Origin of the sequence: Halorubrum trapanicum (assembly GCF_002355655.1) — an archaeon.
GTDB classification, from domain to species: domain Archaea; phylum Halobacteriota; class Halobacteria; order Halobacteriales; family Haloferacaceae; genus Halorubrum; species Halorubrum trapanicum_A.
In genome coordinates this window covers 1504228-1559899 of record NZ_AP017569.1, presented here as the reverse complement: position 1 = coordinate 1559899, position 55672 = coordinate 1504228, and the positions used below count along the sequence as shown (strand labels likewise).

Here is a 55672-nt window from a genome sequence, read left to right as displayed (position 1 = left end):
CGGATCGGTCACTCCTCCGTCAGGTCGACGTACGTCCGGCGGACGGTCACCGGCGTCACGTCGGCGACGTCCGCGGCCGCCTGTTGGGTACACTCGGCGTCGAGCTCGCGGGCCGCGGTGTAGAGGCAGGCGGCGGCGACGCCGACCGGGTTGCGGCCGTTCGCGATCCCCTCCTCGACGGCGCGCTCGGCCAGCTCGCCCGCCCGGCGCTCGACGGCCGGGTCGCAGCCGAGGTCGCTGGCGAACCGCGGGAGGTACTCCGCGGGGCCGCTCGGCGCGATCGGGAGGCCGAGCTCGCGGTTCATCGCGTCGAAGGCGGCCCGGTGTTCGGCCTCGGTCGCCTTCGCCTCGGCGCAGACCTCGCCGACGGTGCGGGCCACGTCGGCGGTGCGGCAGGCGACGTAGACGCAGGCGGCCGCGAACCCCTCCAGCGAGCGCCCGCGGAGCAGGCTCTCCTCCTGCGCGGAGTCGAACAGCGCGCAGGCGGCGTCGCGGACGCTGTCGGGCAGCCCCATGACGCCGGTGAGCCGCCGGATCTCGGTGTAGGCGTACACCTTGTTGCGGTCGCGCTTCGTCGAGATCTGCGCGCGGTTGTGCTGGGTCCGCATCCGGGCGAGCCGCCGCCGCTTGCGGCCCTTCACCTTCGTCGAGCGGCCGATCTCCGTCGAGAGGCCGCGGTCGTGGCGCGAGCGCGTGAGGGGGGCGCCGGTCCGCTTCGGGTTCGTGTCGTCGTCGTCGAACGACCGCCACTCGGGGCCGTGGTCGATCCGGTCGGCCTCGACGACGAGCCCGCAGTCGGCGCAGACGCGCTCGGCGCCGTCGACGCGGGTGCGGCCGCCGCACTCGGGACACGTCTCGCGGTCGCCGGTCTCCTCGGCGTCACCCGCCTCGGATTTCTCCTCGGCCGCGGGGGTGCGGTCGGCTGCCGCGGGGCGCTCCGCGGACGCGGCGCGGTCGGCGGTCGCGGCGCGGTCGGCGGTCGCCGCGTGCTCCGTCGTCGCGGCGTCGTCGGTCTCGGTCCGGGGCGAACGAACGCGGGTCGAGCGTGCGTCACTCATCACACGTCGAACTCCGGCCCGATGCCTTACTTAAACCCGGGCGAATCGGCGGTCGATCGGTCGGATCGCGTCGCCCGAACTGACCGGTTATCGGTCGGTGATCGGGCGGTCGAGGGCGCCGCAGTACGGTGGTTTTAACCCTCTACCCGAGCCATCGGTTCGCATGACGCTGTCGGAGATCGCGGCCGGGGTCGAGGTGACCTCGCGCCAGCGCGATCGGGGGGTCGCGCTCGCGGACGACACCGAGACGCCGCTCGTCGACCGCCTGTCGCCCCACGCCGAGTCGCTTCCGTGTACGCCCGAGGCCACCGCGGCGCTCGTCGACGCCTACACCGCCGGGCGGAGCGTCGGCGACGCCGCCCGCGAGGCGAACGTCTCCCCGATGACGGCCGCGAAGGCGCTCCACCGGTGCGGCGTCGCGGGCGTCTGCCCGCTCTCGCCGACCGGCCGCGACGTCGTCCGCGACTGGCTCGCGGGCCGGACCTCGCGCAGCGAGGCCGTCGAGCTCACCGGCGGCGACGAGGCGGACTTCGCGCTGGCGACGTACGTCGAGACGCACGAGCCGGTCGAGCCCGTCGCGGCGGCGGTCGACGCGCAGGTCGCCGGCTCCGCGCCGCTCGGCGAGGAACTCGGCGCCGACGACCCCCTCGGCGACGCGCTCGGCGCCGGCGACGGGATCCGCTGAGTCCGCCTCGCTTCCCGACCCCGTCCGGCCGCGACCCCCGTTTACGGCGTGAACCGCTCGACGAGCCCCGGCTCCGGGAACTCGACGCGGATGGACGCGTCGAACGCGGTCTCGTAGGCGGTCGCGACCGCCCGCGCGTACGCGTCGTCTCCCGTTGCCGCGGTCGGCGCGGCCGCCACGTCGGGGTCGGTCGCCGGAACGCGGACGACGCCGCTGTCGCCGTCGTCGCGCTCGTCTTCGTCGCCACCGCCGCCGGGTCCCGCCCGCTCGACCGCGAGCGTCGCGTCGAGGCTTCCGCCCACGTCGGCGATCCGCCCGCGGAGCCGCTGGGCCGCGTCGCGCCCGTGGGCCGTCGCCGGTCTGACGGCGACCGCGCGGTCGACGGTCGTCGCGGCCGCGACCGCCTCGTTCGACCCGACCGGCGCGGCGTCGACGACCACCGCGTCGTACGTCGTCGCCGCCTCGTCGATCCGCCGCTCCAGCTTCCGGGCGGCCTCCGCGGTCTTCGCCCGCGCGACGCGTTCGAACGGCGCCCTCGCGGGAATCGCGTCGACGCGTCCGGGGAGGTCCGGCGCGTCGCGATCGTCGTCGCGGGCACCGCCGGTCCTGGGGCGCTCGGCGACCGCGCCGGTTCCGGCGACGGGGTACGCCGCAGCCGACAGCGCCGCGTCCGGGTCGTCGGTGAGGAGCGCGGTCAGGTCGGGGTCGATCCGTCCGGCCACGTACTCGGAGAGGCCTTGCGTCGTGAACGCGGCGTCGACGACCGCGACGTCGTCGCCGTCGCGCGCGCCCATCGCCGCCAGCTCGACAGCGGTCCGCGTCGTTCCCGCGCCGCCGGTCGCCCCGACGAGCGCGAGCGTCGTCGCCTGCATGTGCCGCTCTCGCCGGAGGTCGTTTGTAAAAAGACCGAAGCTGAGCGGCGCGGTATCGCGTCGCGTCGCGTGGTCCGTCGCGTTCCTACCCCTCGATCGCGGCCGCGACCTCGTCCGCGACGGCGTCGAGCTCGTCGTCCGAGAGATCCGGTCGAGCGCCCGCCACCGCGTGGATCGGCGCGCCGCCGTCGCCCTCGAACCGCGGGACGACGTGGACGTGGACGTGCGGGACCTCCTGACCGGCCGCCTCGCCGTCGTTGACGCCGACGTTGGCGCCGTCGGCGTCGACCGCTGCCTCAATCCGCGGCGTGAGCGACGCGACCGCGTCGAACAGGTCGCTCGCGAGGTCGGCGTCGAGGTCGCCGACGTGTTGCGCGTGTTCCTTCGGGATTACGAGCGTGTGTCCGCGCGCGAGCGGGTTCGCGTCGAGGAACGCCAGCACGGAATCGGTTTCGTAGACGGTCCGAGCGGGGATGTCCCCGGCGACGATCGAACAGAAGATGCAGTCGTCGGACATGCCCGAGCGATCGCTCGGGCGTCTCATCAAGGTTTCCCGGGGTCGGCGTTTCCCGGGGTCGCGAGTGCCGGGCGGTCTGACGACGCGGACCGCCAACGGACCTATATCCGCCGCGCCGAAACGGGCGGTATGGACGACCGGCTCGAACGCGTCATCCGCCAGCAGCTCCGGAAGGCGGGCAAGCAGTTCGAGGAGGCCAGACGCGCCTACGCCGAGGGGCGCGACGACCCCGAGGGCGACGCGGCCGCGGCGGCCCGGTTCGACCTCCCGACCGACGACGCCGGTGCGGCCCGCATCGTCTGTCGCCGCCACGCGGAGCGCCGGACCGTGCCGGTCGACGCCGAGGGGCGCCCCGCCTGCTTCGAGTCCGGTCACCCCGACTGCGAGGGCTGCGCCGAGGACGTCCGCGACGGCGTCGTCGAGACGTGGTGACCGCCGCAATCCGTGAGATATTTCGGCGGTAACGCGGCTGACAGGCCGAAAACGTTTGTGTTCCGGGGTTCTGCTGGACCGCACGAAGCGGATCGCGGTCGTCGTCGCCCTCCTCGCCGTCGTCGGGGGCGGCCTCGTCCTCTCCGGCTTCTCCGTCGATATCGCCGAGGAGCCGACGGTCGACGAGGTGACGGACGACCGCCTCATCGAGGTCGACGGGAACTACCGGCTCTGGCCGTACACGAGCCGAACGAGGGGTGTCGAGGGTCGAACCCTCGCGATCAACGTCGTGTTCCACGCCGACGCGGCGGCGACCCGGACCGCCATCGAGGGCGACCCGAGCACCGACTGGGAGGAGACCCCTCCGGACGAGGCCGCGTCGATCGCCGGCGACGACGACCTCTCGGTGCGGTGACGGCACAGAAGAGATATATCCGGTGACGGAAAACAGGGAAAAACGAACGGATGACGCGACCCATCAGTCGACGAGCGGCGCTCGCAGGGTTCGGCCTCGCGGCCGCCAGCGCCGGCTGTCTCGGTCGCACGGAGAACATCGCCGGGCGGGACCCGCACTCGCAGCTGACCCTGGAGATCAACGCCACGCCGGCCGACGGCGACCCGAACGGGATCCGGATCGCGAGACAGCTCGAAGAGCACCTGACCGCCGTCGGCATCGACGTCCGGCTCAACACCGTCGGACAGACCGACCTCTGGCGGAAGGTGCTCATAAACCAGAACTTCGACATCTACGTCGGCCAGTTCGTGGAGACGGACCCGTTCGACTCGGACGCGCTGTACGGGCTGACGCACTCGAAGTTCGTCGCGGAGCCGGGGTGGCAGAACCCCTTCGGACTCACGGAGATCGCGGTCGACGACCTGCTGGAGCGACAGCGCCGCGCGACCGGGAGCGACCGATCGGACGCCGTCGAGGCGCTTCAGGAGACGGTGTGCGACCTCCAGCCGTTCTCCGTCGTCGCGTTCCCCGACGCGCTCACCGCCGTCCGGGGCGACCGGTTCGAGGGGTGGACGGCCGACCGCCAGCCGGTGTCGGTCACCGGGCTCCTCGGCCTTGACGGCGCCCCCGACGCCGACGCGTCGGGAGACGGATGGTCGGACGGGGGCAACGCGACGGCGGACGGCGGCAACACGACCTCGTCGGCGACGGCGGGCGGCGCGGACGCCGACGGCGAGGGGGGGACCGCCCTCCGGCTGGTGACGACCGACGACCGGATCACGGAGAACTGGAACCCGATCGCCGCGGAGTACCGGAAGCACGGCACGTTCACCGGGCTGCTGTACGACCCGCTCGTCCGCACCGACGGCGAGTCGACCGTCCCGTGGCTGGCGGCCGACTGGGAGCGCCCCGGCGCGAACACCGTCGACGTCGACGTCCGCGACGCTCGGTGGCACGACGGCGAACCCGTGACGGCGAGCGACGTCGCGTTCACCTATCGGTTCCTCCGGGACACCTCGCTGGGGAGCGTCGAGACGCCGGTGCCGACACCGCGGTTCCGCGGGCGGAGCTCCCTCGTCGAGGACGAGCGGGTCCTCGACGACGCGACGGTCCGGCTCACCGTGCCCGACGTCAACGAGACGGTCGTCACGCGGGCGCTCCAGGTGCCGATCCTCCCGGAACACGTCTGGTCGGAGCGGACCGAGGCGGCGACGATCGCCGGCTTCGAGTTCGACTTCGAGACGACGGAGGCGGTCGTCACGAACAACCCCGACCCGGTCGGGAGCGGCCCGCTGCGGTTCGTCGAGGCGACCGCCGGCGAGTCGGTCGTCTTCGAGCGCAACCCCGACCACTTCCTCGTCCGTCCGGCGCCCGACGCCGACTCGGAGACCTCGGGGGAGACGACTGACCCGCGAGCGGGAATCCCGCCGCGGTACCACGGGAAGCCGGCGTTCGACCGGCTCCGAGTTGAGGTGTCCCCGTCGGATATCTCGGCCGTGGAGGCTGTCGCCGAGGGGCTCGCGGACGCGACCGTCTCGAACCTCGGCCCCGAGTCCGTCCCCCGGATCGGCCGCTCGGACGACACCCGGCTCGTGAGCGGTCGGTCGGCGGCGTTCTACCACGTCGGGTACAACGTGCGGGAGAGCCCGCTGTCGAACCCCCGGTTCCGGGCGGTTATCGCGCGGCTGATCGACAAGTCCGCGGTCGTCGACGAGACGTTCGACGGGTACGCGCAGGCGGCGGCCTCGCCGCTCGCGGCGTCGCCGGACGCGGTCCCCGACTCGCTGGCGTGGGACGACGGAACTGACCCCGTTCACCCGTTCTTCGACGACGCGGGGTCGCTCGACGTCGAGGCGGCCCGCGCGGCGCTCCGAGAGATCGGGTATCGATTCGACGAGGACGGCCGGCTGCTCTCGCGGGGGCAATGACGCCGCTTCTGTCCGTCCTCACGTCGGTCGTGGCGTGGGTCGGGGCGATGCTGGCCGTCGCGAGCGTCGTGGTAATCGGTCCGGCTCGACTTCGGGAGACGTGGGGCGGAGTTCGCGGGCGGATCTGGGACGCGCGTCGGGCCGTCGCGCTCGTCTGCGTGGTGCTTCTCGCCAGCGCGGTCGGCCGCCCGGCGCTGCTGGACGTCTCCAGGCTCTTCGGGATCCAAGCGACGGCGCTCATCTACGGGCTGGAGGGCGGCTTCGTCGCGTGGGTTCAGGCGACGTTCGCGTCGCCCCCGCTGACCGCCTACTTCTCGCGGGTGTACGTGTACGGGTACGCGTTCCTCCTCGCGTTCCCGGTGATCGCGTACCTCGCGTTACCCCGTACCACGCCGGTCAGGCGACTGCTCGTCGCGTACGCGCTCAACTACGGGGTCGGACTTGTCCTCTACACGCTGGTGTTCGCGCACGGCCCGCGGAACGTGATACCCGACATGGTGACGCCGCTGCTGTTCACCAACCAGCCGGACGTGATACTGCTCGCGAGCGAGGTGAACGAGGCCTCGAACGTCTTCCCGTCGCTGCACACCTCGCTTTCGGTCACCGTCGGGACGTTCGCGATTCTGACCCGCGAGGAGTACCCGCTGTGGACGCTGATCGCGGTCCCGCTCTCGCTGTCGGTCGTGATCGCGACCATGTACCTCGGAATCCACTGGCTCACCGACGTCGTCGCCGGCTTCGCGCTCGCGTTCGGCTGCGTCGCGCTCGCGCACCGATTCGTGGGCTCCCGCGCCGACGCCGCCGAATCGGGCGCCGCGGGGGACGGAAGACGTTCCGGCTCCGCTCCCGACGCGGACGGCTGATCGGCGCTCCCGAGTCCGTCGCGATCAGACGCCTTCGACGAGCCGTTCGAGCTGCTCCGGCGGGACCGCACCCCGCGCGGCGTGGCCCTCGTACGCGAACGTCGGGACGCCGGTGACGCCCTGCCGCCTCGCGGCGTCGAACATGTCGGTCACGCGCTCGCGGAGGTCGTCGTCGCCGAGCGCCTCGTCGACCACGGCTGCGTCGAGCCCGTCGACGTCGGCCGCGATGTCGGCGAGCACGTCGCGGTCGCCGATGTCGCGCCCCTCCAGCCAGAGCGCGTCGAAGACGGCCTCGTCGAACGCGAGCCACGCGTCCGGCGCGGTCTCGCGCACGCGGACCGAGACGACCTGCGCGGGCAGCGAGTCGACGTCGGTCGCGAGCTCGAGCTCCATCTCCTCCGCGCCGTACTCCTCCTGAAGCCGGCGGACGTTCTCGCGCGCCTGCTCGTAGTACTCCTCGTCTTTCCCGGTGTCGGCGTCGCCGTCGATCTCGCCGTCCGGCCCGCGCTGGCCCGCGCGGAGGTCGAACGGGTGCCAGTCGATGTCGAGCGGCTCCTCGCGCGTCTCCTGATAGCTCGCGAGGGACCGCCGCCCGAGGAAGCAGAACGGACAGACGTAGTCGGAGTAGACGGTGATCGCCTCGGCCTCGTCGGCGCCGGTCGCGGCGTCGGAGTCGGTTGCCATGATCCGGGGTACGGCCCCGAGCCGAAAAGGTCGTTCGGCGACGGCAGGCGGCGTTCGGGAGCGTCGAGGGTGAGTGAACCACCACCGATTAATATCATCAAGTTGTATCGCCGCGTATGCCCGAGTACGACCCGGTCGACTCGCCGGTCGCGCTGACGGTCGCCGGCAGCGACAGCGGCGGCGGGGCGGGGATTCAGGCGGACCTGACGGCGATGCGCGCGCACGGCGTCTTCGGCGCGTCGGTCGTGACGGCGACGACCGCACAGAACACCCGCGGCGTCGAGGACGTCCACCCGCTCCCGGCCGATCACGTCGCGAGCCAGTACGCGGCGGTCGCCGACGACTTCGACCTCGGCGCGGTCAAGACGGGGATGCTGGCGACCGCCGAGATCGTCGAGACGGTGACGGAGCTGGCGGGGGACGCCGACGCGCCCCTCGTCGTCGACCCCGTGATGGTCGCGGCGACCGGCGACCGGCTGCTCTCGCCCGCCGCCGAGGACGCCTACGAGGAGTTGGTCGCGGCCGCGACGCTCGTCACGCCGAACGCCGACGAGGCCGCGGTGTTGACCGACGAACCGGTCGAGACCCCGGCCGAGGCCGAGGCGGCCGGGCGGGAGCTCGTCGCGCTCGGCGCGGACGCGGCGCTGGTGAAAGGGGGGCACCTGACCGAGGGTGAATCGGTCGAGGAGGGCGTCGTCGTCGACACGCTCGTTCGCGCAGCAGGTGCGGGTGGGGGCGAAACCGCGAAGCGCGGCGAGCCGACCGTCGACCGCTTCGAGACGCCCCGGATCGACACCGACGCGACCCACGGCTCCGGCTGCGCGTTATCGAGCGCGATCGCGGCGCGGCTGGCGCGGGGAGAGTCGCTCCCCGAGGCGGTCGGCGCCGCGGTCGAGGAGATGACCGAGGCGGTCCGCCGCGGCTACGACGTTGGCGAGGGCTCGGGTGCGGTCAACCCGACCGTGTTGGGTGGCGAGTGAGCCGTCGAATCGGGTGGTTGTTTATAAATGGATGACAGCTGGTGAACGCCTCCAAAGCCCCAGTCGCTTATTTATAAACGGTTTCCGGAAGATCGGTGACGAACGCCTCCAAAGCCCCAGTCGCTTATTTATAAACGGTTTCCGGAAGATCGGCGACGAACACCTCCAAAGCCCCAGTCGCTTATTTATAAACGGTTTCCGGAAGATCGGTGACGAACGCCTCCAAAGCCCCAGTCGCTTATTTATAAACGGTTTCCGGAAGATCGGCGACGAACGCCTCCAAAGCCCCAGTCGCTTATTTATAAACGGTTTCCGGAAGATCGGCGACGAACGCCTCCAAAGCCCCAGCCGCGAGGACGGCGCACGCTCGCCGCGCTCCTCGTCGCTCGTTCCACTCGCTCCTGCGGTGCTCGCGTCGCCTGCGCCGTCCTCGCGACTGCCCCTTTGAGTCCCACCCCGCACCGCACAGCGACCGCACCTCACACCTCCCCAGCCTCGCGGCTCGCTCGGGGCTCCCTTCGGTCGCCCCCTCGCTCGCCGCGTCCCTCGCGCCTGCGACTCGCGCCCTACCGGGCGCTCGTCGGCACGCGCCACCGCACTGCGTTTTATAAACGATCGTCGCAGCCGGTCACTCTCGTTTAAAATACCTCGTCGTCGCCTTCGGTCGCTTATAAATACGCGAGCGGGATCATCAGCGCGACGCCGAGCGCGACGCCGCCGACGAGGACCCGCTTGCCGCCGTGCGGGAGGTCGGCGCCCGTTTCGAGCGCCTCGGGGACGAACTCGGTGAGGACGAGGTAGATCATCGCGCCCGCCGCGAAGCCGAAGCCGTACGGGAGGAACTCGCGGGCGTACCGCACGAACGCGAAGGCGACGACGGCGCCGATCGGCTGCGGGAGGCTGGAGAACACCGACCACCACACCATCTTCCACTTCGAGACGCCCATCGCCCGCAGCGGGATCGAGATGGCCGTCCCCTCGGGGACGTTGTGGATCGAGATGGCGACGGTCATGAACACGGCCAACAGCGGGACCGTGAAGCCGAACAGCGCGGTGCCGCCCGATACGCCGAGGTCCGCGAAGGAGACGCCGACCGCGATCCCCTCCGGGAAGCTGTGGACCGTCAGCACCCCGAGGATCAGGATCAGCTTCTTGAAGTCCGCCTCCGCGTACTCCCGGGGGTCGATCTCGGCGTCCATCAGCACGTCGTGCGCGAGAACGACGAGGGCGACCCCCGCGAGCATGCCGACCCCGATTTCGACCGGCGTTCCCTCCGCGAGCCCCTCTTGGACCAGTCCGAACAGCGACGCCGCGAGCATGATCCCCGACGCGAACCCCCACAGCGCCACGTTCCCGCGGTCGCTGATCGTCTCGAAGAAGAAGAACGGCAACGCGCCGATCCCCGTCGCAAGCGCCGTGATCAGGCCGGCGACGAAGACGAACGCGTAGGCGTCGAGCGCGACCATCTCTCGCGTGAGGCTTCGTCAGTTCGGTACATAATCCCGCCGACGATGCCCGGAATCCGGGAGGACTCACCCGAGACTGCGAACGAGACCGGCGAGGAGCACGAACAGAAACAGCGCGAGGAACAACAGCAGCACCCTGAGCTTCGTCACGAGCGAGGGCTGACGGGCCCACGCCTCGCCGCCGCATTCCGACGCGGACCCTCGCGGCCGGATCGGCGAGTTCATACTCACACCCCGGTCGGGACGAACGCGGCGGGCTCCGAGCCGCTCGGATCAGACGCGTCCCCGGCCGGCTTCGAGTCGTTCTCGGGAGGCGTCGTCTCGTCGTTGTCCGGAGTCGATTCGTCCTCCTCCGTCTCGTCGTCCGGCGCAGTTTCGTTTTCAGGCGGCGCGGGCTCGTTGTCCGGCGCGGGTTCGTCGTCGGATGCCGAGGCGTTCTCGGGCGGTGCGGGCCCGTTGTCCGGCTGCGTCGCGTTGTCAGGTGCGGGCTTGTTGTCCGGCGCAGTTTCGTTATCCGACGCGGTCGCGTTGTCCGGCGGCGCCGAGGCGCTCTCGGGAGCCGACACGGTCGCGTTGTCCGGCGTCGTCGCGTTGCCCGGTGTCGTCGCGTTGCCCGGCGTCGTCGTCGCGTTGCCCGACGGCGTCGTCGCGTTGCCCGGCGTCGTCGCGTTGCCCGGCGTCGTCGCGTTCGTTCCGCTCTCAACTGGGAGCGTCGCCATCCTGAAATCCCCCTCCGTCTCCTCGACGATCGGATCGAACTCCTCGACCGTTTCGAACGTGGTCGTCACGTTCGCGCTCGACGTGAGCACGGCCAGCGTGAGCCCGCCGCCGAAGGCGACTCCCCACACCAGCACCGCGACGGCGACGAGGCCGACGAGGCCGCGGTTCACGGCCATCAGTCCACCTCCCCGGCGCGGTCCGGCTGTGACGGTGGGGTCGTCGACGGCGACGAGGCCGGCGCCGTTGCCGACTGAACCCCCCCGGACCCGTCCGTCACCGCCGCCGAACCCGACGGTTCGACCGAATCGCTCGCTCGCTCGGCGTACTCCGGTCCGTGGTCGTCGCCCGCCGCGTCGGCCGCGATGTCGTCGCCCGCGGCGTGGTCGTCCGCTGCGCCGTCCGCGGCGTCATCGATTACCGCGTCGTCGCTCGCCGCGTCGTTGACCGTCGCCGGCTCCGCGCTCGGTCGGTTCCGGTCGAGGACGCCGCTGGCCGGAACCCACGCCGCGAGCGCGCCGAGCAGCAGCGTCGCCGCCGCCACCGCGACCGCGATAGTCGCAGCGGTGCGGAGTTCGAACGCCACGTAGGCGGCGTACGGCGCGAACGCCAGCAACACCGCCGCCGCGCCGCCGACCGCGTCGACGGAGATTCCCCCGGAACCGGTCGCGGCGGTCTCCGCGGAAGCAACGTCGTCTTCGGCGGTCTCCGCGGGTGCCGCGTCGGTCCCGTCGGACGCCACGGCGCCGGGCGCCGCGATCGCGTCCGGGCCGACGAATCCGTCGGCCGTCGCTTCCGGCGTGTCCGAGCCCGTGTCCGAGCCCGCGTCTGCGCCCGTGTGCGTCTCCTCGCGGCTGCGAACGATCGACCAGACCTCCGTGACCGCGAGCAGGCCGAACGGGAGCAACACCAGCGTGACGAACCCGGCCTGGGTGCCCGCGAACTGGATCACGTACCCGATGTACGGGATCGTCAGCGCGACCACGCCGACGAGGTTCCCGGCGGGGACGAGCCCCGGATCCGGCCCCTCGTTCGCGTCGCCCATCGTCTCGAAGGCGAGTGTCCCGCCCTCGTCGACGACGTCGATCACGCGGTGCGTCACCGGCACCTCGCTCGTGCCGCGCATGAACGTGATCACGTCGCCGTCAACGACCGTCGTCGGGTCGCGCTCGGCCACGATCACCACGTCGCCCGGCGCGATGGCGGGCGTCATGCTCGCCGTGAGCACGACGAAGCTCTCGTCGGCGCCGACGATTTCCGGCGCGGCGTACACCGCGAAGGGCGCGACGAGCGCGAGCAACAGGACGATCCCGAGTACGTTCGCCGCCTTCCTGATCCGTGGTGATGTGAGTGTGTGGTTCATCAGTTGTCCTCCGCGCCGCAGAGCCGCGCGCCCTTCGTGGTCGTGCCGCCGTCGATCTCGAACTCGTCTTCGGGTCCGAACCGCATTCCGACCGTGAGCGGCTCCGAGCAGCTCACGTGGATCGGGGTCGTCGCTCCGTCGTCGACCCGTATCTCGACCTCCGGGCCGAGCTTGTCGGGGCCTTTCCCCTTCCCTTGGTGTTCGACGTCGCTCCCGTCGAGAGTGAACACGTCGCCGTTGGCGACCGTCCCCGTGAACAGCGTCCCGCTGGTGCCGCCCTTCGTCGAGACGACGGTGATCGACGGCTCGTCGTCGCCGCGGTAGAGGACGTCGAGCGTCGCGAGCGAGGCGTTCTCGTCGTCACAGACGACGCAGTCGACCGTCTCGTCCTCGTCGGGGTCGTCGCCGTCGCCCGAATCGGAACAGACGAAGACGACGATGTTGCTGATCCCGTGTCGCTTGTCCTTGTCGGGCTTCAGTGGCGCGAACAGGATCTCGCCCGTCTCCGTGGAGACCGGGTCGATCTCGTAGGACTCGGTCCCTGGCCCGCCCTTGATCTCGACCTTACACATGTCCGGTCCGGGATCCCCGTCGGCGTCTTGGAGAGTGAACTCGACGCCGACCGTCTCGGCGTTGCCTCCCTCGTCTTTCGTCTCGACCGCGGTGATCGCGATCTCGTATTCACCGACGCCGTCGGGGAGTTCGATCAGCGAGAGCGCGTCCCCGACCGCGACCGGAGAGTCGCCGAATTCGGCCTTCCCGAACTCGACGCACGCGAGGCACTCGTTCCCCGACTCCTCACAGACCCGGTCGGCGAAGGGGTTCGACTCCGCCGCGTCGGTCTCGCTGACGTGGCGACACTGTTCGGCGTACAGCCGGAACCGCAGGTCGGTCGCCTCGTCCGCCGCCTCGTCGGGCGCGTCGGCGGGCAGCCGCCAGGCCACCTCGAGGGTCACGGGCTCCTCGGGGACGAGACAGTCCGCGTCGATCCGCTCGCCCGCGACGAGGTCGCGCTCGACGTCCGCGAGAGAGCGGTAGCCGTCGGTCAGCGACGGTCCGCCGAGGACGGAGATCTCGACTTCGAGAGCGCGCGCGAGCGCGCCGTCGTCCGGACAGTCGGTCGCGATCCAGACCCGGGCGGGGTTCGTTCGCACGTCGATTTCGAACTTCTTGTGGCCGGAGTCGCCCCGCCGTATCCCCGACACGTCGACCGCGAAGGTCCCGTCGGAGACCGCGTCGTTCACGATCAGTTCGACGGAGCCGGCGCCGAACGCGTTGTCAGCGAACGTCTCCCGGTCCGAGAGGTACGCGCCCGTGCCGATGCCGCTCGCCATCCCGACGGCGCCGACGCCGCCGATGCCGGCGAGCAGCCGCCGCCGACTCAGACCGCTCGGGCGCCGCGTCCCGTCTCCGGGGGTCATACGGACCCCTCGCCGGTGTCGGTCGAACCGCCGGCGTCGACCGAACTGCCGATGCCGGTCGAATCGGTCTCGTTCGCCTCGCCGTTCATGTCGAACGGGTTCCCCTCGGCGGCGCAGTCGTCCGCGGCGAACTCCACGTCGAAGTCGATCGCGCCGCCCTGTCCGGCGTTGCCGCCCTCCTCGTCGAACGCCCACGAGAATATCAGACAGCGCCGCTCGTCGGTCCGGAGACAGCCGTTCCCGAGGAGATCGGGGGTGAGCTCGACGCCCGTCGCGAGCGCGGAGCCGTCGAGCTCCGCGAGCGTGCCGTCGGCGATCCGCTCGCCGTAGCCCGCGAAGTCGCTCTCGGCGCCCGCGCAGCCGCCGATCCCGAGGATCCCCGTGTCGTACCGGACCTCGAGGCTGATACGCTCGGCGAGCGCCGCGCTCGCGGCGTCGGCGCCGTCGAGGTGGGGATCGATCCGCAGCCACACGCGGACCCCGTCCGGCGCGGTTTCAGCGGGGTCGTCGAGCCGGAGCCCGACGCTCGCGGTGCCGTAGTCGCCCGGCAGCGCGTTGTCGATGTCGACGAGCCGGATTCCGGCCGCCTCGACGTCGTCGAAGCTATCGGTCGGGCTCGAACCGACGACCGTCCCGTTCTCCGTGCGCCGCCACCCGACGAGCAGGTCCCACGGCGTGTCCGACTGGGCGTACGTGTAGTCCGAGTACTCGTCCCAGTTGTCCGTCCCCGTCCGCCGTCCGGAGGCGGCCCCGAGGGTCGCGAAGCCGACGGCTCCGGCGCCCGCGAGTGCCTCCCGCCGCGTGAGTCCCGATTCTTTCTGTGTCATTGTGTGTCGTCGCGGCTCCGAACGGCCGTTTCGTCGATGCGTCCCCGCCCCTCGATACCCCTCACCACGCCGACCGCGCCCGTATGTATGCGCGCCCTACCCGGCCGGTCCGGTGACCGTACCCGGCGGTACGGGCGCCGTACCCCCCCGCGGTCGTCCGATAGACTCGGTCGCTCCGATCGCTCAGGCCGTCTGGGACGGCCCCGCGCCGTCGTTGTGGCGCGCCTGCTCGGTGTAGAAGCCGAGGTCGAAGCCGAGCGTGTCGCCCTGGACCTCGTTGCCCACGTCGAACGGCAGTTCCCACGAGAGCGCGACGCAGTGCATCACGCCGTCGCCGCGGAACGGCTCGCGGTCCGGGTCGTTCGCCGGATCCGAGAGCTCGTCGTACGTCGTCGTCCGGATCGCGTCGAGCGGCACGCCGTTCCCGTCGGCGAGCGCCGTGAGGACGTTGCCGAGCGAGTCCTCCATGATCTTCTTCTCCTGTGCGGTCTGTGCCGCGAGGTTACCGAACACCGTCGGGATGTTGAACGGATCGCTGACGTCGTTGAAGAACGCCGGGTCACCACCCAGGCCGCCGGCCGCGCCGGCCATCGCCTGGAGCGTGCTCGCGCTGCCGTCGACGTTGATCGTGTACACGTTCGTCGCGGGGTTCGGCGACGCCGCGCGGGCGTCGGCCGCCGCGCCGGTCGGCGATGAGAACGACGTGCTGCCGTCCCCGTTGAACGACTCGCCGTCGGATAGGACGATGTTCCGGTACTCGACGCCGCTACGTCCGTTCGCGTCGAGCTCGGCCTGCGCGTCGTCGACGCCCTCGCCGATGTAGGTGCCCGTCGCGATACCGTTCGCGTTCGCGAACGGATCGGGGTCGCCGTCGCCGTCGCCCGGCGTCGAGGGGCTGGGACCGGTCACCACGTCCGCGAGCTTCTGCCGGAGATCCGTCAGCTGCGCGTCCACCACGGAGAGGTCGCTCGTCAGGCCTTGGAGGATCCCCGTCCGCGGCACGGAGTCGTCGCTCCCCTCGCCGTCGAAGTACGCCACACCGACCTGAACGTCCGACCCCTGTGACTGGAGGTAGCTGACGAACTGGCGGGTGCCGAGCTCGACGAGGTCGATCTTCGTCGTCTCGGTGTAGGTGGTCCCGCCGACCGTGATATCGTCCTCGCTGACGAGGCCGCCGTACTGCTCGTACAGCATCGAGCCCGAGAAGTCGAGCGTCAGCATGATGTCGACCGGCTCCGCGCCGTCGTACACGTTGTCGCAGTCCTCGTCGTACCAGAGCGTCGCCTGGATCGCGTCGCCGAGGTCGCCGAGGTTGTCCGGGTCGACGATCAGTTCGGGCTCGGTGGCAGTGCCGCCGTTGTCACTGACGTTGTCCGCCTGCATCCAGATGTAGCCGGGGTTGTCACAGAGGTGGAGCGAGAAGGTGATCTCGCCGGAGTCGCCGGGTTTTACGTCGGTGAACTGGACGAGCCTGTCCATCTCCTCACCAGTGACGGGGTCGTGCCTGAAGTTCGCCTCCGAGAGCGGTGGGATGTTCTCACAATTCAGGCCGGTGATGTTCGCCCCGTTGCTGTCCTCGTCGTCCTCGTCCGGGAAGTCGCTGTACTTAATGACTTCTTCCGTCTCGGGATCGAGGATCGACTGTTCGCCGTCGCCGTCGTGGTCGGGGTGCGCGTTGACGAACTGGTGGCCGTCGCCGAAGTCGTACGTCTGCTGCCAGTCGACGAGCAGGTCGAGCTGGCCGGCGGTTAGCTGGTTGCCCTCGAACGACTCGGTGTCGTTGAAGTACGCCGTGGTACCGAGGCCCGCCCCCGCGGAGGCGACGCCCACCGCGCCGAGGCCGGCCAGCACCGTTCGCCGCGACAGTCCGATCGTGTCGATGTCGTCGTTGTCTGTCATGAGTGTAATTCCCCGAAGGGAGTCCCACCGACGGGGTCGAACCGTCGTCCCGGCCGCCCGCGCGGGTCCGGGGTGGGAGGCGGTCACGCCGCTTCGAGCGGCGTCGTCAGCACATCAGTCGCTGAACTCGATCGCGTTCGCGCTGTTGTAGAAGTCCGGGCCCAGCGAGGGGTCCACGTTGACCTCCGCGATGGGTCCCTCGCCGCCGGTGCTGCCGTATCCGAGCAGCCGGAACGTCGAGCCGATCTCGCTATTCGGGATCCCGAACACGATCGTGTTCCCGACCTTCGCCGCCGAGAAGCCGGCCGGAAGCGGCTGAGCCGGACCGTAGCTGCCACTGTTGTTCTCCTTGTATCCGAACGGGGCGTCCGGGAACCCGGCGTTGGGCTGCCAGATGACCTGCCAGTCGTGCGTGCCGTCGTCGTCCGCGTCGACCGCCACGGGGAGATTCGTGCTGGAGTAGTCCGCCGTGTCGAGGAAGTCGACCCCGTCGCCGTCGTCGGCGAACGCGAAGCTCAGAACGGTCTGATTCTGGCCGAACGAGACGCTGGTGTAGACGTTCCCCTCGGTGGGGTTGCCGAGCGTCTGGCCCTTCCAGCTGTTGTCGTACGCCGTGACGACGGTCTCGTCGACGCAGGGGTTGTGCGCCCCGTCGTTGTGGCGAGCCTGGACCGCGTAGAACTCGAAGTCGAACATGACCGAGTCCGTCTGGATCTCGTTTTCGACGCTCGTCGGTACCTCCCAGGTGAAGCAGACGCACTGCTCGTCGACGTTCGGTTCTCCGTCGGTGAACGCCTCGGTGACGCCATCGAAGGTGGGGCGGTCCGCGAGCGGCGCGTTCGCGTCACCGTCGCTGGACAGCGGGACGCCGGCTTGGAGCGCGAGCATGACCTCCGCCAGCGAGCCGGAGACGATCTCGTCGCCGATTTCGTTGCCGCCGTCGCCGTCGTCGGTACAGTACGAGACGGTCACCTGCATCGCGTCGGCGAGTTCGCCCTCGTCGGGCGTGTCGTCGTCGTCCATCTCGGGTTCGGTCATTCCGTTCTCGTCGTTCGCGGTCAGCTCACCGCACATCCACATGTACGCGGGGTTGTCGACGATCGAGAAGCAGAACTCGCCCTCGCCGGAGTCGCCGGGCTTCAGGTCGGAGACCTGGATGCTGAGGGGCTCGCCCTCGATCTGCTGGCCCTCGATCCCGACGACGTTCCCGTCGACGTAGGTGCCGGGCTCCGTGGAGTACTGCGCGTAGCTGCCCTGGTCCTCGGAGTAGTCGACGTGGACGAACAGGTCGAGCGAGCCGGCCGTCAGCTCGTTGTTCACGAACGTCTCCGTGTCGTTGAAGTACGCCGTGGTGCCGAGGCCCGCGCCCGCCGAGGCCACGCCGACCGCACCGAGTCCGACCAGCATCTTGCGCCGCGATAGTCCGATTTTGTCGTCGTTCATTGTGTATCATCCCCGAAGGGAACTCCCGGCGGCGGTCGCGAACCGCCGCGTCGGCCGCCCGAAGGCGCCGAGCCGGGAACCGGACGTGTCTCGTCGTCCGGGGCCGCGTCGCTCCGAGGAGCTAGTTCTGACCGCTCATGTTGCCGGTGCCGTTGGGTGCGGGACCGGGGCTGGTGCTGTTCACGTCGGTCCCGTTGAACGCCACCTGGGGATTGTCGTTGTGCCGCGACTGCTCGGCGTAGACGGCGAGATCGAAGCTCACGGAGTCGGTCTGGATCTCGTTGCCGACCTCCGCCGGGAGCGTCCACTCGAAACCGATACACTGGGTGGTCGCGCCGGGGTACGGCTGCCGACCCTCCTCCTGGCGGTTGCCGTCGAGCGCCTCGCCGTCGGCCAGCTCCGCGAAGACCTCGCTCATCGTGCCCGAGAGGATCTTCTGTTCGCCCGCGAGGACGATCTGGGCGATCTCGGCGTAGACGGTGTCGAGGTCGGACGGGTCGGGCGCGACGAAAGCGTCGTCTGGCGAACTCGCGAGGCTCTGGAGCAGCGAGGTGTTCGCGCTCCCGAGTGCGATCGTGAAGATGCGGATGCCCGCGTTCTTCGCGGCGTCCGCCGCGGCGTTCGCGGCGCTGGCGCTGGAGTTCCCGTCGCTCAGCAGGATCATCACTTTCGAGGCGCCGGGGGTGGCGTTGCTCCCGTTGAGGAGCTCGTCCGCACCAACGTCGATACCTAGGTCGATGCTCGTGCCGCCACCGTCGCTGTAGGCGTTGATGGCGTCCTTGACGGCCTGGTAGTTCGTGGTCAGCTCTTGGTCGAGCGACGCGGAGCTGTTGAACGAGATCGCGGCGGCCTCGTCCGGGGCAGAGAGGTTGTCGACGAACCCGTTCGCGGCGGCCTGGAGGTCGTCGATCGAACCGCTCATCGAGCCGGAGACGTCGCTGACTAAGGCGACTTCCAGCTCCTGCTGCTGGCCCGTGCCCGTGGGCTCGTACACGTTGTCGCAGTCCTCGTCGTACCAGACGCAGACCTCGATTGCGTCGGCGAGATCGCCTTGCCCGGGCGTGTCGTCCTCGTCCGCCTCGGGCTCGGACTGCCCGTTCTCCGCCTGGGACAGCTCGCCCGCGAGGTAGAGGAACGCGGGGTTGTCACAGATGTGGATACTGATCGTGACCTCGCCGGAGTCGCCGGGCTTCACGTCGTCAAGCGTGAACACCGGGATCCCGTCACCGTTGACGAGGAACTCGTCCGCCTCGGGCGAACAGAAATCGAACTCCTCTCCCGTAACAAGGTCCTCCCACGCCTGCATGTCCGCGGGGCTGGGCGCCTGATCGAGCAGGTACCGCCCGTCGCCGAGCTCCTCGGCGTCCGGGTAGCCCATCGACTGGACGTCTTCGAGACGCCCGGGACCGCCGAGGTACGTCGACTTGTAGTCCAGCTTCAGGTCCAGCTCGCCCGCGGTGAGCGTGTTGCCCTCGAACGTCTCCGTGTCGTTGAAGTACGCCGTGGTGCCGAGTCCCGCGCCCGCGGAGGCCACGCCGACCGCGCCGAGGCCGGCCAGCACCTTGCGCCGCGAGAGTCCGATTTTGTCGTTTGTGTCTTGGCTCATGGTTTCTCCCCCGACTCGCCCCCCGTCCGCGATGGGCTGACCGAATCGGTTACTTCCTCCTCCGAGGGACACCCACCTAGTTACGCGTTCCCACGTCACCGTCGAACGGACGATTCCAGCCGGTAGAACGTCTCACGAAACCGGTCAACGGTCTCGTTCGACGGACGGTTCGGTGGTCCTACCGGAAGCGATCTCGCCCGCCGGCGTTCCGTACTGTCGCCCCCGAACCCGGTACGAGAACCGTACTCGACGTGTCGGATCCGACAAGCTGCTCGTACCCTCTTCCCTCGATCGGCCGCTTCCCCGGGTAGCGAGCGCATACATATACCTCCGTCCGACGCAGTGGACGACAGAACTCGGGTGCCGCCGAGCGCGGCCGCCCGGATCCCACTCCATGAAACTCCGCAACGACGTACTTCCGGCCGAACAGGTGTATACCATCCTCGCGAACGAGCGCCGACGGCGCGCCATCGAACAGCTCGGCGCCGTCGGCGGGACGGTCTCGGTCAACGAGCTGTCGACGCTCGTCGCGGGCCGCGAGACGGGCGAGACGCCCCCGCCGAAGCGCTGTCGCGAGAGCGTGTACACGTCGCTCGTCCAGACGCACCTGCCGAAGCTGGCGGACGCGGGCGTGATAGCGTACGACCGCGAGACGCAGACCATCGAGCTCTCTCGCCGCGCGCGCGACGTGCGGCTCTACACGGAGGTCCTCGCGCCCGGCGGCGCGACGTGGTCGGAACTCTACCGCGCGCTCGCCGTGGGCTCGCTGCTCGTCGTGCTCGCGGCGCTCCTCGACGTCCCGCTCGTGTCGGCCGTCGACCCGGTCCTCTGGACCAGCCTCGGTCTCGGCGCCTTCGCCGCCGCCAGCGCGGTCCAGCTGTGGGTCAACCGCTTCTCGGTGCTGCGGCAGCTTCGGCTCCGGTGACTGGGCTCGAAAAACTGACTCCCTCTCCGTCGTACTCCGCTCTCCTATCCGAACTGTCGGCCTCCCCTACTCGGCGGCGGCCGCGACCGACTCCGGCAGCCGCAGCTCGAACAGCCGCGCGTCGCAGCCGGCGCATCGTCCGGCGACCACGTCGTAGCTCGAACAGCAGGACTCGACGACGCGCTCTTCCAGCCCGACTTCGCCGGCGCAGCTCGGACACTCATCGACGAACAGCCTGAGCGCGCCGAGCACCGCGCTGCGGTCCGCGAGCGCCAGCGTCGTCCAGTCGTCGCGGGTCGCCGTCAGCACGCGGTCGGCCGCGACGTCCGCCCGGAACGCCGCGCGCGACTCCCAGTGGCCGATCTTCTCGTCGCCCGCGTACGCGAGCCCGACGCCCTCGTACCAGTCGATCGCCAGCTCGTCGGTGTCGATCCCGGTGAGCGTCGCGAGCGCCGCCACGTCGTCGCGGTCGCTTCGGTTCCCGTCGCTGCCAGCGTCCCTCGGCTCGCCCGTCGCCGCCGCCCGCCACGCCGACGCGAACTCGGGCGCGAACGCGAAGTCGTCGCCGGCGGGCGTCTCGACGAGGACGTCGGCGTCGAGCAGGTACGTCTCCGGATCGACCTCGCCCGACTGACGGGCGGCTGTCACCCTCGAACCGGGCGTTTTCCCGAACAGCGCGAGGACGCGCTCGGGGAGGTACCGCCTCGTGAGTTCGGGCGTACCCGGTACCAGGTAGCCGCGAAGCCAGATCGCTGCGAGCGCGGCGCCGAACCCGGCCGCGCCGAGGAGCGGCGCACCGACTGCGGCCACCGCGGTCGCCCCGACCGCCGCGATCCCGACGTTGACGATCGTACAGGGGAGACAGCGGTTCTCTCCGGTGTACTCGGGCTGTCGGAGTCGGTCGACGGCGACGCGCGCGGGTCGTCGGAGGCGATCGGTGATCGTGTTTCGTGACGCGTTCATACCGCTCGAACGGCGCCTATCCGCGTATGTATGCGCCGCCTACCGCCGCGTGCGCCCCCTACTGCTGCCGCGGATCAGCCACCGACGCCGCGGGTCTCATCCCGATCTGATTGTCATAGAAAAATAATTTTATTGACAAAATCTTTTCCCGATAGAATATCCATTTATAAATATCCATTATATGGGCTCCAAAATAGTTTTTGTGTCTTTTTCGACCCGAAATTTATTGCGACCGCCGCTACTGCTGTATTAATAGAAAGTGATATGTAATGTCAGGACAATGCGTTCTCAATTCAAATGGGTGAGTCATGACACCGCAACTCATTGGGTCGGACGAGCCCTCGCCCGCCGACGCGGAGAGTCCGTCGCGCGACGAGGTGTTCACGGCCCTGAGCAACCGACGACGTCGGAACGTGATCAAGTATCTGAAGGCTAACGGCACCGAGGCGCGCGTCCGCGACATCGCCGAGCAGCTGGCGGCGTGGGAGAACGACCTCGAGATCCCCGAAGTGACGTACAAGCAGCGCAAGCGAGTGTACACGGCGCTTCACCAGTCACACCTCCCGAAGCTGGCCGCCAGCGGCTTCATCGACTACGAGTCCGACCGGGGACTGGTCTCGCTCACCGAGGAGAGCCGGCAGCTGGAGGTGTACCTGGAGATCGTCTCGGACAACGAGATCCTCTGGGGCGAGTACTACGTCGGGCTCGCGGTCGTGTGCGGGCTGCTGGCGACGGCGGCGTGGGTCGGCACCGTCCCGTTCGGCGCGGTCTCGGGGTACGCGTACGCGACGCTTTTCGCGCTCGTGTTCGGCGTCTCCGGTCTGGTCCACCGAACGGTGACGCGCCGCAACCGGGTCGGGTAGTTCCGGCTCGGCCCGACACCCGCAGGGTTTTACCCTCACACGGCGGGAGTACGGACATATGGCAACGGGGATCGTCGGGGAGTTCCTCGATCTCAAGGCGGAGACGGACGCGGACGTCCTCGCGATGCAGTGCGGCGACTTCTACGAGTTCTTCGCGGACGACGCGGAGTTAGTCGCGGACGAGCTCGATCTCTCGATCTCGCAGAAGTCCTCTCACGGCTCGTCGTACCCGATGGCGGGCGTGCCGCTGTCGGAGCTGACCCCGTACGTGAACGCCCTCGTCGAGCGCGGCTACCGGGTCGCGGTCGCCGACCAGTACGAGACCGACGACGGCGACCACGCCCGCGAGGTCGTCCGCGTCGTCACGCCGGGCACGGTCCTGGAGACGAGCGACGACGACGCGCGCTACCTCGCGGCCGTGGTGCGCGAGGAGGGGGGCGATTCCGACGCCGACGGCCCCTACGGACTCGCGTTCGCCGACGTCACCACGGGGCGGTTCCTCGCCACGGCGGTCGACGACGGCGGCGACTTACGCGCCGAGCTGTACCGGTTCGACCCGGCGGAGGTCCTGCCGGGGCCCCAGGTCCGTAACGACGACGACCTCCTCGGGGCGGTCCGCGAGGACCTCTCGGGGCGCGTGACGGCGTTCGACGCGGAGGCGTTCGCGACGGGTCGCGCGAGACACGCCGTGCGCGAGCAGTTCGGCCGGGAGACGACCGACAGCGTCGGGCTCGACTCGGATCTCGCGGTCCGGGCCGCGGGCGCGGTCCTCTCGTACGTCGAGGAGACGGGCGCGGGCGTGCTCGCCTCGATGACCCGCCTCACCGCCTACGGCGCCGACGACCGGGTCGACGTCGACGCGACCACGCAGCGCAACCTGGAGATCACGGAGACGATGCGAGGCGACGCCGACGGCTCGCTGTTCGACACGGTCGACCACACGGTCACGGCCGCCGGCGGCCGGCTGCTCCGAGAGTGGCTCACCCGCCCGCGCCGGGACCGCGAGACGCTCGCCGACCGGCTCGACGCGGTCGAGGCGCTGGCGTCCGCGGCGCTCGCGCGCGACCGGATCCGGGAGGTGCTCGGCGACGCGTACGACCTCGAACGGCTCGCTGCGCGGACGACGAGCGGGAGCGCGGGCGCGCGCGAACTCCTCTCGGTCCGCGACACGCTCGCGCTGCTCCCGGACCTCGCCGACGCGATAGGGGGGACCGCGCTCGCCGACTCGCCCGCCGCGGCCGTGCTCGACCGCGTCGACCGCGAGCGCGCGGCCGACCTGCGCGAGGAGCTCGCCGAGGCGCTCGCGGAGGACCCGCCGAAGGCGAAGACGGGCGGCGGACTGCTGAAGGAGGGGTACGACGAGGAGCTCGACGAGCTGATCGAGCGCCACGAATCGGTAAAATCGTGGCTCGACGGGCTCGCCGAGCACGAGAAGCGGAAGCACGGGCTCAGCCACGTCACCGTCGACCGCAACAAGACGGACGGCTACTACATCCAGGTCGGGAAGTCGGTCGCCGACCAGGTGCCCGAGGGCTACCGCGAGATCAAGACGCTGAAGAACTCGAAGCGGTTCGTCACCGACGAGTTAGCGGAGAAGGAGCGGGAGGTCCTCCGCCTGGAGGAGGCGCGCGGCGACTTGGAGTACGAGCTGTTCGAGGAGCTGCGCGAGCGCGTCGCCGAGCGCGCCGAGCTGCTTCAGGACGCCGGGCGGGCGGTCGCGGAGCTCGACGCGCTCGCCTCGCTCGCGACCCACGCCGCCCGCCGCGACTGGACGCGCCCGGAGCTGACCGACGAGCGTCGGCTCGACGTCGAGGCCGGGCGCCACCCCGTCGTCGAGGGGACGACCGACTTCGTCCCGAACGACCTCCGGCTCGACGCCGAGCGCGGCTTCCTGATCGTCACCGGGCCGAACATGAGCGGGAAGTCGACGTACATGCGCCAGGCCGCGCTGATCCAGCTGCTCGCGCAGGCGGGCTCGTTCGTCCCCGCTCGCGCCGCCGAGGTGGGGCTCGTCGACGGCATCTACACCCGCGTCGGCGCGCTCGACGAGCTGGCGCAGGGCCGGTCGACGTTCATGGTCGAGATGCAGGAGCTGTCAAACATCCTCCACTCGGCGACGGAGGACTCGCTGGTCATCCTCGACGAGGTCGGCCGCGGCACCGCCACCTACGACGGCATCTCCATCGCGTGGGCCGCGACGGAGTACCTCCACAACGAGGTGCGCGCGCGCACCCTCTTCGCCACCCACTACCACGAGCTGACGACGCTCGCGGACCACCTCCCGCGCGTCGCGAACGTCCACGTCGCCGTCGACGAGCGCGACGGCGAGGTGACGTTCCTCCGTACCGTCCGCGACGGTCCGACGAACCGCTCGTACGGCGTCCACGTCGCCGACCTCGCGGGCGTCCCGGACCCCGTCGTCTCCCGCGCGGACGAGGTCCTCGACCGGCTCCGGGAAGAGAAGGCGATCGAGGCCCGCGGCTCGCGAAGCGGGGGAGACGGCGCCGGCGAGGTTCCGGGCGGCGGCGCGGGGGACACGCGGCAGGTCGTGTTCGACCTCTCGTCCGGGTCGTTCGCGGAGGGCGGCGACGGCGACGAGGGGACGGCGGCGGACGCCCCCGACCTCGGGGCGGGTCGCAACGGGGCGGGCGCCGAGTCGAAACCGGCGCCCTCCGGCGAAACCGCGGGGGCCGCCGAAGCCGACCGGCTCGACCCCGAGACCCGCGCCGTGATCGAGGAGCTGAGCGACGTCGACGTCGCGGAGACTCCGCCGGTGGAGCTGCTCTCGCGGGTCCAAGAGTGGCAGGAGCGGCTCGACTGACCGCGGTGCGGGACGGACGCGGGTGCGTCTGACGTAAGAACTAATGTCTAACCTCGTCGTGTGGTGTGTATGGGCATCATGAGCAAGATCCTCGGCGGGAGTGGGAGCCGCTCCGTCGACGATTACGTCGAGCTCGACACGGACGACTTCGCCGACGCGCACGCGGAGACGGGCACGCAGGTACACTTCGCCGAGATCGGCGACCAGAGCGACGTCATCCCGATCAAAGACGCCGTCTACGACGGCGACTTCGTCATCGCGGACATCACCCGCCACTCCACGTCGGACCGGACGATAGAACACGTCTACGACGAGCTCCGCCAGGTAGTTCAGGAGGTCGACGGCGACATCGTCCAGAAGGGCGACGACCAGATCATCGTCACCCCCACCGGCGTGAAGGTATCGCGAAAGAAGCTGTAGCACCGACCATCGGCGGTTTCGACCCGCCTTTCCCGCCGCCGTCCCGCTTCTCCGGCCCCGGATTCGGTCCCACCGGTCGAACCGTGTCATATATGCCGTTCTCCCGCCCACGTAGAGTCGAATGGACGAGCCGGTCCTCCTGACGGGCGCCGGCGGACGGGTGGGGCAGGCCATCCTCCGCGGTCTCGGCGACGACTACGACTGGCGGCTCCTCGACCGCGAGCCGCTCCCGGCCGCGAAGGTGCCCGACGGGGTCACCGACGCCGACCGGTACGTCGCCGACATCACCGACGAGCGCGCCGTCCGCGAGGCGGTCGCCGACGTCGGCGCGGTGATCCACCTCGCCGGCGACCCGCGGAAGACGGCGCCGTGGGACTCCGTCCTCCGGAACAACATCGACGGGACGCAGGTCGTGATGCGCGCGGCCGCCGAGGCGGGCGTCGAGAAGTTCGCGTTCGCCTCCTCGAACCACGCCGTCGGCGGCTACGAGACGGACGAGCGGACTCCGGACCTGTACCGCCCCGAGGACGACTACCGGCTCGACGGCAGCGAGCTCCCCCGCCCCGGCAACCTCTACGGCGTCTCGAAGGCGGCCGGCGAGTCCCTCGGGCGCTTCTACCACGACGAGTTCGGCATGAGCGTCGTCTGCGTCCGCATCGGCAACCTCACGAAGGACCACCCGCCGCGGGAGTACGAGCGCGGGCAGGCGATGTGGCTCTCCCACCGCGACTGCGCGCACCTGTTCGACCGCTGCCTCCGCGCGGAGTACGGCTACGAGGTCGTCTACGGCATCTCGAACAACGACCGCCGGTACTACTCCATCGAGCGCGCCCGCGAGGCGCTCGGCTACGACCCCGCCGATAACTCCGCCGACTACACCTTCGAGGGCAAACCCAAGTCCGACCGCGACACCGAGACGAACGGCGGTCGCTACGGCGAGGACTCGTTCGCGTCGGACGCCGATCGGCCCGCCCCGGAGTCGCCCGCCGAACCCAACTTCCCCGCCGACCCGGACGACGCCTGATCGGCCCCACGCTCAGAACAGCCCGTCGACGTCGCGCCGCTTCCTCGCCTCGCGCTCGACGTGATCGCCCAGCCGAGCGGCCACCTGCGGCCGCGCGTCCGGCGTCCGGAGGTACGCGAACAGCAGTTCGGCGAACTCGGTCCGTCCCGTCCCGCGCTCCTCGCGGGCGAAGTCCGCCGCTCTCGCGAGCGCAGCCGGGTCGCCCGGCTCGCCAGCCCTCGCCAGCGCCGGGACCGCGAGCCCGGTCGCGGCGAGCGACAGGACGTCGAAGTCCGGCGTCTCGTCGTCGATCCGGACCCGCGGCGCGGCCGCCGCGTCCGCGTCTCCCGGGGCCGAAGCGAGTCGCTCCGCCCACCCCCGGACGGGACCCAGCGCGACTCCCCGCGGATCGGAGACGTCCTCTAGGGCCGCGACGGCGTCGTCCGCGCGCTCCGCCGCCCCGGGTCCGTCGCCGTCGCTCGCGCGGTGCGTCGCCGCCGCGGTCGCGGCCAGCCCCCGGAGCAGTCGCTCGGGAGTGCCGTCGCGGTCGACGTCGGCGGAGGGTCGCCCCTCCGCGTCCCAGACGTCCCGCGCCGCGCGGAACCTCCCCTCGTTGAACAGCGCGGCGCCCGCGGTGATCGCGACGGACGCGGACGGCCGCGCGTCTCGGTCCGGGCCGTCGTCGGGATCGGTCACGCCTCGCGGTCGGCGACGGCGACTGATAAATGCCGAGTTACGCGAACGCGACGTCCGAGTCGCCGCGACCGGAATCACGGCGGCGGCGTCGGGAGACGGAAACTCAAGGGAGGGCGGAACGTCGGCGGGAGCGAAACGTCAGCGGGGAGCGAAGCGCCGCCGCGGCCGGCGGATCAGACCTCGCCGACGCCGGCGTCGTCGTTCGGAAGACTCAGCGTCCGGTCGACCGCGCTCGGGTACCGCCGGCCGAGCGCCGCGCCGGCGACGGCGCCGCAGAGGGCCGCCAGCGCGACCGCGGCAGCGGCCGGGAACGAGAGGGCGACGACCGTCGCGGCCGGCAGCGCCGCGAAGGCGATCATCGCGCCGCGCGACGGGAGCGGTTCGGACGGGTGCGGGCCCGCGTTCGGGTCGGGGTAGTCGGGGTGGTCGGGACGGTCGGTGCGTCTGGAGGGGGATCGGTCTGCGTTCATCGTCGGATCGTGGGTGCGGTGCGAGGCGTCCGCCTCGCGGGGTGTCGGTTCGGCCGCCTCTGCCCGCGCGCGGCGGGCCACTGACGGCGAAGCGGGGTCTCGGAGCGTTCGGGAGAAGACGGCGCTCGTCACGGCGGACGAGCGGGCCGCCCCCGCGTCGGGGTCACGCGGCGACGGCGCCGAGGAGAGCGGCGACCGGTCCGCGGGCCCGTTTCCGGACGCTCCGGCGGGGGGCGAACGTCGGGATGGGGCTGCGGACGGTCATGGGTTCGACCCGGCGGTGGGGGACCGACCGGGCGTACCTTCACCGAGTGACGGAACCGAGTTAATAGTTGCTCGTGTGTGGGAACCAATGTCTCGTTCGGCAGTCATCTGTCTCGTTCGGCGGTCACACGTCGCGCCGATTCGGTCGACCGGCGCGCCCACCAGTACACTAAGGGTGGACGGGGGCGTATCAACGGTGGACGTGTCCAGTAGCCTGCTGCCGGTGATCGCGGTGATACTCGTGTCGGGGCTCGCGGTCCAGCTGCTCGCTCACCGGCTCCGGGTGCCGAGCGTCATCTTCTACCTCGCGATCGGGGTGGTGTTGGGACCCGAGCTGCTGGGGCTGGTCACGCTGGAGACGTTCGGTGACGGACTGGAGATAATCGTCGGACTCAGCGTGGCGATCATCGTCTTCGAGGGGGCGTTCGCGCTCCGTATCGACCGGATCCGACGCGCGTCGACGGTGTCGCTCCGGCTGGTGACCGTCAGCGCCCTCGTGATGTTCCTCGGCACCGCGGCGGCGGTCCGCGCGTTCACGGACGGCACGTGGGAGATCGCGCTGCTGATCGGCGCGCTGCTGGTGGCGACCGGGCCGACCGTCATCACGCCGATCCTCAACGTGGTCCGGGTGCGGGACCACGTCGCGACCGCGCTGGAGACCGAGGGGATCGTCAACGACGTGACGGCCGCGATCGTCGCGGTCGTCATCTTCGAGACGCTGCTGCTCGACGACCTCGGCGTCCCCGCGACGGTGCTGTCCTTCCTCCAGCGGTTCGGGGTCGGCGTCGCCGCCGGGCTGCTCGCCACCGTCATTATCTACGCGCTGCTGGAGAGCGACCTCGTCCCCGAACGCGACGTGCAGGCCTCGCAGTTCCTCGTGTTGTCGGCCGCGATCGGGTCGTTCGCGGCCGCCGAGGCCGTCGCCGCGGAGGCGGGCATCGCGGCGGCGGCGACGAGCGGGATCCTCCTCGGGAACCTCGGGATCGACAACCGCGAGGAGATAGAGAAGTTCGCGGAAAACACCACCACGATCGTCTTGTCCTTCGTGTTCATCTCGCTGGCGGCGCTGATCGACGTCGAGGCGATCGCGGGGCTCGGCCTCGGCGTGGTCGCGCTCGTCGCCGTCATCATGCTCGTCCTCCGGCCGCTGGGGGCCTTCCTCGCGACCGTCGGCGTCGAGCGGTTCACCCGGCCCGAGCGGCTCTTCATCGCGAGCGTCGGGCCGCGGGGGATAATCCCGGCGAGCGTGGCGACGCTGTTCGCCATCGAACTGGAGCTGGCGGGCAGCGTCGCCGCCGGCGAACTGCTCGTCGGCACGGTGTTCGCGGTCATCTTCGCGACGGTCCTCGTCGAGGCGGGGCTCGCGCGGCAGATCGGTGAGTTCCTCGGAGTGTCACCAATGCGCACGATAATCATCGGCGGGGGCCGGGTCGGCCAGGCGCTCGCCACGCGACTGGAGAACAGGGGCGAGTACGTCGTCGTCGTCGAGTCGGACCCGGACGTCGCCCAGCGCGCGCGATCGGAGGGGTACACCGTCTACGAGGGGGACGGCAGCGACACGGAGGCGCTGCGCGGCGCCCGCATCGAGGACGCCAAGCGGTTCATCACGACGACGAGCGACGACGACATCAACCTCCTCGCGTGCCAGCTCGCGATCACTAAGTTCGACGTCGCCTCGGTGTACTCGCGGGTGAACGACCCGGACAACGTCGACGCCTTCGACAGCATCGGCGTCACCGGTATCGACGCCTCGACGGCGACCGCGGTCGCCATCGACGACGAGATCGAGCGCCCCGCGCTCACCCACTGGATGAACGAGCTCGGCGACAGCCACGACGTCCAGGAGGTCGAGGTGACCTCGGCGGAGCTCGCGGGCAAGAGCATCCGCGACCTCAACGCGCGGATCCCCGACGGCACCTTCGTCGCCGTCGTCAGCCGCGACGGCGAGAACCACGTCCCCTCCGCGGACACCGTCCTCGAAATCGGCGACCACGTGACGTTCATCGGCGACACCGACGCGGTCCGCCGCGCGATGGAGCGCTTCCACCCGCACGACTAGGATAGAGTGTGTCCGGTTCGGTCCGTCCGCGGAGGAAGGACCGGGACCTGTGGATCCCCGGTGAACTGTTTGGAAACTTCTGACAACGGTGCGGCGAACACCACCGAAGCCCCAGTCGCGAGGGCGTCGCACGCTCGCTGTGCTCCTCACTCTGTCGCTCACTTCGTTCGCTCCCTCGTTGCGGTGCTTTCGTCGCCTGCGACGCCCTCGCGACTGCCCCTTCGATTCCCGCCCCGCACAGCACCGCGCCTCACACCTCCCCAGCCTCGTCGGTCGCCGTCGCTCCGCTCGGCGACCGACTCCCTCGCGCGTGCTCCTCGCGCCCGCCGATGGCGGCCGCTCGCAGGCACACGCCGCCGCATAGGTTCAACTGCCGTGTCCGAAAACGTCCTGACGGAGTCTCACGCGAGCGAAGCGAGCGTGAGGCACGTCAGGACGTGAGCGCAGCGGCTGTCGAACGAAGTGAGACAGCCGCAAAGTGAACGTCCTGACGGAGATTTGAACTCGGAAAGACGGTCGGCCTCGCTTCGCTCGGCCGCTGCGACTTTCCTGCTCAAATCTCCGCGGAGTTTTCGGACACACGCACGGCTCGCTACGCTCGCCGTTTTGTGTGTCCGAAAACGTCCTGACGGAGATTTGAACTCCGGTCCCTGGCTCCGCAAGCCAAGAGGATAGTCCACTACCCTACCAGGACTCATCTCCACGTACCGCGGTAGAACTTAAGACGGTTACGGTCCGCGGGTCCCGTGCGTCCGGTCCGCACGCACGCGGTGCGGGACGAAGGTGGAGTAGACGAACGCGCACTCGCGGCGCGGGATGAACACCTTTTGTACCGACGGGCCCCATGCGCCTCTATGAGACGCCTTCGAGCCGCGACCGCGACCCGAACCGGTCGCTCCGCAGATCGGACGGGCGCCGGCGCGAGCCCGGACCGACGGCAACGCTTATGCGTGACCTCGCCGACCACGGAGGAACGAGTATGGGAGCCATAGAGGAGGTGTACGAGGACCTCGACACCGACGTCGAGTTCGAGGAGTTCGAGGCCGCCGTCGAGGACAAGGTCGAGCAGATGGGCGGGCTCGCGGACGAGGAGACCGCCGCGATGCTCATCGCGCACGAGCTGCGCGACGAGGAGGCGGACACCATCGCCGACATCGAACCGGGGATGAACGAGGTGAAGTTCCTCGGGAAGGTGACCGCCATCGGCGAGGTCAAGACCTTCGAGCGCGACGACGAGGAGGCCGACGAGGGCCGCGTGTGCAACGTCGACGTCGCGGACGCCTCCGGCTCCGTCCGGGTCGCGCTGTGGGACGACATGGCCGCGGCGGCCGAGGAGGAACTGGAGGTCGGGCAGGTGCTCCGCGTCATGGGCCGCCCGAAGGAGGGGTACAGCGGGCTCGAAGTGAGCGCGGACAAGGTCGAGCCGGACGAGGACGCCGAGGTCGACGTGCAGGTGCTCGACACCTACCGCGTCGAGGACCTCACGCTCGGCGCGTCCGACGTCGACCTCGTCGGGCAGGTGCTCGACACCGACTCGATCCGGACGTTCGACCGCGACGACGGCAGCGAGGGGCGCGTGGCGAACCTCACGGTCGGCGACGAAACGGGCCGCGTCCGCGTCACGCTGTGGGACGACAAGGCCGACCTCGCCGAGGAGTTCGAGGCGGGCGAGGTCGTCGAGGTCGGCGACGGCTACGTCCGCGAGCGCGACGGCGACTTAGAGCTCCACGTCGGCGACCGCGGCACGGTCGAACGCGTCGACGAGGACGTCGAGTACGTCCCGGAGACGACCGACGTCGCCGACCTGGAAATCGGCGAGACGGTCGACATCGGCGGCGGCGTCATCGAGACCGACCCGAAGCGGACGTTCGACCGCGACGACGGCAGCGAGGGGCAGGTCCGGAACGTCCGGATCAAAGACGAGACGGGCGAGATCCGCGTCGCGCTGTGGGGCGATAAGGCCGACCGCGAGATCGAACTGGCCGACCGCGTCGTCTTCACCGACGTCGAGATCCAGGACGGCTGGCAGGACGACTTGGAGGCGTCCGCGAACTGGCGGTCGACGGTCTCGGTCCTCGACGAGGGGAGCGACGCTGCGGCCGGCGTCGCTGGCGGGGCGTCCGGCTCCGGCTCCGCCGGGAGCGACGGGACCGCGGGAGACGGCGACCGCGGCGCGGACGAGACCGGTCTCGGCGCCTTCGCCGAGGACGGACAGAAGGCGGCCGCGGAGGCCGTCGCCGGCGAGGGCGGCGAGGACGAGGCGGGAAGCGCGAGCGGCGGCGCCGCGGCCGCGACGGCGGAGCGGGCGAGCGAGGACGTGGAGTTCACCGGGACCGTCGTCCAGACCGGCGACCCGGTCGTCCTCGACGACGGCCAGCGGACGAAGACGGTCGAGACCGACGCCAGCCTCCGGCTCGGCGAGGAGATAACCGTCCGCGGGCCGGAGCGCGACGGGACCATCGACGCGGACGACGTGTTCTGAGGCGGACGCGTCTTCCGGCCCCGACGGTCCCCGTCCGGATCCGGCGGGGACGCGGGTAACGGAAAGCGTTATACGATACACGGACGCGACTGTGTGTATGAGTGTCGAGTTGCCGTTCGCGCCGGTCGACGGGATCATCCGGCGGAACGCGGGGGAACTCCGCGTCAGCGCGGACGCCGCCGAGGAGCTCGCGCGACGGATCCAGTCCCACGGCGCGGTGCTGGCCGTCGACGCGGCAGAGCGGGCGACCGCGGACGGCCGGAAGACGCTGATGGCCGCGGACTTCGGCGTCGAGCAGGTCGTCAGCCGGGAGGACCTCACGCTGCCGGTCGCGCCGATCGACCGGATCGCTCGGCTCCGGATCGACGACCGATACCGGGTCGGCGTCGACGCGCGGGTCGCGCTGGCCGATATTCTGGAGGACTACGCCGACAACGTCGCGAGCGCGGCCGCGACGCTGGCCCGCCACGCGGACCGGCGAACGGTACAGGCCGAGGATATCGAGACGTACTTCGCGTTGTTCGAGTAGATGCGGTTCGGCTACAGCGAGCGGTGTCTCGACCACGACACCGGCGAGCGACACCCGGAGAACCCGGACCGGCTCCGCGCGATCCGCCGCGGCCTCGCGAAGCGACACGGCGTCGAGTACGTCGAGGCGGACCCCGCCGAGAAGGCGGCGGTCACGGCGGTCCACGACCCGGACTACGTCGACGAACTGGAGTCGTTCGTCGCGGACGGCGGCGGGAGCTGGGACCCCGACACCGTCGCCAGCGACGGGACGTGGGACGCCGCGCTCAGCTCCGCCGGACTCGCCCAGTGGGCCGCCCGCGAGGCGCTCGACGGGTCGACCGGCCGACGGACGCCGTTCGCGATCGGCCGCCCGCCGGGCCACCACGCCGTCACCGACGACGCGATGGGGTTCTGCTTCTTCAACAACGCCGCGGTCGCGGCCCAGACCGCGCTCGACGAGGACCTCGCGGACCGCGTCGCGATCTTCGACTGGGACGTCCACCACGGGAACGGCACGCAGGACATCTTCTACGACCGCGGCGACGTGTTCTACGCGTCGATCCACGAGGACGGGCTGTACCCGGACACGGGCGACCTCGACGAGACCGGCGAGGGGGACGGCGAGGGGACCACCGCGAACCTCCCGCTGGCGGCCGGCGCCGGCGACGCCGACTACCTGTACGCGGTCGACGAGGGGATCGCGCCCGCCGTCGACCGGTTCGACCCCGACCTGCTGATCGTCTCGGCCGGGTTCGACGCGCACCGCCACGATCCAATCTCGCGGATGCGCGTCTCCTCGGAGGGGTACGCGCTGTTGACCGACCGGATCCGGACGCTCGCCGACGACGTCGGCGCCGCCGACGCGTACGTGCTGGAGGGCGGCTACGGTCTCGACACGCTCGCCGAGGGGGTCTCCATGGTCCACGAGACGTACGACGGGCGGACGCCCGTCGACACCGACGAGGAGCCGGACGAGAAGACGGAAACGCTCGTCGACGACCTCCGGGCGGCACTGGGGCTGTAGCTCGGGATCGGAACCGCCGCCGGACGCGCTCGTCGCTAGCGCTCCTCGTTCGTTGTTGCGGCAGCAGAAGCGCCCGGAGCGGGATTTGTACCTCAGTCTTTCCGCTCGCTTTTCGAGGCGCTCACTTCGCTCGCGCCTCGCACCGCTCGCTCCACTCCCTGGTTCAAATCCCTTCAGTCTGCGTTCGTCGACGCCGGACTCGCTCGTCGCTGGCGCTCCTCGCTCGTAGTCGGCGTCGACAGGAACGCCCGGAGCGGGATTTGAACCCGCGTCACGACCGTGACAGGGTCGTATGATGGGCCACTACACCATCCGGGCAAACAGCGACAGCGCCCCGAAAGAGGGGACGCCCGGAGCGGGATTTGAACCCGCGTCACGACCGTGACAGGGTCGTATGATGGGCCACTACACCATCCGGGCTTGTCGCATCAGTTCGTATCCCTGTCTGGCAAATAAGGCTTGTCATCCCTGACGGGAGTGCGGGTCGGTGACAGGGAATCGGGACGTCCGAGCCGGGACGCCGAGGGGCGCGGTCGGGGCCGCGGCCGGTATCCTTTTGTGTCGACCTCGCGTGCGTGAGAGTGTCGAACGCCCTCGGTCCGTGAGCCGCGCGCGGCAGCGCTTGGTAACTCTTATGCCGCTGGCGTATATACGTACCTGTAGTATCTCGTGATAGCTTCTCCCCACCACCAGCACCCATGGTAGACGTAAGCCAACACGAACTCGTCCCGGACCACGTTCTCCTCGACGACCCCGAGGAGGTCGAGGAGGTCCTGGCGGAGTACGACGTGAAGAAAACGAACTTACCGAAGATCAAACGCACGGATCCCGCGCTCCCCGACGAAGCCGAGGTCGGCGACGTGGTGAAGATCGTTCGCGACTCCCGCACGACCGACGAGGCGGTCGTGTACCGACTGGTCGTCTCATGAACAGGCAAGATCGACGCGTGGTTTCACGCGAGTACTTCTCGGACGAACGGCTCGCAGAACACCACTTCCGCTCGTTCAACAACTTCCTGGACCGCGGCATGCAGGAAGTGGTCGACGAGAAGGAGACGATCGAGACGGACATCGGCGACAAGGAGGGCCAGGAGCCCGTCTACGTCGAGCTCGGCGACGTGCGGATGGTCACCCCGCGCGTCCGCGAGGCCGACGGCTCCGAGGAGCTGCTCTACCCCCAGGAGGCGCGGCTCCGCAACATCACCTACTCGGCGCCCGTGTTCATGGAGATGTCCATCGTGCGCGGCGGCGAGGACGAGCCCGAGGAGGTCGTCGACACGACCGAGACCAAGGTCGGCCGGATGCCGATCATGGTCGGCTCGAACAAGTGTAACATGGCGGGCTTCTCCGACGAGGAGCTCATCGACATCGGCGAGGACCCCGTCGACCCCGGCGGCTACTTCATCGTCAACGGCTCCGAGCGCGTGCTGATGACCTCGGAGGACCTGGCGCCGAACAAGATCCTCGCGGAGTACGACTCGAAGTACGGCGACGAGATCCAGGTCGCCAAGACGTTCTCCCAGCGCCGCGGCTACCGCGCGCTGGTCCTCTGCGAGCGCAACCGCGAGGGGCTGCTCGAAGTGTCGTTCCCCTCCGTCTCCGGCTCCATCGACTTCGTGACGCTCGTCCGGGCGCTCGGACTCGAATCCGACGAGGAGATCGTCCACCGCGTCTCGGACGACCCCGAGATCGTGAAGTTCATGCTGGAGAATCTGGAGGAGGCCGACGTCCAGACGACCGAGGAGGCCATCGAGACCCTCGGCGAGCGCGTCGCGAGCGGCCAGGGGAAGAACTACCAGCTCAAGCGGGCGAACTACGTCATCGACCGCTACCTCCTCCCGCACCTCCACGAGGAGGGCGTCGACGAGGAGGACGTCCGCATCAACAAGGCGTACTACCTCTGCCGGATGGCCGAGGCGTGCTTCGAACTCGCCTTAGACCGCCGGGAGGCCGACGACAAGGACCACTACGCGAACAAGCGCCTGAAGGTCTCCGGCGACCTGATGCGCGACCTGTTCCGGACCGCCCTGAACAAGCTGGCGCGCGACGTGAAGTACCAGCTCGAACGCGCCAACATGCGGAACCGGCAGCTCACCGTCAACACGGTCGTCCGGTCCGACGTGCTGACCGAGCGGCTCGAACACCCGATCGCGACCGGCAACTGGGTCGGCGGCCGCTCGGGCGTCTCCCAGCTCGTCGACCGGACGGACTACATGGGCGTGCTCTCGCACCTCCGGCGCCTGCGCTCGCCGCTGTCGCGGTCGCAGCCGCACTTCGAGGCGCGGGACCTCCACGCGACCCAGTGGGGTCGCATCTGCCCCTCCGAGACGCCGGAGGGGCCGAACTGCGGGCTCGTGAAGAACTTCGCGCAGGCGATGGAGCTGTCGCAGACGGTCGAGGACGAACAGGGACTCAAACGAGAACTGGCGTCGATGGGTGTCGAGGGGATCCCCGGCATCGAGGGCGTCGAACGACAGACGGCGGACGACTAACATGGCACAAGCAGAACGCGAAGCGAAGGTGTACGTCAACGGGAGCCTCGTGGGCACCCACGAGAACCCCCAGGAGCTCGCGGAACAGATCCGCGAGGCGCGCCGCCGCGGCGACGTCTCGGAGATGGTGAACGTCTCGGTGAAAGACCGGACCCGCGAGGTCATCGTCAACGCCGACGCGGGGCGGGCGCGGCGTCCGCTCATCGTCGTCGAGAACGGCGAGCCGCTCCTCGGCGACGAGGAGATCGAGGCGCTCGAACGCGGCGACGTCGAGTTCGAGGACCTCGTCGAGCGCGGCTACGTCGAGTTCATCGACGCGGAGGAGGAGGAGGACATCCTCGTCGCCGTCGACGAGGAGGACGTGACCGAGGACCACACGCACCTCGAGATCGACCCGCAGCTCGTCTTCGGCATCGGCGCGGGGATGATCCCCTACCCCGAGCACAACGCCTCGCCCCGGATTACGATGGGCGCGGGGATGATGAAGCAGTCGCTCGGGCTCCCCTCGGCGAACTACCGCATCCGGCCGGACACGCGCCAGCACCTCCTCCACTACCCGCAGCTGGCGATGGTGAAGACGCAGACCTCCGACCAGATCAGCTTCGACAAGCGGCCGGCGGCGCAGAACTTCGTCGTCGCCGTGATGTCCTACGAGGGGTTCAACATCGAGGACGCGCTGGTGATGAACCAGGGCTCCGTCGACCGCGCGCTCACCCGCTCGCACTTCTTCCGGACGTACGAGGGCGAGGAGCGCCGCTACCCCGGCGGTCAGGAGGACCGCTTCGAGATCCCAGAACAGGACGTGCGCGGCGCCCGCGGCGAGGACGCGTACACCCACCTCGACGAGGACGGCCTCGTCAACCCCGAGACGAAGGTAGACGAGTCCTCGGTCCTGCTCGGCAAGACCAGCCCGCCGCGCTTCCTCGAAGAGCCCGACGACATGGGCGGGCTCTCCCCGCAGAAGCGCCGCGAGACCTCGGTGACGATGCGCTCGGGCGAGTCGGGCGTCGTCGACACGGTGACGCTGATGGAGGGCGAGGACGGCTCCAAGCTCTCGAAGGTGAAGGTGCGCGACCAGCGCGTCCCCGAGCTGGGCGACAAGTTCGCGTCCCGACACGGACAGAAGGGCGTCGTGGGCCACCTCGCGCCCCAGGAGGACATGCCCTTCACCGAGGAGGGGGTCGTTCCCGACCTCGTGATGAACCCGCACGCGCTGCCGTCGCGGATGACGGTCGGCCACGTGCTGGAGATGCTCGGCGGCAAGGTCGGCTCGCTCCGCGGCTCCCGGGTCGACGGCACGCCGTTCCAGGGCGAAGACGAGGAGGAGCTCCGCGAGCAGTTAGAGGAGCACGGGTTCAAGTCCTCCGGCAAGGAAGTGATGTACTCCGGCGTCACCGGCGAGAAGATCGACGCCGAGATCTTCGTCGGGACGATCTTCTACCACAAGCTGTACCACATGGTGTCGAACAAGCTCCACGCCCGCTCGCGCGGGCCGGTCCAGGTGCTCACGCGCCAGCCGACCGAGGGGCGGGCCCGCGAGGGCGGCCTGCGCGTCGGGGAGATGGAGCGCGACACGATCATCGGCCACGGCGCGTCGATGGTGCTCAACGAGCGACTGCTGGAGTCCTCGGACGCCGAGACGGTCCACGTCTCCGCCGAGACCGGGCTCGTCGCCGTCGAGGACCGCGAGCAGCGCCGCGTGTACGACCCGGTGACGGGCGACGAGGACGACATCCACGAGCTGGAGGTCAGCTACGCGTTCAAGCTGCTGCTCGACGAGATGATCGCTCTCGGCATCCGACCGAAACTCGAACTGGAGGACGCGATTTAGATGTCAATGCAAACACCGAAAGTGCTCGGCGGGATCGACTTCGGCCTCATGGACCCGGAGACGTACCGGGACATGTCCGCGACGAAGGTGATCACGGCCGACACGTACGACGACGACGGCTATCCGATCGACATGGGGCTGATGGACCCGCGGCTGGGCGTCATCGACCCCGGCCTGGAGTGTCGAACCTGCGGCTCCCACTCCGGCTCCTGTAACGGCCACTTCGGCCACATCGAGCTGGCCGCCCCGGTCATCCACGTGGGCTTCACGAAGCTCATCCGGCGGCTGCTCCGCTCGACGTGCCGAGAGTGCGGTCGGCTCGCCTTAGACGAGGCGCAGCGCGACGAGTTCCGCGACCGCTACGAGCGGGCGAAGGAGCTCGGCGACGACGAGCACGACGTGTTGAAGGCCGCCGTCCGGCAGGCCCGAAAGGCGTCGACCTGCCCCTTCTGCGGCGAGCCGCAGGCGGACATCAAACACGAGAAGCCGACCACCTACTACGAGGTCCAGGACGTGCTCTCGGGCGACTACTCCGAGCGCATCGCGGCCGCGATGCAGCCCGACGAGGAAGAGGACGACCCGGGCACCTCGCCGCAGGAACTCGCCGACGAGACTGACATCGCCGTCGACCGGATCAACGAGATCATGGCCGGCGAGTTCCGCCCGCGCAAGGAGGACCGCCGCGCCATCGAGACGGCGCTGGACGTCGACCTCACCGAGGAGGACATGAACAAGCTGATGCCCTCGGACATCCGCGACTGGTTCGAGGACATCCCGGACGAGGACCTCGAGGTCCTCGGCATCGACGCCGAGCACTCCCGCCCGGAGTGGATGATCCTGACGGTGCTGCCGGTGCCGCCGGTCACCACCCGCCCCTCCATCACGCTCGACAACGGCCAGCGCTCCGAGGACGACCTCACGCACAAGCTGGTCGACATCATCCGGATCAACCAGCGGTTCATGGAGAACCGCGAGGCCGGCGCCCCGCAGCTGATCATCGAGGACCTCTGGGAGCTGTTACAGTACCACGTCACCACGTTCGTCGACAACGAGATCAGCGGGACGCCGCCGGCGCGACACCGCTCCGGCCGCCCCCTCAAGACGCTCAGCCAGCGGCTGAAGGGGAAGGAGGGCCGCTTCCGCGGCTCGCTTTCGGGCAAGCGCGTCAACTTCTCGGCCCGTACCGTCATCTCGCCCGACCCGACGCTCTCGCTGAACGAGGTCGGCGTCCCGGACCGCGTCGCCAAGGAGATGACCCAGACGCTCAACGTCACCGAGCGCAACGTCGAGGAGGCGCGGCAGTACGTCCGGAACGGGCCCGAGGCCCACCCGGGCGCCAACTACGTGCGCCGCCCCGACGGCCGCCGGCTGAAGGTGACCGAGAAGAACTGCGAGGAGCTCGCCGAGAAGGTCGAGGCCGATTGGGAGGTGAACCGCCACCTCGTGGACGGCGACATCGTGATCTTCAACCGGCAGCCCTCGCTGCACCGGATGTCCATCATGGCCCACGAGGTCGTGGTGATGCCGTACAAGACGTTCCGGCTCAACACCGTCGTCTGTCCGCCGTACAACGCCGACTTCGACGGCGACGAGATGAACATGCACGCGCTGCAAAACGAGGAGGCCCGCGCCGAGGCGCGCGTCCTCATGCGCGTCCAAGAGCAGATCCTCTCGCCGCGGTTCGGCGGGAACATCATCGGCGCCATTCAGGACCACATCTCCGGCACCTACCTGCTCACCCACTCGAACCCCGAGTTCACGGAGACGCAGGCGCTGGACCTGCTGCGCGCCACCCGAGTCGACGAGTTGCCCGAGGCCGACGGCGTCGGCGACGACGGCCGCGAGTTCTGGACCGGCCGGACGCTGTTCTCGGAACTGCTCCCGGACGATCTGGACCTCTCCTTTACCTCCTCGGCCGGCGACAGCGTCGTCATCGAGGACGGTCAGCTGATCGAGGGGACCATCGACGAGGACGCGGTCGGCGCGTTCGGCGGCGAGGTCGTCGACACGCTCACGAAGGAGTACGGCGAGACGCGCGCCCGCGTGTTCATCAACGAGATCGCGTCGCTAGCGATGCGCGCGATCATGAACTTCGGGTTCTCGATCGGGATCGACGACGAGTCGATCCCGCCGGAGGCCGAAGAGCAGGTCGACGACGCTATCGAGAGCGCCTACGACCGCGTCCAAGAGCTCATCGAGACGTACGAGGCCGGCGAGCTGGAGTCGCTGCCCGGCCGCGGCGTCGACGAGACGCTGGAGATGAAGATCATGCAGACGCTCGGGAAGGCCCGCGACTCGGCGGGTGAGATCGCCGACCAGCACTTCGACGACGACAACCCGGCGGTCGTGATGGCCCGCTCCGGCGCCCGCGGCTCGATGCTGAACCTGACGCAGATGGCCGGCTCCGTCGGCCAGCAGGCGGTCCGCGGCGAGCGGATCAACCGCGGCTACGAGGACCGGACGCTCTCCCACTACCGGCCGAACGACCTCTCCTCGGAGGCCCACGGCTTCGTGGAGAACTCCTACCGCGGCGGGCTCACGCCCCAGGAGTTCTTCTTCCACGCGATGGGCGGCCGCGAGGGGCTCGTCGACACGGCGGTCCGGACCTCCAAGTCCGGCTACCTCCAGCGCCGGCTCATCAACGCGCTCTCCGAGCTGGAGGCGCAGTACGACGGGACGGTCCGGGACACTTCGGGCCGGATCGTCCAGTTCGAGTTCGGCGAGGACGGCACCTCGCCGGTGAAGGTCTCCTCCGGCGAGGAGGACGGCATCGACGTCGACGGCATCGTCGACCGCGTGGTCGACGCCGAGTTCGCCTCCGACGAGGAGAAGGAGCGGTTCCTCGGCGAGCGCGAGCCGCCGACGAACCTCTCGGAGCACGCCGGGCCGGGACTCAACAAGGCCGGCGGGCCGGGGGTGGAGTCCGATGACTGAGCACGACCACGTCACCGACGACATGGAGGCGGTCGTGGAGGCGACCGAGCTCCCCCGCCGACTCAAGTCGAAGGTGTACGAGGCCATCGACCGGAAGGCCGAGGAGGCCGGCGAGGTCACCATCGAACAGGCGACCGACATCGTGGAGGGCGTCGAGAACCGCTACGAGCAGACGCGGGTTGATCCCTTGGACCCTGTGGGCACTGTTTCTGCCCAATCGATCGGCGAGCCCGGTACTCAGATGACAATGAATACTTTTCACTACGCTGGCGTCGCAGAAATCGACGTTACGCAGGGGCTCCCTCGGCTCATCGAGCTGGTGGACGCCCGGAAGACGCCGGACACGCCGATGATGACGGTCCACCTCGACGGCGAGTACGCGACCGACCGCGAGAAGGCCCACGAGGTCGTCTGGTCGATCGAGGCGACGCGTATCCTCGCGCTCGGCGACGTGTCGACGAACGTCGCGGACATGCTGGTGCGGATCGACCTGAACGACGACACGCTCTTGGAGCGGTGGCCCACCCACTCCGACCCGACGGAGGTCGCGGAGATCATCGCCGAGACGATCGAGGACTCGCTGGGCGTCGACGCCCGGCAGGCCGGCACCGTCATCGAGTTCGGTCCCAACGAGCCGAGCTACCGCGAGCTGCTCCAGCTCGTCGAGCGGCTCCGGGAGATCGTGTTCAAGGGGATCGAGGAGATCGAGCGCGTCGTCATCCGCAAAGAGGAGATCGACGGCGACGAGGAGTTCGTCCTCTACACCGAGGGATCGGCGTTCGGCGACGCCCTCGACATCGAGGGCGTCGACGCCTCGCGGACGACGTGTAACAACATCCACGAGATCTACCGCAACCTCGGGGTCGAAGCGGCCCGCGAGACGATCATCGACGAGACGAAGAACACGCTCGAAGAGCAGGGGCTCGACGACGTGAACGTCCGGCACCTCATGCTCGTCGCCGACATCATGACGAACAACGGTGAGATCGAGTCGATCGGCCGGCACGGCATCTCCGGCAACAAGGACTCGGTGCTCGCGCGCGCGGCGTTCGAGGTGACGGTCAACCACCTGCTCGACGCCGCGATCCACGGCGAGTACGACGACCTCGACGGCGTCATCGAGAACGTCATCGCCGGCAAGCCCATCTCGATGGGGACCGGCGACGTCGACCTCCGGATGGGGTCGCGCGTCGTGAGCGACGACTAATGCGCGTCGAGCTCTCCGACGAGGCGCGGCGCTACATCGGTCGGTTCGACGAGCTGACCGGCGTCACGCCGACCGACTGCCTCGTGGAGGGCGACCGGCTCGTGTTCGTGGTGCCCGCCGGCGAGATGGCGGCCGCGATCGGCCAGGGCGGCGAGACCGTCGCGGAGGCCGAACGGCGGCTCGACAAGTCGATCGAACTGGTCGAGGACGCCGACACGGCCGAGGCGTTCGTCGCGAGCGCGCTCGCGCCGGCGGCCGTCAACGCCGTCACCATCTCCGAGCAGAACGACCGCGTGGCGTACGTCGAGGTCGAGGAGGCGGACCGCGGCGTCGCCATCGGTGCGGACGGCGACAACATCGAGACCGCCCGCCGGCTCGCGGAGCGCCACTACGACGTCGACGACGTCCAACTGACCTGAGGCCGAACCCGCGCCCTTTTGCCCGCCGGCCCGCTTGTCGACCCATGAACCGCAGACGCCTCCTCGCCGGTCTCGGAACCGTCACCGCGGTCGGACTCGCCGGCTGTTCCGGCGACGGCGGCAACGAAAGCGACGGCGGCGACACCGCCGATCGCCCGTTCCCCGACGCCGCGTGGCGCGACGGCGAGGGGCTCGACGTCGAGACGCTGGCGGAGCGACACGCCGACGCGCTCGTCGACGCCGGGGGCGCTACGCTGTTCTCGACGGCGGCGACGAGTCACGCCGGCGAAGCGGAACCGAGCCCGTGGCTCCCCTCCCAGGAGTACGAGGCCGCGTACGACCTCGAAAACGGACGCCAGTACGTGCGACAGGCGGTGACCGAGACCGACGAGCCGGACGTCTCGGAGCTGTACGTCGCCGACGGGACGGCCTTCATCCGCCGTCGGACCGGCGACGGGACGCGGTACGCCCGTCGAGCGGTCGACCGGTCGTCTGGCGAGCTCGAGTCGGCGATGCGCTCGGAGATGGTGACCGGGATCCGCGTCGAGAGCGAGACCGCGAGCGGCGAGACGGAGTACGAGGGGCTGAACCTGTGGAACCCCGAGAGCGACGGGGCGGGCGAGGTGCGCGGCGAGGAGACCGCGCAGTTCGTCGCCGACGCCTTCGAGGGCGACCGGAATATCCCCGAGACCGTCGAGACGGCGTCGGCGACGGTTCACGTGTACGAGTCCGGCGTCGTGCCGCGGCTCGAACAGTCGTGGGCGGGCGAACACGACGGCGGGGAGGCGACTGTCGACGTCGACATCGACTACCGCGACCTCGGCGCGACGGTGTCGGAGCCGGCGTGGGTCGAGACGGCGCGCGAGGAGACCGGTTCCTGACTATCGGAGCGCGGCCCGGGTCGTTTCCGGACGAAACGACGGGCGCTCTCGCCGGCTTACCGGCTCAGCGGGAGCGAACGCCCGTCGTTTTCGGCCGAACTGATTCGTGAAACACCCTCAGATCCGTCGAGAGGGACCGCTCGGGGGATCTGAGGGCGTTTCGCGGCGGAGAAAGACGACGCTTAAGTAGCTCCGTTCGGAAGTAGGCGTACGATGGCGAACGGCAAGTACGCGGCCCGTAAGCTCAAAAAGGACCGGCAGAAGCGCCGCTGGTCCGACTCCGAGTACGCTCGGCGCGAGCGCGGGCTCAAGACGAAGTCCGACCCCCTGGAAGGTGCCCCGCAGGCGCGCGGCATCGTCCTCGAGAAGGTCGGCATCGAGGCAAAGCAGCCGAACTCGGCGATCCGAAAGTGCGTTCGGGTTCAGCTCATCAAAAACGGGAAGCAGGTCACCGCGTTCTGTCCCGGTGACGGCGCGATCTCCTTCATCGACGAGCACGACGAGGTCACCATCGCCGGGATCGGCGGTGCGAAGGGCCGCGCGATGGGCGACCTCTCCGGCGTCAACTACAAGGTCGAGAAGGTCAACGGCGTGTCGATGATCGAACTGGTTCGCGGCAACGCGGAGAAGCCGGTCAGATGAGCGGCGAAGAGACCGAGGCGCCGTCCGAGGAGGACGTCGCCGCCGACGAGCCGGACCCGGAGGCGCCCGCCTCCAGCGAGGCCGCCAACGAGAACGCCAAGCTGTTCGGCGTCTGGGACGTCACCGAGATCGCCTACGAGGACCCCTCGACGAAGCGCTACATGACCGTGACGCCCATCGCGCACACCATGGGCCGCCACGCGTCGAAACAGTTCAAGAAAAGCGAGATCTCCTTAGTCGAGCGGCTGATCAACCGCCTGATGCAGACCGACGAGAACACGGGGAAGAAGCAGCAGGCGACGCGGATCGTCCGCGACGCCTTCGACATCGTCCACGATCGGACCGAGGAGAACCCGGTTCAGGTCCTCGTGACGGCCGTCGAGAACGCCGCGCCCCGCGAGGAGACCGTCCGCCTGAAGTACGGCGGCATCTCCGTCCCGAAGGCGGTCGACGTCGCGCCCCAGCGCCGCGTCGACCAAGCGCTGCTTTTCATCTCCGACGCCGTCGCCAGCGCGACGTACAAGTCGACGACCGCCGCCGCCGAGGCGCTCGCGAACGAGCTCGTCGCCGCCGCCGACTACGACGTCGAGGGCTCCTACTCCATCTCGCAGAAGGAGGAGCGCGAACGCGTCGCCGCCGCGGCCCGCTAACGCCGGTTCAGCGTTCGGACCGACCGGTCGCGTTTTCGCGGTTTTCCGTTTCGACTCCAAGCGCGGAGCGGTAGCGCTGTTCGGCGTTGAGGTGTGTGGATCGGACTGGAAGACCCTCGATTGATAGCGGGAGTGAGTGTAGTACGTTGCTCAGTGTGATGGCGTAGTTGTTTATAAGGAGAATCGCGGTGTCATTGTCGGCTGTTTATAAATGACTGACGCTGCTGGGATGACGACCGCCAAAGCCCCAGTCGCGAGGCGGGCGCACGCTCGCTGCGCTCCTCGCTCAGTCGCTGGCGCTCCTTCGCTGCGGTGCTTCCGTCGCCTGCGGCCGCCTCGCGACTGCCCCTTTGAGTCCCACCCGCACCGCACAGCGACCGCACCTCACGCCTCCCCAACCTCGTCAGTCGCCTCCGCTTCGCTCCGGCGACTGACTCCCTCGCGGGCTGGCTCGCGGCCGCCGATGGCGGCCGCTCGCAGGCGCGCCACCGCATTCTCTTTTTATAAGCGCTTGTCGCCGTCGCTCACGGCTATTTAAATACTGTCTCGTCGCCACCGATCTGCGATACTCACTCCCGCTCTCGTTCACGTCGATATCAACGAGGCGCCGCCGATGCGCACGGCCGCCGCTACGAGCACGGACGCGTCGAAAAAATCGGGAAACCGGACCGTCGAGTCTCGCGTGACAGCGCGCTCAGTCGTCGGCCGGCGCCGCGCCGGAGCCGCCGTCGGCGTGCTGCTGTTTGACCCACGAGAGCTTGCCGCCGGCCGCGAGGATGTCGCGCTCGCGCTCGGAGGCGTCGAGGTCGGCGGTGAACTCCCACTCGCCGTTGACGCTCACGGTGAACTCCTCCTGCCCGGAGCGGACGCCCGCGGGCACGTCGTCGACGATCTCGAGGTCGTCGCCCTGGTCGATCTTCTCGTACGTCTCCTCGTCGATCGCCAGCGGGACGATCCCGAAGTTGAAGAGGTTCGCCTTGTGGATGCGGGCGAAGCTCTGGGCGAAGACGGCCTCGATGCCGAGGTACATCGGACAGAGCGCGGCGTGTTCGCGCGAGGAGCCCTGGCCGTAGTTCTCGCCGGCCACGAGGACGCCGCCGTCGGCGGCGAGCGCGCGCTCGGCGAACGTGTCGTCGACGCGCGAGAGCGTGAACTCGGAGAGCTTCTCGATGTTCGAGCGGAACTTGAGGATGTCCGCCGTCGCCGGGATGATGTGGTCGGTGGTGATGTTGTCCTCCATCTTGAGGAGGGCCTCACCGCCGTCCACGTCGATGTCGTCTTTCAGCGGCACGTCGCCGATGTTCGGGCCCTTGACGAGGCCGTCGTCGATCGCCTCGTCGGGCGAGATGATGTCCGAGTCGTCCTCGCCCATGCCGGGGCCGTACTTCGTCCCCATCTCCAGGCCGGGCGCCTCGAGGTCGCCGAGCTCGTCCGCGAGGTCGCGCGGGTCGACGATCTCGCCGGTGATGGCCGCCGCGGTGGCGACCTCGGGCGAACAGAGGAAGACGGAGTCGTCCTCGATGCCGGAGCGACCCTCGAAGTTCCGGTTGAAGGTGCGCAGCGAGACGGAGTCGGAGGCGGGCACGTGACCGATGCCGATGCACGCGCCGCAGGTCGCCTCGGAGAAGTTGACGCCGGCCGCCATCATCTCCGCGGTCCAGCCCTCGCGGGCCAGCATCTCGGAGGCCTGCTTCGAGCCGGGCGCGACGATCATCTCGGTCTGCTTGGCGACCTCGCGGTCCTCCAGCATCTTCGCGCTGGGGAGGATGTCCTCGTAGGCGCCGTTGGTACAGGAGCCGACGATGACCTGCTCGACGTCGGTGCCCTCGTACTCGCTGACGGGGGCGACGTTGTCGGGCATCGAGGGCGCGGCCACGAGCGGTTCGAGCTCGTTTAAGTCGACCTCGATCGTCTCGGCGTACTCCGCGTCGTCGTCGGGCTGGAGGTCGACGTACTCCTCCTCGCGGTCCTGGCGCGCGAGCCAGTCCTTCGTCTTCTCGTCGGTCGCGAAGATCGAGGAGGTGGCGCCGAGCTCGGTGCCGAGGTTCGTGATCGTGGTGCGCTCGGGGATCGTGAGCTTCTCGGCGCCGGGGCCGGTGTACTCGAAGATCTTGCCGACGCCGCCCTTGACGGTCAGCTCGCCGAGCAGGTGGAGCGCGACGTCCTTCGCGGTCGCCCACTCGGGCAGCTCCCCTTCGAGGTGGACGTTGACGACCTCCGGCATCTCGACGTAGTAGGGGCCGCCGCCCATCGCGACGGCGATGTCGAGGCCGCCCGCGCCGATCGCGAGCTGGCCGAGCCCGCCGGGGGTCGGCGTGTGCGAGTCGGAGCCGAGCAGCGTCTTGCCGGGCGCCGCGAAGTTCTCCTTGTGGACCTGGTGGCAGATACCGTTGCCGGGCCGGGAGAAGTAGGCGCCGTACGTGCCCGCCGCGGAGCGGAGGAAGCGGTGGTCGTCGGTGTTCTTGAAGTCGAACTGGTACGTCTGGTGGTCGCAGTACTGCGCGGCCAGCTCCGTCTGGACCTCGTCCAAGTCGAGCGCCTCGAACTGCAGCCACACCATCGTCCCCGTCGTGTCCTGCGTCAGCACCTGGTCGATCTCGATGCCGATCTCCTCGCCGGGCGTCAGCTCGCCCTCGACGAGATGGTCATCGAGGATCTTCTCCGTAATCGTCTGTCCCATATCACGCGAAGATGGCCGTCCCGTGGATATAAAACCCGCGAGTTTCCCGAAGATCGACCGTGTTAGATCCCGCGATGCGGCAACGCTCGCTGTGATCCCCGCGTGATACCACGCACCGTGAAATACGTAGCCGTCCAGTGTATTTTAGGACATTAAACGCCTGAAACGGCCAAAATCGGGCCTCTCAGCGGTCACGGCGAAACCCGCCGATTCGACCGGTCTCGTCGCGCGCCGCGGACGACACCGTTTTGCCTCGCCCGCGGTTCCGGACGCGCATGTACGACTCGGGAGCCGCGGTCGCGGCGGCGCTGGAGGCGGCCGGCGCCGACCTCGACGAGGAGCAGCGACAGCCGAACGGCGTCGACCTCACCGTCGACGCGGTGTTCGCACAGACCGAACCGGGCCGGCTCGGGCGCGACGGGAAGCGCGTGGGCGAGCGGCGGGAGCTGGAGCCCCGGGGCGACTGCTACCGGCTCGAACGCGGGAGCTACGTCGTCCGCTACGGCGAGCCGGTGCGGATCCCGGAAGAGCGGATCGGGTTCGTCCTCCCGCGCTCGACGCTGCTGCGGAACGCCTGTACCCTCGACACCGCGGTGTGGGACGCGGGCTACGAGGGCGTCGGCGAGGGGCGCCTCGACGTCGGCCACCCGATCGAGATCGAGCCGGGCGCGCGGATCGCGCAGCTCGTCTTCGCCGAGGCCGACCACGAGGGGACGTACGAGGGCGACTACCAGAAAGAGAACCTCTGAGCGGCGGTGCGGGCCGGCCGCGCTCGGGAGAGCGATCGAGGGGCGGCGGGCCGCCTACGCCCCGTCCCAGTCGCCGCCGACGCGGTCGACCCCCATCATGTCCTCGCCGGCGTGCTCGGTGAAGACGACCTTACAGTTCGGCTCGGGGACGCCGAACGCCTCGACCGCCCGCTCCATCACCGCCAGCGCGAACGCGCGCTTGTACTCGAAGGGCCGGCCCTCGCGGATCTCGGCGTCCAAGAAGAGGAGCGGTCCCTCGACCGCCCGCCCGATCGCCATCGCGGACGGCTCGTGTTCCGCGATCGTCACCGCGACGTGGCCCGCGCTCGTCTCCATCTCCTCGGTGTACCGGTCGGTGACGAACGCGACGAACGCCTCGCGCTCGGCGGACGACAGCGACAGCGTCGTCGCGAACTGTAAGAGCGGCATACCCGTGGCTCGAACGGGAGCGACTTCGCACTGTCGGCCTAGAGTAGTCGGTTACCGGCGGCTGCGCGAGCGAATCGCTCCGCGCGTAAAGGAACGAACGGCACGCCCGTGCCGGGAAAAGATGGCACGAGCGTGTCGTTCTGTAGGTCCCCGCTGACGCTTCGGCCCTCCAAGCGAAGCGTCACCTGAAACAAGCGGTGGTAGACACTTAAGCGTGCCGGGGGCGGCAGCGTTGTCGTATTAGTTAGCGGCAACGCGTTCACAACAGCTCGCTCACACGAGCCGCGAAACCACGCGAAGGCGTCCGGTCGGATCGGACTCCGAGCGGTCTCCGCGCGCTACTGCCGGGCGGGGTGGTCCCCGCGGAGCCCCGTCTGCCCCTCGCCGAGGAGCCGCTCGCGGAGCGTCTCGCCCGGGGGCTCGGCGTCGGCCGGGGGGACCAGTCCGCGCTCGCGCAGCTCCGGGACGACGAGGTCGACGAAGTCGACGAGCGAGTCGGGGCGGACGACCTCCTTGACGTTGAACCCGTGGACGCCGACCTCCTCGTGCCAGCGCTGGAGCTCGTCGGCGACCTGCTCCGGCGTCCCGACGATCTTCGGCGAGGTGGTACCGAGCCCGCAGAACTCCGCGACCTCGCGGACCGTCCACTCGCGGTCGGGCTGGGCCTTCGTGAACGCGTTCATCGTCCCTTGGATCGCGTCCGTCTCGATGTGTTCGACCTTCTGGTCGGGGTCGAGCTCCGAGAGGTCCATGTCGAGGAAGCCGGACAACAGCGCGAGCGTCGCCTCGACGTCGACGTGGCGCTTGTACTCCTCGTACTTCGCCTCCGCGAGCGCCTCCGTCTCGCCGACGACCGGCACCACGCCGATAAAGAAGCGGAGGCTCTCGGAGTCGCGGCCGGCGTCGGCCGCGCGCGACTTCACGTCCGCCATGTACTCGACGACGCCCTCCTCGGTCGGCTGGCTGGCGAAGACGGCCTCGGCGTTGCGCGCGGCGAACGACCGGCCGTGATCGGAGGAGCCGGCCTGGTAAATGACCGGGGTGCGCTGGGGGGACGGCTCGCAGCCGTGCGGGCCCGGCACCGAGAAGTGGTCGCCCTCGTGGTCGATCGCAGAGACCTTCTCCGGGTCGCTGTACCGGCCGGCCTCGCGGTCGACCTCGACGGCGTCGTCGTCCCACGACTCTTCCCACAGCTTGTAACAGACGTCGAGGAACTCGTCGGCCCGGTCGTAGCGCGTCTCCTTGTCCATCCGCTCGTCGAGCCCGAGGTTCTCGGCGGCCGATTCCAGGTAGGAGGTGACGACGTTGAGCGCGACCCGCCCGTCGGTGAGGTGATCGAGCGTCGAGAACTCCCGCGCGAGCTGGTAGGGGTGGGTGTACGTCGTCGAGCGCGTCACCGCGAAGCCGATGTCCTCCGTGACCTCCGCCATCGCGGGCACGACGAGCTGCGGGTCGTTCGCGGGCGTCTGGACCGCGCGCTTGACGGCCGTTTCGCGGTCGTCGCCGTACACGTCGTAGATCCCGCGTACGTCGGCGAAGAACACGGCGTCGAAGCCGCCCCGCTCGGCGGTGCGCGCGACCTCGGTCCAGTACTCGCGGTCGGCGTAGTCCGCCGACCGGTCGCCGGGGTACCGCCACGACCCGGGCGAGACGTGCTCGACCGAGGACATGGTGAAGAGGTTGAGGTGTAGGTGATCGGACACGGTCCCCGGTACGCGCTCCGGGGTAATACGGACACAGGAAGTGGCGGCACTTGTCGCGGTCGCGGACGGACGAGGGGACGCCGCGGCAGCGTCGACCGCCGCCGCGACCGGTTCGGTGCGGGACGCGCTACGCCGAGACCGACTCCGGCGAGGAGACGTACGCGGCGAAGTCGGAGGTGGTGATGATGCCGATGGGCGTCTCCCCGTCGACGACCGGCACGTGGTGGAAGCCGCGTTCGAGCATCGTCGCGGCGACGGCCGCGACGTCGTCCTGTGCGCCCGCCGTGATCGGGTCCCGCGTCATGTACCGCTCGACCGTCGTCTCGGCCTTCGGCTGGCTCTTCGCGACGATGTCGACGAAATCCGTCGAGGTTAAGATCCCGACGAGGTCGCCGTCGTCGTCGACGACCAGCACCGAGCTGATGTCGTTCTCGAGCAGCACCGCGGCCGCGTCCTCGACCAGCGTGTCCGGGGTCACCGTGTGGAGGTCCGTCGACATCAGTCGCGCCACGAAGACGTCTTCGATCTCGTCCATACCGGAAGGACCCGCTCTCGCCGTATAAGCGTTCTCACAGGTACCGAGAGAGCCCGGACTGGCGGCGCGGTCCGCCCCCGTCGGGGTCCGCGACCCACGCCGTGCGCTCGTCGCGCAGGCGGTCGCGCTCCGCGTCCGGCGGGTCGGCGGGCTCGAAGGCCGGACACCCGCTCCCGCACTCGCGGCCGGGGTCGACCACGCGGTCGAAGTGCGCGCAGCGCGGCCGCCCGTCGGCGGTCGCCTCGCCGTGCGCGCACGCCGGCGGGTCGGGGCGCCACCCCTTCCCGTACGCGCGCTCGGCGATCCGCCGCCGTTTGCGGGCCTTCGCCTCGGGATCGACTAAGGCGACCTCCGTGCGGGAGGGGCGCTCCGCCCGGATCTCGACGCCGGGCGCGTCCGGGTCGAGCGGCGTCGGCTCGCGGACGACCTCGCGCGCCCCGGTCTCGGGGTCGAACCGCCAGACCCCGACCGCGTCGGGGATCCGGTTGAGGTGCGCGCGGGTGACGTAGGAGGCGGTCGCGAGGACGACCTCGTCGAACAGGCCGAGCGCCGCGTCGTACCGCAACTGCGCCTCCAGGTCGCCGGGCGTCCCGAGGTCGGGCTTGTTCTCGACGGCGACCAGCTCGCCGACCCAGTCCTCCGGGTAGCGGGCGGTGGCGCGCACGGCGTCCCGCCCGTTCCGCCGCTCGCGTTCGAGGTAGCCGACCTCGACCGCGCGCTCGACGACGGCGGCGGCCCGGTCCGGCGGGAGGTCGAACGCCTCGGCGACGGGCACGGCCTCGCCGGGACCCACGGCGGCCTCGATAGCGGGGTCCGGGATGCGCTCGGCGCTGATCGCGGCGCGGTCGTCGAAGCCCGGTCCCGGCGACAGCAGGCAGCCGTCGACGATGCGCGTCCCCGGCGTTTCGACCCCTGCGCCGAGCTGGCGGGCGACGACGCGGTCGGGGGATTCGAGCGCGGCGCAGAGCGCCAGCTCGAACCGGTACTCCATACCCTCGACAGGGCCGCCGCGGTGTAAAACGCGTCGCCGCGCTGCGCCGGGTCCGGCCGCCGTTTCGCCGACCGCGCCCCCGCGGGTCGAAACCGGTATTCCCCGCGGGACCGTACGGCGACCATGCGCCGGGTCACCCGGAACCTCCTCGTCGCCATCGCCCTGGTCGTCGTCGCGCTGCTCGCGCTCGGCGCCCTCCCCAGCTACCTCGGCAGCGGCGACCCGTACTACCTCACCGTCGAACCGATCGAGACGAACGGCACCGCCGCCGACGTGAACAACGTCTCCGACCGGCGGTACCCGTACCTGATCGGCGCGATAGAGAGCGACGACGGGCGCTCCGCGGGGTACCAGACCGGCCCGTACGGAATGAAGGAGTGGTTCACGCACACCCCGTTCGACGAGGTGGACGCGCTCACCCGGCAGGTGCCGGACGCCGCGACGGAGACCGGGGTGCGAGTGCGTCGCGACGGCCAGGCGTACCACGCGGAGGTGGTCCGCCCGTGACCGATGAGCGACCGGGCCCCGGCGCGGGCGACGGCCCCGCCGACCCCGACGCCCCGGCCGCCGACCTCCGCGACCTGCCGGCGTTCTCGGACGGCCGCAGCCACTCGCTGCCGGGCGAGCCGGAGTGGCCGGTGACGGAGGTCGTCGTCGAGTACGATGAGGGGTGGTTCGTCGGCGGCTACGACCGCGTCGAGCAGCCCGACGGGACGGAGAAGAACTACTACTGGGCGGAGCTGTCGCCCGCGACGGTCGTCGTCGCGGTCGCGGACGACCGGGTGCTGTTCGTCGAGCAGTACCGCCCCACCGTCCGGAACACCCAGCTGGAGCTCCCCGCGGGGATCGTCGAGTCCGGCGAGTCATACACGGAAGCGGGCGCGCGCGAGCTCGCCGAGGAGACCGGCTTCGCGCCGTCGTCGACCTCGCTGCTCCAGGAGGTGTGGTGTTCGACCGGCGTGTTGCGCCACAAGCGCGGCTACGTGTTCGCGGAGGGGTTAGCGCCGGTCGACGTCGACCACGACAGCAACGAGTTCCTCGCCCCGCGGGCGGTCCCGGTCGACGAAGCACTGGAGATAGCCCGCGAGCCGCCGACGAACGACGCGACGCTGGAAGGGTTACTGTTGGCCGAAGAGGAAGGACTGCTGTAGAACCCGACGCGCGTCCAGTTCCCCGCGCCGACGGGGAGGTATTAGTCGCCTCGGTCCCTCTACCCGCCCATGAGTCAGACCTCGGAGCAGTCGGTGCTGCTGTCGGACGACCCCCCGCTCGACCTCCGCCTCTCGGACGCGGAGCTGGCGGCGACCCGCGAGCGCATCGTCTCGTTCATCCGCGACGTCGTCGACGACGCGGGGGCGGAGGGCGCCGTCCTCGGTCTCTCGGGCGGGATCGACTCGACGCTCACCGCCCACCTCGCGGTCGAGGCGCTCGGCGAGGAGGGCCTCCACGGGCTGACGATGCCCTCGTCCGTGAACGACCCGGACGTGATGAGCGACGCCGAGCGCGTCGCCCACGACCTCGGAATCGAGTACGACGTGGTCGAGATCCAGCCGATCGCGGAGGCCTTCTTCGACGCCTTCCCGGACGCGGCCGACGACCGCACCGCCGCGGGCAACGTCTACGTCCGCACCCGCGCCGTGCTGAACTACTTCGTCGCCAACGCCGAAAATCGGGTCGTCCTCGGCACCGGAAACCGCGCCGAGGCGATGACCGGCTACTTCACGAAGTACGGCGACCAGGCGGTCGACTGTAACCCCATCGGCAACCTCTACAAACAGCAGGTGCGCCAGCTGGCCGCGCACGTCGGCGTCGACCGCGACCTCGTGATGCAGGAGCCGACGGCGGGCATGTGGGAGGGACAGACCGACGCCGCGGAGATGGGGCTCGACTACGACACCGTCGACGCCATCCTCGCCGTCCACGTCGACGGCGGGCTCTCGCGCGCGGCGACGGTCCGCGAGCTCGACGTCCCCGAAGCGGCCGTCGACCGCGTGGTCGACCTCTACGAGCGCAGCGCCCACAAGCGGGCGATGCCGCCGGCGCCCGACCGCGACTTATAAGGAATCGACTGCGTCTCGACGAATACTTATAAAGAGGACTGCGGTGGCGCGTGCCCGCGAACGGCCGCCTTGGCGGCCGTGAGCGGCACCGCGCGAGGGAGTCGCGAACGCAGTGAGCGACGAGGCTGGGGAGGCGTGAGGCGCGGGGCGGTGCTGTGCGGGACGGGACTCAAAGGGGCAGTCGCGAGGGCGGCGCAGGCGACGCAAGCACCGCAGGAACGAGCGCAGCGAGTGACGAGGAGCGCAGCGAGCGTGCGTCCGCCTCGCGGCTGGGGATTTGACGGAGTTCAACGCCGATCCACTATCAGCCATTTATAAGCGAACGACCGGCTCTTTGGAGGAATTCGTCGCAGAGTCGTCGATCACTTATAAATATCCGACGGAAACACCGATCGATCACAACCGGAACTCTGGGGACGCGACCGCTCTCAGAACTCCCGCAGTTCCTCTAGAACCTCGTACGCGGAGCCGTCGTCGATGGCTTCTCGGGCCGCGTCAAGGCCCTCCTCGATCGAGTCCGCGTCCTCGCCGGCGTAGATCCGGAGCGCGGCGTTGACCGCGACCGCGTCCGCGAAGGCGCCGTCGCGCTCGCCGGCCAGCACCGCCTCGGTGATCGCGGCCGAATCGACCGCCACGTCGTCGACCGCGAGGTCCTCTTCTTCGAGGTCCATCCCGTACTCCGCGGTCTCGATCTCGAAGTCGTCGAAGGAGGCGCCCTCGCTGCCGGCTTCCTCCGCGTCGTTCCCCGCCGCCTCACCGCGGTCGCCCGCGTCCCACTCCGCGACCTTCGTGTAGCCGGGGCGGACGTCGTCGTACCCCTCCATGCCCTGGAACATCAGGACGCGGTCGAGGTCGTGGAACTCGCTTTCCACGAACGTGTCGACCACCTTCTTCGCGAACGCGAGGTGGTAGAAGGAGCCGAGGTGCGTCGAGGCGCCGGCGGGGTTCGCCAGCGTCTCGACGGTGTTGACGAACGTCCGGACGCCCATCATGTCGCGGCGGTCGAACAGGTCGTCGATCGCGGGGTTGAACGCGGGCTGGTAGTAGAAGCCGAAGCCGGTCTCGTCGACCATGTCGGCGGAGTCCGAGGGCGTCAGCTCCGTGTGGACGCCCAGCTCGTCGAGGACGTGCTTGTACGCGTCCTGCTTCTGGGTCGGGACGCGGTCGCCCGAGTGGACGACGACGGGCGTGCCCGCGGCGGCCGCGACCGCCCCGGCCGCGACGCCTAAGATTGCGGTCCGCCCCTTCCCGTCGTAGTTGGCGCCGCAGTCGACTGGGTCGACGTCGGGCTCGGCGTACTCGACGCGGTCGCACATCACGTCGACGTACGCGCCGAGCTCCTCGGGCGTGTTCCGCTTCCAGCGGTTCGCGAGCCAGAACGCCCCGAGCGTCGTCGGGTCCGGCTCGTCCGCGAGGATGCGCTCGAACGCCTCGGTCGCCTGCGCGCGCGTGAGGTCGTCGGCCGACTTGTGGCCGGAGCCGCAGACCTCGGTCATCAGCCGCTTGAGGGGCCAGTCGCCGAACTCCTGGGTCGCCTGAGCCATACGCACCGTTCGGGTTCTCCGACGAAAAGTCCCCCGTTCGACTCCCGAGCGCTGGGAAGGGGACGGTACCGGATCGGACCGGATGCGGGCGCAGAAGATATTTATTTCGCCCCGCTGCGGGACAGATCGTGACCGATCAAGCCCCGAACGGCTCGGGTCGAAGCCCTACGGTCGAACGCCGATACCGAGCGACGAGGCGGGCGGTCCTCGC

The 55672-nt window shown here is 69.7% G+C and carries 51 protein-coding genes and 3 tRNA genes (1 of these 54 cut by a window edge); 29 read left to right on the top strand and 25 right to left on the bottom strand.

Annotated features, from left to right (window positions below; translation table 11 throughout):
* Positions 1–8 precede the first annotated feature (8 nt).
* Positions 9–1058: a transcription initiation factor IIB gene (locus CPZ01_RS07535; protein ID WP_096394159.1), complete on the bottom strand. Its 1050-nt coding sequence runs from the start codon at positions 1056–1058 to the stop codon at positions 9–11.
* A gap of 163 nt (positions 1059–1221) precedes the next feature.
* On the opposite strand from CPZ01_RS07535, the gene CPZ01_RS07530 reads away from it, so the two are divergent.
* The gene (locus CPZ01_RS07530) at positions 1222–1743 is read left to right on the top strand and encodes a DUF7858 family protein (RefSeq protein ID WP_096394158.1); all 522 of its coding nucleotides are present in this window, start codon (positions 1222–1224) and stop codon (positions 1741–1743) included.
* A 41-nt stretch (positions 1744–1784) separates the two neighbouring features.
* Here CPZ01_RS07530 and CPZ01_RS07525 read toward each other — a convergent pair whose 3' ends face one another.
* Positions 1785–2615, bottom strand: coding sequence for a P-loop NTPase family protein (locus CPZ01_RS07525; protein WP_096394157.1), 831 nt, complete (start codon positions 2613–2615; stop codon positions 1785–1787).
* Positions 2616–2700: 85 nt separating this feature from the next.
* Positions 2701–3132, bottom strand: coding sequence for an HIT domain-containing protein (locus tag CPZ01_RS07520; RefSeq protein WP_096394156.1), 432 nt, complete (start codon positions 3130–3132; stop codon positions 2701–2703).
* Positions 3133–3261: 129 nt separating this feature from the next.
* Here CPZ01_RS07520 and CPZ01_RS07515 point away from each other — a divergent pair, with 129 nt between their 5' ends.
* The 4 genes from CPZ01_RS07515 to CPZ01_RS07500 are packed head-to-tail and all read left to right on the top strand — an operon-like array spanning position 3262 to position 6809.
* Positions 3262–3564 (top strand): DUF7091 family protein, encoded by a 303-nt coding sequence (locus CPZ01_RS07515; protein WP_096394155.1) that lies wholly within the window; start codon positions 3262–3264, stop codon positions 3562–3564.
* 55 nt (positions 3565–3619) lie between these two features.
* Complete coding sequence (locus CPZ01_RS07510) at positions 3620–3979, top strand: hypothetical protein (protein WP_231899157.1); 360 nt, start codon at positions 3620–3622, stop codon at positions 3977–3979.
* Positions 3980–4029: 50 nt separating this feature from the next.
* A complete protein-coding gene (locus CPZ01_RS07505; protein ID WP_096394154.1) occupies positions 4030–5946 on the top strand; it encodes an ABC transporter substrate-binding protein in 1917 nt (638 codons plus the stop codon).
* Entirely contained in the window at positions 5943–6809 is an 867-nt protein-coding gene (locus tag CPZ01_RS07500) for a phosphatase PAP2 family protein (protein ID WP_096394153.1), read from the top strand. The genes CPZ01_RS07505 and CPZ01_RS07500 overlap by 4 nt, the downstream gene beginning before the upstream one ends.
* 24 nt (positions 6810–6833) lie before the next feature.
* Here the strand turns inward: CPZ01_RS07500 and CPZ01_RS07495 are convergent, their stop codons facing one another.
* On the bottom strand, positions 6834–7493 hold the full coding sequence (locus tag CPZ01_RS07495; protein ID WP_096394152.1) for a DsbA family oxidoreductase: 660 nt from the start codon (positions 7491–7493) through the stop codon (positions 6834–6836).
* 116 nt (positions 7494–7609) lie between these two features.
* On the opposite strand from CPZ01_RS07495, the gene thiD reads away from it, so the two are divergent.
* Positions 7610–8473, top strand: coding sequence for a bifunctional hydroxymethylpyrimidine kinase/phosphomethylpyrimidine kinase (thiD, locus tag CPZ01_RS07490; RefSeq protein ID WP_096394151.1), 864 nt, complete (start codon positions 7610–7612; stop codon positions 8471–8473).
* A gap of 668 nt (positions 8474–9141) precedes the next feature.
* Here the strand turns inward: thiD and CPZ01_RS07485 are convergent.
* From CPZ01_RS07485 to CPZ01_RS07450, 9 genes are all read right to left on the bottom strand, one after another.
* Positions 9142–9939: a ZIP family metal transporter gene (locus tag CPZ01_RS07485; RefSeq protein WP_096394150.1), complete on the bottom strand. Its 798-nt coding sequence runs from the start codon at positions 9937–9939 to the stop codon at positions 9142–9144.
* A 66-nt stretch (positions 9940–10005) separates the two neighbouring features.
* Entirely contained in the window at positions 10006–10164 is a 159-nt protein-coding gene (locus tag CPZ01_RS14985; protein WP_157745939.1) for a hypothetical protein, read from the bottom strand.
* A gap of 2 nt (positions 10165–10166) precedes the next feature.
* Positions 10167–10835 (bottom strand): hypothetical protein, encoded by a 669-nt coding sequence (locus CPZ01_RS07480; protein ID WP_096394149.1) that lies wholly within the window; start codon positions 10833–10835, stop codon positions 10167–10169.
* Positions 10835–12019: a signal peptidase I gene (locus CPZ01_RS07475; RefSeq protein ID WP_096394148.1), complete on the bottom strand. Its 1185-nt coding sequence runs from the start codon at positions 12017–12019 to the stop codon at positions 10835–10837. Before CPZ01_RS07475 ends, CPZ01_RS07480 begins: the two co-directional genes overlap by 1 nt.
* On the bottom strand, positions 12019–13440 hold the full coding sequence (locus CPZ01_RS07470) for a DUF7467 domain-containing protein (protein ID WP_096394147.1): 1422 nt from the start codon (positions 13438–13440) through the stop codon (positions 12019–12021). The genes CPZ01_RS07475 and CPZ01_RS07470 overlap by 1 nt, the downstream gene beginning before the upstream one ends.
* Positions 13437–14267 (bottom strand): hypothetical protein, encoded by an 831-nt coding sequence (locus tag CPZ01_RS07465; protein ID WP_096394146.1) that lies wholly within the window; start codon positions 14265–14267, stop codon positions 13437–13439. Before CPZ01_RS07465 ends, CPZ01_RS07470 begins: the two co-directional genes overlap by 4 nt.
* 183 nt (positions 14268–14450) lie before the next feature.
* Complete coding sequence (locus tag CPZ01_RS07460) at positions 14451–16166, bottom strand: SipW-dependent-type signal peptide-containing protein (protein WP_096394145.1); 1716 nt, start codon at positions 16164–16166, stop codon at positions 14451–14453.
* A 114-nt stretch (positions 16167–16280) separates the two neighbouring features.
* Positions 16281–17609 (bottom strand): SipW-dependent-type signal peptide-containing protein, encoded by a 1329-nt coding sequence (locus tag CPZ01_RS07455; protein WP_096394144.1) that lies wholly within the window; start codon positions 17607–17609, stop codon positions 16281–16283.
* Between the two features lie 121 nt (positions 17610–17730).
* A complete protein-coding gene (locus CPZ01_RS07450; RefSeq protein WP_096394143.1) occupies positions 17731–19215 on the bottom strand; it encodes a vWA domain-containing protein in 1485 nt (494 codons plus the stop codon).
* Between the two features lie 394 nt (positions 19216–19609).
* Between CPZ01_RS07450 and CPZ01_RS07445 the strand changes: the two genes are divergently transcribed.
* Positions 19610–20140 (top strand): DUF7344 domain-containing protein, encoded by a 531-nt coding sequence (locus CPZ01_RS07445; RefSeq protein ID WP_096394142.1) that lies wholly within the window; start codon positions 19610–19612, stop codon positions 20138–20140.
* Positions 20141–20206: 66 nt separating this feature from the next.
* Here the strand turns inward: CPZ01_RS07445 and CPZ01_RS07440 are convergent, their stop codons facing one another.
* Positions 20207–21103, bottom strand: a complete 897-nt coding sequence (locus CPZ01_RS07440; RefSeq protein WP_096394141.1) for a hypothetical protein — start codon at positions 21101–21103, stop codon at positions 20207–20209.
* 308 nt (positions 21104–21411) lie between these two features.
* On the opposite strand from CPZ01_RS07440, the gene CPZ01_RS07435 reads away from it, so the two are divergent.
* From CPZ01_RS07435 to azf, 4 genes are all read left to right on the top strand, one after another.
* Positions 21412–21966 (top strand): DUF7344 domain-containing protein, encoded by a 555-nt coding sequence (locus CPZ01_RS07435; protein WP_096394140.1) that lies wholly within the window; start codon positions 21412–21414, stop codon positions 21964–21966.
* A gap of 58 nt (positions 21967–22024) precedes the next feature.
* Positions 22025–24787 (top strand): DNA mismatch repair protein MutS, encoded by a 2763-nt coding sequence (gene mutS, locus CPZ01_RS07430; RefSeq protein ID WP_096394139.1) that lies wholly within the window; start codon positions 22025–22027, stop codon positions 24785–24787.
* 69 nt (positions 24788–24856) lie between these two features.
* A complete protein-coding gene (locus CPZ01_RS07425) occupies positions 24857–25207 on the top strand; it encodes a cell division protein SepF (RefSeq protein WP_096394138.1) in 351 nt (116 codons plus the stop codon).
* 121 nt (positions 25208–25328) lie between these two features.
* Positions 25329–26231 (top strand): NAD-dependent glucose-6-phosphate dehydrogenase Azf, encoded by a 903-nt coding sequence (azf, locus tag CPZ01_RS07420; RefSeq protein ID WP_096394137.1) that lies wholly within the window; start codon positions 25329–25331, stop codon positions 26229–26231.
* Between the two features lie 12 nt (positions 26232–26243).
* Here the strand turns inward: azf and CPZ01_RS07415 are convergent, their stop codons facing one another.
* Together CPZ01_RS07415 and CPZ01_RS15610 are read right to left on the bottom strand one after the other, a co-directional pair.
* Entirely contained in the window at positions 26244–26906 is a 663-nt protein-coding gene (locus CPZ01_RS07415) for a hypothetical protein (protein WP_096394136.1), read from the bottom strand.
* Positions 26907–27079: 173 nt separating this feature from the next.
* On the bottom strand, positions 27080–27376 hold the full coding sequence (locus CPZ01_RS15610) for a hypothetical protein (RefSeq protein WP_231899156.1): 297 nt from the start codon (positions 27374–27376) through the stop codon (positions 27080–27082).
* A 487-nt stretch (positions 27377–27863) separates the two neighbouring features.
* On the opposite strand from CPZ01_RS15610, the gene CPZ01_RS07405 reads away from it, so the two are divergent.
* Positions 27864–29699 (top strand): cation:proton antiporter, encoded by a 1836-nt coding sequence (locus CPZ01_RS07405; protein ID WP_096396183.1) that lies wholly within the window; start codon positions 27864–27866, stop codon positions 29697–29699.
* Between the two features lie 621 nt (positions 29700–30320).
* On the opposite strand, the gene CPZ01_RS07400 is transcribed toward CPZ01_RS07405, so the two are convergent.
* Positions 30321–30393, bottom strand: a tRNA-Arg gene (locus CPZ01_RS07400).
* Positions 30394–30678: 285 nt separating this feature from the next.
* Between CPZ01_RS07400 and CPZ01_RS07395 the strand changes: the two genes are divergently transcribed.
* The 3 genes from CPZ01_RS07395 (at position 30679) to CPZ01_RS07385 (ending at position 33715) form a co-directional block, all read left to right on the top strand.
* Complete coding sequence (locus CPZ01_RS07395; RefSeq protein ID WP_172863942.1) at positions 30679–32181, top strand: single-stranded DNA binding protein; 1503 nt, start codon at positions 30679–30681, stop codon at positions 32179–32181.
* 97 nt (positions 32182–32278) lie between these two features.
* Positions 32279–32710 (top strand): histone family protein, encoded by a 432-nt coding sequence (locus CPZ01_RS07390; RefSeq protein WP_096394135.1) that lies wholly within the window; start codon positions 32279–32281, stop codon positions 32708–32710.
* The gene (locus CPZ01_RS07385; protein WP_096394134.1) at positions 32711–33715 is read left to right on the top strand and encodes a histone deacetylase family protein; all 1005 of its coding nucleotides are present in this window, start codon (positions 32711–32713) and stop codon (positions 33713–33715) included. It begins immediately after the preceding gene.
* Between the two features lie 245 nt (positions 33716–33960).
* On the opposite strand, the gene CPZ01_RS07380 is transcribed toward CPZ01_RS07385, so the two are convergent.
* Positions 33961–34033, bottom strand: a tRNA-Asp gene (locus CPZ01_RS07380).
* A gap of 29 nt (positions 34034–34062) precedes the next feature.
* A tRNA-Asp gene (locus CPZ01_RS07375) sits at positions 34063–34135 on the bottom strand.
* A 278-nt stretch (positions 34136–34413) separates the two neighbouring features.
* Here CPZ01_RS07375 and CPZ01_RS07370 point away from each other — a divergent pair.
* From CPZ01_RS07370 to CPZ01_RS07330, 9 genes are all read left to right on the top strand, one after another.
* Positions 34414–34644 (top strand): DNA-directed RNA polymerase subunit H, encoded by a 231-nt coding sequence (locus tag CPZ01_RS07370; protein ID WP_004599097.1) that lies wholly within the window; start codon positions 34414–34416, stop codon positions 34642–34644.
* A complete protein-coding gene (locus CPZ01_RS07365; RefSeq protein WP_096394133.1) occupies positions 34641–36206 on the top strand; it encodes a DNA-directed RNA polymerase subunit B'' in 1566 nt (521 codons plus the stop codon). The genes CPZ01_RS07370 and CPZ01_RS07365 overlap by 4 nt, the downstream gene beginning before the upstream one ends.
* A gap of 1 nt (position 36207) precedes the next feature.
* Positions 36208–38037 (top strand): DNA-directed RNA polymerase subunit B, encoded by a 1830-nt coding sequence (gene rpoB, locus CPZ01_RS07360; RefSeq protein ID WP_096394132.1) that lies wholly within the window; start codon positions 36208–36210, stop codon positions 38035–38037.
* 6 nt (positions 38038–38043) lie between these two features.
* The gene (locus CPZ01_RS07355; RefSeq protein WP_096394131.1) at positions 38044–40971 is read left to right on the top strand and encodes a DNA-directed RNA polymerase subunit A'; all 2928 of its coding nucleotides are present in this window, start codon (positions 38044–38046) and stop codon (positions 40969–40971) included.
* On the top strand, positions 40964–42178 hold the full coding sequence (gene rpoA2 / locus CPZ01_RS07350; RefSeq protein WP_096394130.1) for a DNA-directed RNA polymerase subunit A'': 1215 nt from the start codon (positions 40964–40966) through the stop codon (positions 42176–42178). Before CPZ01_RS07355 ends, rpoA2 begins: the two co-directional genes overlap by 8 nt.
* Positions 42178–42597 (top strand): NusA-like transcription termination signal-binding factor, encoded by a 420-nt coding sequence (locus tag CPZ01_RS07345; RefSeq protein ID WP_096394129.1) that lies wholly within the window; start codon positions 42178–42180, stop codon positions 42595–42597. The genes rpoA2 and CPZ01_RS07345 overlap by 1 nt, the downstream gene beginning before the upstream one ends.
* 44 nt (positions 42598–42641) lie before the next feature.
* Entirely contained in the window at positions 42642–43478 is an 837-nt protein-coding gene (locus CPZ01_RS07340; RefSeq protein WP_096394128.1) for a DUF7537 family lipoprotein, read from the top strand.
* Between the two features lie 213 nt (positions 43479–43691).
* Positions 43692–44120 (top strand): 30S ribosomal protein S12, encoded by a 429-nt coding sequence (locus CPZ01_RS07335; protein WP_006111505.1) that lies wholly within the window; start codon positions 43692–43694, stop codon positions 44118–44120.
* Positions 44117–44770 carry a 30S ribosomal protein S7 gene (locus tag CPZ01_RS07330; RefSeq protein WP_096394127.1) on the top strand — a complete coding sequence of 218 codons (654 nt, stop codon included), beginning with the start codon at positions 44117–44119 and terminating at the stop codon, positions 44768–44770. Before CPZ01_RS07335 ends, CPZ01_RS07330 begins: the two co-directional genes overlap by 4 nt.
* Before the next feature lie 694 nt (positions 44771–45464).
* On the opposite strand, the gene CPZ01_RS07325 is transcribed toward CPZ01_RS07330, so the two are convergent.
* On the bottom strand, positions 45465–47450 hold the full coding sequence (locus tag CPZ01_RS07325; protein ID WP_096394126.1) for an aconitate hydratase: 1986 nt from the start codon (positions 47448–47450) through the stop codon (positions 45465–45467).
* Positions 47451–47725: 275 nt separating this feature from the next.
* On the opposite strand from CPZ01_RS07325, the gene CPZ01_RS07320 reads away from it, so the two are divergent.
* A complete protein-coding gene (locus CPZ01_RS07320) occupies positions 47726–48199 on the top strand; it encodes a deoxyuridine 5'-triphosphate nucleotidohydrolase (protein WP_096394125.1) in 474 nt (157 codons plus the stop codon).
* A gap of 54 nt (positions 48200–48253) precedes the next feature.
* Here CPZ01_RS07320 and CPZ01_RS07315 read toward each other — a convergent pair whose 3' ends face one another.
* The 4 genes from CPZ01_RS07315 to CPZ01_RS07300 all read right to left on the bottom strand — a co-directional run bounded on the left by CPZ01_RS07315 (position 48254) and on the right by CPZ01_RS07300 (position 51857).
* Positions 48254–48628: a tautomerase family protein gene (locus CPZ01_RS07315; protein WP_096394124.1), complete on the bottom strand. Its 375-nt coding sequence runs from the start codon at positions 48626–48628 to the stop codon at positions 48254–48256.
* Positions 48629–48966: 338 nt separating this feature from the next.
* Complete coding sequence (locus CPZ01_RS07310; protein ID WP_096394123.1) at positions 48967–50331, bottom strand: LLM class flavin-dependent oxidoreductase; 1365 nt, start codon at positions 50329–50331, stop codon at positions 48967–48969.
* A 127-nt stretch (positions 50332–50458) separates the two neighbouring features.
* On the bottom strand, positions 50459–50866 hold the full coding sequence (locus tag CPZ01_RS07305; RefSeq protein ID WP_096394122.1) for a CBS domain-containing protein: 408 nt from the start codon (positions 50864–50866) through the stop codon (positions 50459–50461).
* 34 nt (positions 50867–50900) lie between these two features.
* Complete coding sequence (locus CPZ01_RS07300; RefSeq protein ID WP_096394121.1) at positions 50901–51857, bottom strand: DUF5787 family protein; 957 nt, start codon at positions 51855–51857, stop codon at positions 50901–50903.
* 123 nt (positions 51858–51980) lie between these two features.
* Between CPZ01_RS07300 and CPZ01_RS07295 the strand changes: the two genes are divergently transcribed.
* The 3 genes from CPZ01_RS07295 to CPZ01_RS07285 all read left to right on the top strand — a co-directional run bounded on the left by CPZ01_RS07295 (position 51981) and on the right by CPZ01_RS07285 (position 53917).
* On the top strand, positions 51981–52364 hold the full coding sequence (locus tag CPZ01_RS07295) for a hypothetical protein (RefSeq protein WP_096394120.1): 384 nt from the start codon (positions 51981–51983) through the stop codon (positions 52362–52364).
* A complete protein-coding gene (locus tag CPZ01_RS07290; RefSeq protein ID WP_096394119.1) occupies positions 52361–53008 on the top strand; it encodes an NUDIX hydrolase in 648 nt (215 codons plus the stop codon). Before CPZ01_RS07295 ends, CPZ01_RS07290 begins: the two co-directional genes overlap by 4 nt.
* 69 nt (positions 53009–53077) lie before the next feature.
* On the top strand, positions 53078–53917 hold the full coding sequence (locus tag CPZ01_RS07285) for an NAD+ synthase (RefSeq protein WP_096394118.1): 840 nt from the start codon (positions 53078–53080) through the stop codon (positions 53915–53917).
* Positions 53918–54345: 428 nt separating this feature from the next.
* Here the strand turns inward: CPZ01_RS07285 and CPZ01_RS07280 are convergent, their stop codons facing one another.
* Positions 54346–55461, bottom strand: a complete 1116-nt coding sequence (locus CPZ01_RS07280) for an anthranilate phosphoribosyltransferase (protein ID WP_096394117.1) — start codon at positions 55459–55461, stop codon at positions 54346–54348.
* Between the two features lie 128 nt (positions 55462–55589).
* Here CPZ01_RS07280 and CPZ01_RS07275 point away from each other — a divergent pair, with 128 nt between their 5' ends.
* On the top strand, positions 55590–55672 hold the start of the coding sequence (locus CPZ01_RS07275) for a hypothetical protein (RefSeq protein WP_096394116.1). Its footprint extends 409 nt past the window's final position; the window shows 83 of its 492 coding nt (coding positions 1–83); its start codon is at positions 55590–55592; its stop codon lies off the right edge, out of view.

What these genes read in the sequence shown, in the direction of transcription:
- CPZ01_RS07535 (WP_096394159.1), bottom strand. Translation starts at nt 1,058, where the DNA reads ATGAGTGACGCACGCTCGACCCGCGTTCGTTCGCCCCGGACCGAGACC.
- CPZ01_RS07530 (WP_096394158.1), top strand. Translation starts at nt 1,222, where the DNA reads ATGACGCTGTCGGAGATCGCGGCCGGGGTCGAGGTGACCTCGCGCCAG.
- CPZ01_RS07525 (WP_096394157.1), bottom strand. Translation starts at nt 2,615, where the DNA reads ATGCAGGCGACGACGCTCGCGCTCGTCGGGGCGACCGGCGGCGCGGGA.
- CPZ01_RS07520 (WP_096394156.1), bottom strand. Translation starts at nt 3,132, where the DNA reads ATGTCCGACGACTGCATCTTCTGTTCGATCGTCGCCGGGGACATCCCC.
- CPZ01_RS07515 (WP_096394155.1), top strand. Translation starts at nt 3,262, where the DNA reads ATGGACGACCGGCTCGAACGCGTCATCCGCCAGCAGCTCCGGAAGGCG.
- CPZ01_RS07505 (WP_096394154.1), top strand. Translation starts at nt 4,030, where the DNA reads ATGACGCGACCCATCAGTCGACGAGCGGCGCTCGCAGGGTTCGGCCTC.
- CPZ01_RS07500 (WP_096394153.1), top strand. Translation starts at nt 5,943, where the DNA reads ATGACGCCGCTTCTGTCCGTCCTCACGTCGGTCGTGGCGTGGGTCGGG.
- CPZ01_RS07495 (WP_096394152.1), bottom strand. Translation starts at nt 7,493, where the DNA reads ATGGCAACCGACTCCGACGCCGCGACCGGCGCCGACGAGGCCGAGGCG.
- thiD (WP_096394151.1), top strand. Translation starts at nt 7,610, where the DNA reads ATGCCCGAGTACGACCCGGTCGACTCGCCGGTCGCGCTGACGGTCGCC.
- CPZ01_RS07485 (WP_096394150.1), bottom strand. Translation starts at nt 9,939, where the DNA reads ATGGTCGCGCTCGACGCCTACGCGTTCGTCTTCGTCGCCGGCCTGATC.
- CPZ01_RS14985 (WP_157745939.1), bottom strand. Translation starts at nt 10,164, where the DNA reads ATGAACTCGCCGATCCGGCCGCGAGGGTCCGCGTCGGAATGCGGCGGC.
- CPZ01_RS07480 (WP_096394149.1), bottom strand. Translation starts at nt 10,835, where the DNA reads ATGGCCGTGAACCGCGGCCTCGTCGGCCTCGTCGCCGTCGCGGTGCTG.
- CPZ01_RS07475 (WP_096394148.1), bottom strand. Translation starts at nt 12,019, where the DNA reads ATGAACCACACACTCACATCACCACGGATCAGGAAGGCGGCGAACGTA.
- CPZ01_RS07470 (WP_096394147.1), bottom strand. Translation starts at nt 13,440, where the DNA reads ATGACCCCCGGAGACGGGACGCGGCGCCCGAGCGGTCTGAGTCGGCGG.
- CPZ01_RS07465 (WP_096394146.1), bottom strand. Translation starts at nt 14,267, where the DNA reads ATGACACAGAAAGAATCGGGACTCACGCGGCGGGAGGCACTCGCGGGC.
- CPZ01_RS07460 (WP_096394145.1), bottom strand. Translation starts at nt 16,166, where the DNA reads ATGACAGACAACGACGACATCGACACGATCGGACTGTCGCGGCGAACG.
- CPZ01_RS07455 (WP_096394144.1), bottom strand. Translation starts at nt 17,609, where the DNA reads ATGAACGACGACAAAATCGGACTATCGCGGCGCAAGATGCTGGTCGGA.
- CPZ01_RS07450 (WP_096394143.1), bottom strand. Translation starts at nt 19,215, where the DNA reads ATGAGCCAAGACACAAACGACAAAATCGGACTCTCGCGGCGCAAGGTG.
- CPZ01_RS07445 (WP_096394142.1), top strand. Translation starts at nt 19,610, where the DNA reads ATGAAACTCCGCAACGACGTACTTCCGGCCGAACAGGTGTATACCATC.
- CPZ01_RS07440 (WP_096394141.1), bottom strand. Translation starts at nt 21,103, where the DNA reads ATGAACGCGTCACGAAACACGATCACCGATCGCCTCCGACGACCCGCG.
- CPZ01_RS07435 (WP_096394140.1), top strand. Translation starts at nt 21,412, where the DNA reads ATGACACCGCAACTCATTGGGTCGGACGAGCCCTCGCCCGCCGACGCG.
- mutS (WP_096394139.1), top strand. Translation starts at nt 22,025, where the DNA reads ATGGCAACGGGGATCGTCGGGGAGTTCCTCGATCTCAAGGCGGAGACG.
- CPZ01_RS07425 (WP_096394138.1), top strand. Translation starts at nt 24,857, where the DNA reads ATGGGCATCATGAGCAAGATCCTCGGCGGGAGTGGGAGCCGCTCCGTC.
- azf (WP_096394137.1), top strand. Translation starts at nt 25,329, where the DNA reads ATGGACGAGCCGGTCCTCCTGACGGGCGCCGGCGGACGGGTGGGGCAG.
- CPZ01_RS15610 (WP_231899156.1), bottom strand. Translation starts at nt 27,376, where the DNA reads ATGAACGCAGACCGATCCCCCTCCAGACGCACCGACCGTCCCGACCAC.
- CPZ01_RS07395 (WP_172863942.1), top strand. Translation starts at nt 30,679, where the DNA reads ATGGGAGCCATAGAGGAGGTGTACGAGGACCTCGACACCGACGTCGAG.
- CPZ01_RS07390 (WP_096394135.1), top strand. Translation starts at nt 32,279, where the DNA reads ATGAGTGTCGAGTTGCCGTTCGCGCCGGTCGACGGGATCATCCGGCGG.
- CPZ01_RS07385 (WP_096394134.1), top strand. Translation starts at nt 32,711, where the DNA reads ATGCGGTTCGGCTACAGCGAGCGGTGTCTCGACCACGACACCGGCGAG.
- CPZ01_RS07370 (WP_004599097.1), top strand. Translation starts at nt 34,414, where the DNA reads ATGGTAGACGTAAGCCAACACGAACTCGTCCCGGACCACGTTCTCCTC.
- CPZ01_RS07365 (WP_096394133.1), top strand. Translation starts at nt 34,641, where the DNA reads ATGAACAGGCAAGATCGACGCGTGGTTTCACGCGAGTACTTCTCGGAC.
- rpoB (WP_096394132.1), top strand. Translation starts at nt 36,208, where the DNA reads ATGGCACAAGCAGAACGCGAAGCGAAGGTGTACGTCAACGGGAGCCTC.
- CPZ01_RS07355 (WP_096394131.1), top strand. Translation starts at nt 38,044, where the DNA reads ATGCAAACACCGAAAGTGCTCGGCGGGATCGACTTCGGCCTCATGGAC.
- rpoA2 (WP_096394130.1), top strand. Translation starts at nt 40,964, where the DNA reads ATGACTGAGCACGACCACGTCACCGACGACATGGAGGCGGTCGTGGAG.
- CPZ01_RS07345 (WP_096394129.1), top strand. Translation starts at nt 42,178, where the DNA reads ATGCGCGTCGAGCTCTCCGACGAGGCGCGGCGCTACATCGGTCGGTTC.
- CPZ01_RS07340 (WP_096394128.1), top strand. Translation starts at nt 42,642, where the DNA reads ATGAACCGCAGACGCCTCCTCGCCGGTCTCGGAACCGTCACCGCGGTC.
- CPZ01_RS07335 (WP_006111505.1), top strand. Translation starts at nt 43,692, where the DNA reads ATGGCGAACGGCAAGTACGCGGCCCGTAAGCTCAAAAAGGACCGGCAG.
- CPZ01_RS07330 (WP_096394127.1), top strand. Translation starts at nt 44,117, where the DNA reads ATGAGCGGCGAAGAGACCGAGGCGCCGTCCGAGGAGGACGTCGCCGCC.
- CPZ01_RS07325 (WP_096394126.1), bottom strand. Translation starts at nt 47,450, where the DNA reads ATGGGACAGACGATTACGGAGAAGATCCTCGATGACCATCTCGTCGAG.
- CPZ01_RS07320 (WP_096394125.1), top strand. Translation starts at nt 47,726, where the DNA reads ATGTACGACTCGGGAGCCGCGGTCGCGGCGGCGCTGGAGGCGGCCGGC.
- CPZ01_RS07315 (WP_096394124.1), bottom strand. Translation starts at nt 48,628, where the DNA reads ATGCCGCTCTTACAGTTCGCGACGACGCTGTCGCTGTCGTCCGCCGAG.
- CPZ01_RS07305 (WP_096394122.1), bottom strand. Translation starts at nt 50,866, where the DNA reads ATGGACGAGATCGAAGACGTCTTCGTGGCGCGACTGATGTCGACGGAC.
- CPZ01_RS07300 (WP_096394121.1), bottom strand. Translation starts at nt 51,857, where the DNA reads ATGGAGTACCGGTTCGAGCTGGCGCTCTGCGCCGCGCTCGAATCCCCC.
- CPZ01_RS07295 (WP_096394120.1), top strand. Translation starts at nt 51,981, where the DNA reads ATGCGCCGGGTCACCCGGAACCTCCTCGTCGCCATCGCCCTGGTCGTC.
- CPZ01_RS07285 (WP_096394118.1), top strand. Translation starts at nt 53,078, where the DNA reads ATGAGTCAGACCTCGGAGCAGTCGGTGCTGCTGTCGGACGACCCCCCG.
- CPZ01_RS07280 (WP_096394117.1), bottom strand. Translation starts at nt 55,461, where the DNA reads ATGGCTCAGGCGACCCAGGAGTTCGGCGACTGGCCCCTCAAGCGGCTG.